We start from the raw sequence: 57,671 nt of genomic DNA, 5'->3' as shown, positions 1-57,671 counted from the left end.
ACGTTCTCCTCGATCGTGGCGTCGAAGAGGTAGACGTCCTGGAAGACGATGGCGATCTGCGCCATCAGGACCTCGGAACCGATCGCGCGCACGTCTACACCGCCCACGCGCACCGTGCCCGCGTCGACGTCGTGGAAACGTGCCAGCAGTTGCAGCATGGTGCTCTTGCCCGCGCCGGACGGCCCGACCACCGCGAGGGTCTGTCCTTCCGGTACGAACAGCGATACTTCGTCCAGCACCGTTCGGTCACCGTGGCGGAAAGTGACGGATTCGAAGGCGAGGTCGTGTCGTGTCGGCTCGATCGGTTCCGGCGGTTCGGACAGTGTGTCGGTCTGCAACAGCGCGTCCAGCCTGGTGAGCTCGGAACGGGCGCCGCGCAGTGGGCCACCGAGTTCGGTCAACGACAGCAGCGGATCGGCACATCGGGCGGCCAGCACGAGAACCGTCAGCAGCTCCACCGTGCCGATGTCACCGCCGAGCGCGAGGTGGGTCCCCAACACCATTATCAGCGCGAATGCCGTCTGCACAGCGAACGCCGAACCGACGGTGCCGGGCACCACCGAGGCGACGGTACGGCGAGTGGCCTGCCGGACTCCCACCAGTGCGTCATCGAGCAACCCGAAGCGTTCAGTGCTCCGGCCGCCGGCGCGAAGAACCGGTTGGGCCTGGAGGTACTCGATGACGCGGTCCGTCGCCTGCTGGTCGCGTGCGGTGCGCTCGGCGTCGGTGGCACCGAGCGCGCGCGTTGTCCAGACCTGGATCGCCACGATCACCGGGACGGCGGCCAGCGCGGCGAGCCCGAGTTGCCAGTTGACCGCCAGCATCACCACGATGATCGTCAGCGGAGTGACGCAGGCAGCGATGAACGGTGCCAGCAGGTGCGCGATCACCCCCATCACCTGCAGGACACCGTTGCCGGCCAGCACGGATATTTCGCCGACGCGGCTCTTGTCGTACCAGCCGATGGGCAGCCTGGCCAGATGATCGCCGAGTCGGTGGAACAGGCCGTGCAGCAGGGTGGTTCCAGCACGGAAGCCCGAGAGATCGCTGAGGTAGCGCAGCACGGCGTAGCCGGTGATCGCAGCCCCGAAGGTGAGGAGCCGAGGCCACACATCGTCGGGCGTGGGCCCGAACAGTGCGCCCAGCACGGGTATCAGCAGTCCATAGGACAGGCCCTCGGCGATCGCGGTGATCGTCAACAGCATCACGGTGCGGCGCACCGGCGCGGCGTACTGCCGTCCCAGCACACGCAGCAATATCGGAATCATCGGGGGACCGCCGATCGGTGAGAGTTCCAGAAGGAGGCGAATTTTCCGGCTCGAGCCAGCAGTTCGGCCGGGGCGCCGTGCTCGACGATGGATCCGTTTTCCAGCATGACTATCGTGTCGGCGTCGGCGATCGTCTCGAGGCGGTGGGCGATGACCAGGATCGTCCGATCGCCCGGCAACGTTGTCAGAGCCCGGCGTATCGCCTGCTCGGTCCGGGGGTCCGCGTACGCGGTCGCTTCGTCCAGTACCAGCACCGGGGTGTCGGCGAGCAGTGCGCGGGCGATCGAGATCCGTTGTGCCTCACCACCGGAGAACCGGAAATCCTGGCCGATCACGGTGTCGTAGCCACGTGGAAGCTCCATGATCCGGTCATGGATATCGGCCAGTTCGGCGGCGCGAATCACATCGTCGAGCTCGGCATGCGGGACGGCGAGCGCGATGTTGTCGGCGACGGAGGCGCGCAGCAGTCGCACGTCCTGGAAGACGAAGGAGACCATTCGATACAACGTGCGGCTGTCGAGTTCGCGGAGATCGACACCGCCGAGCAGGACCGAACCGTGAGTCGGGTCGAAGAATCTGGGTAGCAGCTGGACCAGCGTCGACTTGCCGCTTCCCGACGGTCCGACGATCGCGGTGAGCGTGCCGGGCTCGAGGTCGAGGTCGATCCCACGCAGAACCTCTCGAGCGCCGTCGTAGGAGAATCCGACTGCACGGAACTCCACCCGACGGCCGTGCGGTGCGATCGGACGGACAGGTTCGGGAAGGGGCGGTACCGCGAGCACGTCCTCGATTCGCCCGAACGCGCGGCGGGCTGCCTGGACGTCATCGAAGCGGTGGCCGAGAAGTGCCGATACCGGAGCGGTCGAGCTCAATCCGAGCAGTAGGAAGGGCAGCAGGTCGGCCGCGACCATCCCACCGGTGGTGATCAGCGCCGCACCGCCGGTCAGTACGACCAACAGCACGAAAGGAGGGGCGAGCGCGAGTTGCATCCCGGCGCCGATCATCGACATACCACGTACGAATCGGTCGAAGACGCCGACGAAATCGTCGGTTGCGGCGATGAACTTGCGGTGGGCGCGCCCGGCAGCGCCGAATGCCTTGACCACCGCGATGCCCTGGACGAATTCGACGACCGAACTGGCGATCCGCCCCATCGCCGCATCGAGCTCCTTCTCCGTGCGCAGCCGCTGCGGAGTCATCATCAACGGGATCAGCCCCACCGCCAGCAACAACGGGATCAGCGTAATCAGTGTCAGGCGCCAATCGACGCTGAACAGATAGGTCAGCGACACCAGCGGCACGACGAAAGCCGAGATCAGTTCGCCGGGGGAGTGAGCGATGAACGGATGCACGGCGCTGACGTCATCGCCGACCACCCTGGCCAGTTCACCGCTTCGGCGGCTGGAGAACCAGCCGATCGGCACCCGCCCGAGCCGTGCGGCCAGTTGGCGGCGCAACATCAGCTGCACGTCGGTGTCGAGGAAATGGCCGACCGCGGACGACGCGGCAGTGAACACCAGCCGGACGAACATGCCGGTCGCTCCCGCGAGCACGACGAACCACACATAATCGTGATCGATGGGTCCGGGCGACAGCAGCACCCGGCCCAGCTCGACGACCGCGAGCATCGGTGCCAAACCCGCGACAGCGCCGATGACCTGCAGGGCGGCAACGGCAACGAAACCTCCGATATACGGGCGCAGGAGCCGTCCCGTACTCACCTGTCGGTCTGCCACCTCATCGTGGCGGGCCGACGGCGTCGACCGATCCTCTGCCACAGCGGGCGCGTTCATTGCTTTCCCGGCGAGGTGTCTGTGGCGGTGCCGCCCATGGCTGTCTCGTGCAACGCCGACAGTGCGGCGTCGATGGGATGCGGCTGCGGTGCGCCGGTGTCGTCGAGCCTGTTCCACCGTTGCAAATTCACCGCGACGGACAGCTGTCGTTCGCCGTCCTCGCGGATCATGGCGATCGCGCCGGCGCCCCAGGTCGAGCCGTCATGGCCCCAGAAGACGCCGCGGCCGGGTGCATCCCACCGATGCAGGCCGAGGCCGTACTGGACGATCTTTCCCTCGAAGGAGATCACCGGGACGGTGCGTTGCATCTGCGCCAGCGACGACGGCTCGATGATGTCGCCGGCGAGCAGCATCCTGAAGAAGCGGTTGAGATCGGCGACGGTCGAGATCAGCGATGCGGACGGCCTGGTCCACGACATATCGAAGACGCTGTAGTCACGTGGTGGGTCGACCTTGCCGAACCAGGCCTCGTACATCTGTGAATGCGGTCCGTCGATATGCGTTCCGGTCGGAAGTTCCGTGTCGCGGAGCCCGGCGCGCTCGATCACGTCGGTGGTGATGTACTTCTCCGCCGCGATCCCGGTGACCTCGGTCAGGAGTTCGCCCAGGAGCAGGTAGTTCGTGTTGGAATACACCCCGGGTGTCCCGCCCGGTGTGCCGACGGCGGGTGCGGTGACTCCCAGCTCGATCAGGTCGGTGGGGTCGAAACGCCGCAGCCGGTTGTCGTCCAGGCTTTCGGGGCCCGTGTCGGCCAACGCGGGGAACGCCCGCAACGAGTCGTAGGCGTGAAAGAGGTATTCGGCGAGGCCGCTGGTGTGGTTGAGCAGCATCCGGACCGTGATCGCCGCGCCGCGTTCCCCGGGGACCAGATGCGGTAAGTAGTGACCGATCGGTGTGTCCAGCTCGATCCGGCCGTTCTCGACCTGCCGCAGTACGGCCGCGGCGGTGAACGTTTTGGTGATGCTGCCGACCCGGTGTCGCATATCAGGCGTGACGGGTCGGCCGGTGGCGAGGTCGGCGACCCCGGCGGCGCCGCGCCAGAGTCGGTCGCCGTCACGCACCTCGGCGAACACGCCCGGCATACCCGCACGGTGGAGTTCTTCGAGCGCGGCGGTCAGGTCCGCGGAACCCAGTGAATTCGTCATTGTTCGTGTCCTTTTCGATCGATGGGCGGCGGAGCGGTCGCCGGTAGCAATGACTTTGTCCCCATTATGCACGCGGTGCGTGCAACATCAAGTGCATGCGTTAGACTGGGCTCCGGACGAGAGGAGCGCAATGGCAGGCCGAAGGCGTTGGTCGACCGAGGAAATCCTGGACACGGCGACGGAACTGCTGCGCACGAGCGACGCCGAATCGTTCAGCGTGCGCAAACTCGCCGCAGCGCTCGGGACCGATTCCTCCAGCCTCTACCGGCACTTCCGCAACAAGACCGAACTGCTGCGCGCGGTCGCCGACCGGATCTTGCTGGCCGCCATGGACGGCTACCGCCCCGAGGGCGACTGGAAACAACGCATCACCGCCACGGCCCTGCGCCTGCGAGAAGCCTTCGGGCAGCATCCCCAGCTCGCGGCGATCTGGGGGCGCTACGCGTCAGGCGGATCCGGTTCCCGGCTGGTCATGGAAGAAATACTGCAGGCCCTGCGAGACTCCGGCCTCCCCGACCAGGAGATCCCGACGCGCTACCACCGGCTCGCGATCCTCGTCGCCGCGTTGATCGCCTCCGAGGCCGGGGTCAGCGCTCTCACCCCCGACGAGTACGACCAGGGTATGGAGCTGTTCCGCGTCGCGGTACTGGGCGCCGACCCCGAACGCTTCCCTGCCCTGGCCCACTTCGCGCGCGACGTCCGCCCCCTCGGCGCAGAACGTCGCATCGCTTTCGAAGAGATCCTCGCCGCCCAACTCGCCCACATCGAGGCCGGAATTCCCTGACCGCGGGAAATGGATCTGGACGACGCGCAACAGCGCAGCGCCACCACATTATTTACAACGTGGTGGCGCTGTTCACGCATGGACGAAGGGCGGCCTACGAGCGGTAGGCGTCGCGCCTGTGCCGAACCGAGTGGATTTCGACCGCGTGCTTGTCCTCGTTGATGCGGTAGACGATTCGATAGGTGCCACGTCTAGCTGAATAGAATCCATCGAAAGGCTCATCCAGGGGCTTGCCTACTCGGTGCGGATTGGTGGAGATCGGCCCGGTAATAGTCTCCATGGCGGCAAACGCGACATCAGCGGGCAGGTTCTCGTAAATGTTGCGGCGAGCCTGGGCGGATATGATCACGGAGTAGGGCTCGGGTGCTGTGGTCACGCGGCACCGCGACGGCGCTTTTCCAGCTCAGCGCGGACCTCATCGACATCGAAGGTGTCGCCGGAGGCGAAGTCTTCGATGGACTGGCGGAGGTCGGCCATGGTGTCGCTGTCGCTCAGGATCTCCAGTGTCTCCTGCATCGACTCGTACTCGGCGACGGAAATCAGCATCACGTCGGCACGGCCGTTGCGAGTGATGGTGAAATGATCGTGCTCGCGCGCCACTCGGTCGGCGAGCTCGGCAATGCGCGCCTTGGCCTCGGTAATGGGGATGATCTCCATGTGGACATGATATCGGTCGGTCATAATTGCGACCAGTACTCTGACCTATTGGGTGGCAAGGGTGACCTGTCGATCGCCGGGCGCGAGTCGCGCGCCGCCGAATGGGCGTCCGTTATTCGGTCGCGCCGGGCGAGGCGGGTCGTCGCTCGGCGGCGATGATCGAGCTCGCGATCGCGGCTGTCGTCGCCAGTGCCAGCCCAGCGAAGAGGACGAGGGTCGGCCTGTCGGGGTGGATCAGGGACTGACCGCGACGGGCTTGCCAGGCCACCCCCGCCAGCAGCCCGATGTAGCCGAGCGCGACGATCCCGATCAGGTGTGCGCGCACTCTCTCGTCGCGCAACCATGGGTAACGAGTCGCGAGTACGACCAGCAGGGCAGCGGTCAGCAACATTATGTGAATGCCGTGCATGCCGATGAAATGTGGCACTCGCATATCGCCGCCGGTGGTACTCCAGTTGGTTATAGGCATGCCGGCGCCGTCAGGATCTCCGATGCCGTGCGCGCCGAACAATGTCACCGTCGCACCGTCGGCGTCGGCGACTGTCCGTTCGCGAGCATTGACGCCGACGCCCAACCAGAGCGGCACGGTCGTGCCGATTGTGGACAGGACGATTCCCGCGCGCATCGCCCTGGACAATGCTTGATCGCAGGTGCGTTGAATGAGCACCACAACCGCGATGGCCAGGTTGGAGAAGAAGATTGCCGGTACACCGTTCTGGAATATCGCAACAAGCACCCGATTCACGGGATCCGCGTCACCGACATTGAAATGACTGAACGAGCCACGCGCCGCGATGATGGTGATGAGTCCGACCTCGATCACCGCGAACACCGCGAACACGACGCCCATCCACCAGCCCACGCGTCTTCCCCTATCCAGCTTCGCGAGCAGCCATGCCAGGGTGGCAGCGTAGATGCCGAATGCGAAGCTGAATTTGAGTGGCTTCAGCCATATCGACTCGCCGAGCAATTCGCGGTCGTCCACCAGCAGGCCGAGACCGGATACGAGCACGAGCCCGGCCAGCACGGCCGAACTGACCATCAATGGGCGATGCCATTTACGCCGGATTTCGAGGAGGGTCATGGAATTCCCTTATGGCCCGGCCGGAGTCAGGCCGTCTTGGGGGTGGCACGCATGCTGACGTACACACATGGGGAACCGTCGGTCATGGTGGAGAAGACCACGGGGGTGTAGTCCTCGCCGCCGAGACCGAACTCGGCGGCGAACACCGTGTCCGACACCGGCACCATGTCGGCCTCCAGCGGCGGCGACAGGTGGGCCATGCTGCCGGTGAACTCGTATCGAATGTGCGCGCGGCCGTGGCCGCTTGGGGTGATGGTGGTGCGAACGCCCTCGCGCTCGTATTCGCCCAGCAACGGTGCGAGGTCGACCACGGGCGGGGTCGCCGGCGCGGCGAACAGCGGCGGCATCTGCGCCCCGGTCAGTTCTGCCAGCAGTTCCCGGAAGAGGGTGTCATAGAGGCGGACGAAGCCACCTCCATTGGTGAGCAGGGCTATGGCCACACCGGCGTGCGGGATGACGCGCAGGTAGCTGTGCTGTGTGACGGCACTGCCGTCGTGACCGAAACCGAAGACCCCGTTCCAATTGTGCAGCGTCCAACCCGAACCCCAGGCGTCGGCGGAGACAGTCCACTTGTCCGGGGTCTCGACCTCATGGTGTTGCATGACGGCGACTGCGTCCGCGGACAAGATGCGGGTGCCATCGGGGGCGAGTCCGCCGTCGAGGTGCATCTCGGCGAATCGGGCGACGTCCCCGGCGGAGACGATGACCCGCGCGGCCGGCGACGTCGAGCGCGGCATCATGTCCCATACCGGTGCCGGTTCGGGATCTCGGCCCGGTTCCCCCATATGACCCATGGCCACCCGGAAGCGCAGCGCCTCCTCCGGCAGTGTCATCGAATGCTCCAGGCCCAGCGGGGTGAACAGCATGTCCTTCAACGCCTGATCCCAGGTCTTGCCGGTCAGCACCTCGATGACGCGGCCGAGCACGACGTATCCGAGGCTGCCGTAGGAGAATGCCCGGCCCGGAGGCAGATCCAGCGGGACCTCCCGTGCGGCCTGCACATACTCGGCGATGCAGTCATCGCCGCGCCCGCTGTCGTACATGAAGTCGTTGGTGACGCCGCCGGTGTGCGAGAGCAACTGCCTGATGGTTATGGCCTTGGTGGCTGCCGGGTCCGGAGTGGCGAACTCCGGCAGTACGTCCACCACCGCGGCGTCGAGGTCCAGGTGGCCGGCGTCGACCAGCTGCATGATCAGCGTCGCGGTATAGGGCTTTGCCAGCGATCCGGCCAGGAACACCGAGTCGGTCGTGACCTCGACACCGGTGCCGCGATGCAGCACTCCGCTGGCCAGTTCGTGGATGATGCCACCTTCCAGCACGGCCAGTGATGCGCCGGGTACATGGTGCGCGGCGCGGAGCTCGTCGAGACGGGTCTGCCATCGGGCGATATCGAAACTCATCAGGTGGATCCTTTTCGTGAGGTGTCTGCCGGTCCGCGGCGGTCGCGAGCCCGGGTCAGGGCAGCAGGAATCGCGGGCCCGCGGCACGAGCCCGTTGGTGAGATGTTCAGGTGGTTTGCCTGCTGCTCGCGCCGCCGGTCGCCGAAGGGACCGTCAACCGGCTCACAGGGAGGTGCTAGGCGTGAGTTGCTGTCTCGGCGCCGGGCAGGTCGCGCGTAGCGCGAAGCTCGTTACGGCGCGCGGCCCATTCGGCGGCGATCGCAGGCATCCGCTCGGTGAGGAAATCGGCGAATGCGGCCGCCTCCAGCAGGCGGGATCGCCGGGTATCCGGCGCACCATCCAGGAGATCGAGGCCCCGCTGGGCCAAGCTCGCGAGCGACCGATGGCCCTCGGTCTTGTCGAGTAGCCGCACCCAGATCGCGGAATCGAGTTCGACGCGGTCGCCTCTCTCCCCGGCGGCGCGGGAACGCTGGATCCACGACCACTCCTCGAGTTGGGTGACGGCGCCGGCTACCGCGCTGCGACTCACGTGCAACCCCTCGCTCATCTCCGCGATGGTCTGCTGCGCCGGATCGCAGATCAACAGCCACCCGACCACTCGCCCGGTCATCGGCGGCAGGCCGTTCTGGCGCGCGAAGTGCCGGCCCACTGCATCGGCGAAGCCGAGCTCAACTTCTTCTGACGACATACCTCGAAGCATACAAGATTACTTCCTGAGATGACAGGAATTTCTGTCATCTCAGGTCTGGCCGCCGCTTCCGACTCCGCGGATTCCGAGTCCGTCTGCGCGCGCAGCGCTGCAGCAGGCGGCGCTGATCGCCTGCAGTCCAGGGGAAAGGCCACCACCACAGATCCGGCGGCGGAGCTGGGCATCTGTGCGGACGGAGTTCCGGGGCGTGCATTGGGCTGTAGGACGCCGGGATTCGTGTCGCGCCGGAGCGATGAGCGAACACACCGAAGAACAGCCGACGGCGTCACCTGGGGAATTCGAACTTCGGCCGGAAAGGAATTCCGGCCGTGGGCGCGTCGGTAACCGCCCTCGCGGGGGCGATTACCGACGGTTCGGGCGCTCGGTATCCGAACTCTGGCGTCAGATGATGTGATCGTGGCCGGAGCGGCGTTCGTGGTCGATCTCTCTGTCGCGTTCGCGGTCGCTCTGATAGTCGGTTTTGGCGTTCACGTTCCACGAGAGCGGGTGTGCGCCGGGTCCGCAGTCCAGGCTCAACCGGATTGTGGATTCGGGGCGGATCCGTGCCTCCTGGGTCAGCGGGCGGAGGTCGCTGCACAGTACAAATGCTCCGGCGGTTGCCGGGCCCACATCGGTATTCGTGCATTCGAGATCGACACGGCTGTCGACCGGGACCTGTGTGCAGAACGCGTCACCGGGCGGCAGCGCCCGAGCGGGCCCCGCGCCGACGGTCGTCGATACCGCCATGGCCGCGAGACCGGACATCGCCGCGCCCACGATCGATAACCGCCGGGCACTTCTCTTGGGAATGGACACCGAGCTTCTCTCTTTCGCTGCACTACAAGGCAATTTCCGAAATTGTATGTATCCGGAGCCGAACTACCAGCGGCGGGAAGAATTCCCGACGATGGTCATCGTCCAGGTAATCAGGATGGCGGAATTCTCCAGCCGGGCCTGGCCATGGGCTGCTCGGCCCGAGCGATCGTGGCGTCTGTCGAGGGTCAGCCCTGGTCGGCTGTCGATATCCGGTCGTCGGTCGAGGCGGCGGCTGGGGTCGGGCGGTCTGTTCGCAGCAGGGCAGCTATGAGGACGGCGCCGAGGACGAGGATGACGGCCGCGATCGTGAGCGCGAAGGAAAAGCCCGCCGAATCAGCGGAACCGGCCGAGGCGCCACCGTGGCGTTCGGCCACTGTGACCAGGGCCGCGACGCCGATCGCGCCACCGAGCTGCTGCACAGAGCTGAACAACGCCGAGCCGAGGCCGGCGTTCTCCGCGTTGGTGCCGGTGACCGCGGCCGCCGTCAGGACCGGCAGGCTCAGCCCGCATCCTCACCTCGTCCGCACTCGCCGCGTCGGAATTACCGTTTTCTACGTGACGCGGCGGCCGGCACTTGGTCAGGGCACTACGCCTACGCGCTGCGCCAGCCGTCCCAGGTCCCCCGTGGTGAGATCGCGCTGAGCCTGGCGCAGCATCGAGCCCACCAGCTCACGCACCGGCGCCATCCCGCGCACGTGTTGAGGCGCGGCGTGCTCTCCCCGCAGCAGCGCGTTCAATGCCGCACGGTGATCGCGCTTCATCGCGTGCGCACGGCCCAGTTCGACGAAGAACTGAGCGTGGCGGACTCCGTTCGGGAGGTCGGCCGGAGTCAGGGTCTCCGCGATCCGCAGCGCTTCGGCGGGCTCCCGCCGCTCGACGGCCGAACTCATTTGCCACAGCGCAACGTTGGCCGGACCGAACGTGCGATTGCGCGCGGTACTCGGTCCCGACGGTGCGTCGGCCAGCCGCTCCGCCAGTTCCGCCGCCTCCTCGAGATGTGATGCCGCATCTGCTCCGGCCAGGGTCTCCGCGAACCCGGCCTGTAGGCGTGCCATCCCGACCGTCTCCAGCTCCCCGCGCGTGCGCGCGTCGGTGGTCAGCCGGTCGGCCGCCCCGCTCGCAGTTGTCAGGGACGCTGCGAGTGCACCGGGGCGCGCCGCCAGAATCTGACTCTTGAGGAACTGCGCGGCGGCGACCGGGGCCAGTGAATCGGCGCGCTCGGCGGCCCGCTCGGATTCCCGCACGGCCGTCCACGCCAGGGCATCATGGCCACGCTGTCGGAGCGCAGAGGACACCCCATAGGTGGTGGTCGCCAGCAGGTCCCACGCCGCCGTGCTGCCGTCGCCGGTCAGCCTGTATGCATCGGTCAACAGATCGGGCAGCAGCGGACCCAGCGCCGCATAGTCCCCGGCATGGCGCAGCCGCGACGCCAGTTCGACCGCCTCCGTCAGTTCGTCCAGGGTGCGTGGCGGGCGGGTGTCGGTGATATTGCCCTGTGTCCACAGCGCGGTTTCGATATCGGGGACCGACCGGTGAAATGCGCTGGTGGACGGGTCTATCCGGTCCTCGTCGCCGGTGAGGTCGCCGAGTGTGCAGCCGAGTGCGCCGGCCAGCGCCAACAGGGTGCGCCGGGAGTCGACCGGCCGTAGCCCGGTCTCGTACTTGGCCAGCACCGAGCGGCCGATACCTGCGCGGTCGGCAAGCACCTGCTGTGAGATTCCGCGCCGCGCCCGGATCTGGCGCACCCGTTGCCCTATGTAGGTGTCCGGTTCGTCGGTCATGCCGCGCACCTGCGCTTTCCCTGTCGAGTACCCACGCCTCGAGTGCATTGTCCCCTATGTCTCAGGCGACGTCCTGGCGACCGGACGCGGACCCAGATGTTCCCTCCGGGAACAATTTCCGCTCGTCTCGGCATGACGCTCTGCACAGCCCCGCCGCCGAGTGGTCGAGCCCTCGGCGGCGGGTGCCTACCAGCCGGGGATACGACAGGGGACCCACGATGCAGAGCGAGACACCGAAGGCGATCGGCCTGATTCGCAAGGACGCGCACGGCAACGGAATAGATATCCACCAGGTGGCGCAGCGCTACGGCTACCGCCTGGTGCACACCGTGTATCTGGACTGCGGGCCACTGGCGACCGCGCTCATCCTGACCGGCGCTCTGGTGGAGCACAACGCCATCGCCGTGATCGTGCCGTCGTTCGAGCACGCTGACCCGGTGCGGAACATGATCACCGAACGGGCGGCGCTGGCGACCCCGATGCAGGTGTATCCGCGCGGGTACCGGTGGCCGATCGTCGATATGGACCGACGGTGGTAACCGCGCTCGGCCTGGCGGTGGCGGTGGGGTTGCCGCTGGGCGTACTGCTCTGGGCAGTGTTCTGGCCCCAGCCGGGCCGGGACGACGACGGTGGTTCCGACCACCCATAACTCTGTGCGGTGACGACCGCTCGAATACTCGTTCCGTGACCAATGGGGAGAAGGCGGTTTATATCGGATCTGAGGAGCGCGGCTGATTTGGGGCGCGCCCCACAATGTTATGGTGCGGGTACCATAACCTTATGGGCCTGAAGAAGACGACGGTCATGGTCGACGAGGCCGACCTCGAGCTGGTGAAGATGGCCGCGGCACGTGAAGGGCGGCCGGAGTCCGAGTATTTTCGTGAAGCTTTTCATCTGGCCGCGATACGCACTCGCCGATGGGATGAGGAGTGGGATATTCCCGTACTCGACTACGGGCATGCGGTGTCGGCGGATGAAATCGATAGCACTGTGCGAGAAGCGATCATCAACACCGAATCCGATGCTGGATGATCGTGATCGGCGACACCTCAGGTCTGGTCGCCGCTATCAACTCCGCGGATCCCGAGCACGTCCGCGCGCGCGCAGCGCTACAGCAGGCGGCGCTGACCATCGTCTCCCCACTCGTATTGCTCGAAGTCGAACACATCACCACCCGAAATCTCGATCGTCGAGCCGCATATGCGGTTAATGATTGGTTATTGGCGCAGGAGCGCACCGGACGCATCGAAGTACCAACGGTCTCGGCGGACTTGTTGCGGGTCGCGCGCAGGGTGCAGAACAAGTACCTGGCCTTGCACCTGGATCTCACAGACGCTACCAATGTTTCATTGGCGGAACGATACGAAACCGTGGCGGTATTGACACTCGACCGACGTGATTTCCGCGCAATCAGCCCGCTTACCGGTGATGCCGCGTTCCGCCTGTTGCCCGATGATCTCTAGACCCGACAAACAGGCGAGATACCCGCTGGATTCCGGGCACTGCGTCGCACCCCGAGCCGGCGATATTCGCGCTCTCGGTGTTGTCGGGAGTCTGGAGCGAGCCGACGCCGCCGTCGAAACCTTTCACAGCGGCGAAGGCGCTGCCGACCTCATTGACGAATGGTGAGGAACCGTTCGGCGAATCGGGATAGTTCGTCGCGCTGCTCGTTCGGGTCGGGGGAGCCGGCGCTCATCACCACCCGGTCCACGCCCTGCGCGGTGAAGGCGGCGAGCCGCTCGTCGGTCATGTCGAATCCGCTCCAGCGGGTGTACTCGAGGCGTTCGGGGTCGCGTCCGGCTTCGGTGGCGGTCACCCGCGCCAGCTCCCACTGGGACATGCGCTCGTCCGGGAGCAGGGCACCCCCGGCGAAGTATCCATCGCCCCGCAATCCGGTGCGCCGTGCCGCCGCGCGGCTCGAGCCGCCGATATGAATCGGAAGCGTGGTGTCGCGATAGGGCTGCGGGAACTGGACGAGGTTGTCGAAGGCGAAGAACTCGCCGTGGAAGGACACGCCCTCTTCGTTACCGGACCACAGCAGCCTCAAGATTTCGATGGCCTCATCAGCCCTCCGGCCCCGGGTCCGGTAGTCGACTCCAGTGGCCGTGGCCTCGACTGGGAGAGATCCCAGCCCCACGGTCAGCAATCGCATCCGTCCCTTGGACAAGACGTCGATGGTGGCCAGCTGTTTGGCCAGGACGACGGGGTGTCGGTAGGGCAGCAGCAGGACGCCGGTGCCCAGAAGGAGCCGATCGGTGGCCGCCGCGACGTAGGCGAGCGTGTCGAGCGGGTCGAGGAACGGCAGCGTGGGCGGAACCTCGAAACCGTGTAGCTGCGCTCCCGGATGCAAGACCAGGTGCTCGGGCAGATACAGCCCTTCGAACCCGCACGCTTCGGCGTGCCGCGCGTAGTCCGCGATCTGATCGGGATCGGTCCCGAGGTGGGCGGTGCTGTAGCTGACGGCGAATTTCATTCTCTGCCTTCTGGTCGGGCCGGCTGGTGGTTCACGGGGTATCCGACGAGCACAACCGACTCCGCGGTCAACCGAGTCCCGCTGCGAGGAAATTCCCCGCAGACGCATCCGCACAACCATGGAGATCGGGTGTTGCACCAACCCGACAGGCACCCGGCTGCAGCCAGGACCGTGGGGACGTGGGGAATGCCTCCCGGCGGGAAGCCCTCTCACAGGCCAGCCCCTACCCGGACGAGGAGCTGCGGCATCGCCGGCGCAGACATCGAGGGATCCTGCCGCGTGCGCGCCACCGGCACCGTCATAAGTGACAGGACTCAGAGCCGTAACGTTGTCACGCTTGCCGCCATGATCATCGGGCGATCACAGCTGTCCGATCTTTAGCTACCGCCGTCGGGCTGCATGGATTCGGCACCTGGCGCCTGGACCGTGGACGAGCCCGGGAAAGTTCTGAATCTTCTGCCATCGGTCTCCTGTGAACGGTGTATTCACAAAGGTGACGTGGTCGGCGACGTCGGCCCATGCGGAGCAGTTCAGGACGCTCGCACCGCGGACATGCAGGAACTGCCCGAGTAGTCCAGGAATAGGAAGCTGATGCGACTGCAGGGCCTCACTCATCAGGTCGGTCCACTGACGGCCGTCTTCGGAAGACCGGAAATCGAAGGTGCTCACCACTACACAGCCGATCGGCCGGACGTCGTCGAAAACCGAGCTGTGCCGCAGTCTGTAGGTATCGGCTTCGCGCGGCCATGAATCACCCTGTGGCGGCTCGGCTTCGGCAGCACTCCACTGCCGGTAGGCGATCACTGAATCACCACTCATGTTCACCAGGCACATCAGCGAAAGCAGCCCGTCCGGTCGGTCGTGCCATGACGCCATCACCTGCTGTGCGGTCGTGGAGATCTGTGGCGGGCTGTCCACGTGATGACGATCGATGGTCACCATCATGTCGGAGCCCGCCAGATCCTGGAGTGAGTATTTCGTCTGGTTCACGACTTCTCCTTCGACTTTGTATCAGTGCTGTTGGGTGAGTGGCGTGTCGCGGAGGAATGCAGCGAGGCAGACGATGACCGCGGAACAGATGCCCGCGACAAGAAACGTATCGGCGACTCCCGTGGCGACGGCCGCGCGCGCCGCCTCCCGCATCTGCCCGGGCAGGACTGCGACATCGTTGTGCACGGCCGCTTCGCCGAACGACGCTCCAGTCCAGTGCGTTCCGCTGAGGGACCGGGTCAGCTGCCAGGTGTATACCGCGCCGAGCAGTGAAACGCCTAGTGAATTGCCCAGGTTCCTGGCGAGCATGGCTGTCGCGCTCGCTGCGCCGATATCGCTGACTGCCACGCTGTTCTGGGCGATGACCACGGTCAGCTGCATGAAACATCCCATGCCGACACCCACGGCGATCATCCCGGTGACAACGAGGAGCTGGGAGGTGTCCACGCCGATCCCGGCAAGCAGCATCGACCCCGCCGTCATCACCACACCCCCGCCGATCGGGTAGGCACGGAATCTTCCGGTTCGTGACACCAGGACACCGACCAGCGGTGCGGTTACCAGCATCCCGCCCAGCAGTGGTAGGAGCAGTAGGCCGCTGTTGGTAGCCGACGCCCCTTGGACGACTTGCTGATACAACGGCAGAAACGTCACCGCGCCGAACATCACCACGCCGCTGAGGAAGCCGAGTAGCGCGGCGAGACTGTAGTTTCGGCTCCTGAACAAGGTGAGCGGCACCACCGGTTCGGCCGCGCGTCGCTCCCAGGTGAAGAAGACACCGCCGGAGAGACATACGGCGACTGCCGAGGCGATCACCACCGAGGAAATCCCGTCACGGACGGCTGTCGTCAGCACGGTGAGCGCGATGATCCCGACCGCGAGCACCAGCATGCCGACCACGTCGACTTTTCGGCGATCCGGTGTCCGTGGTGGCAGTTTCAGTTGTGTCACCAGCAGGACCAGCGCTACTGCACCCAGCGGTAGATTCAGGTAGAAGGCCCAACGCCATCCGATTCGGTCGGCGCACAGGCCACCGATCACCGGCCCGGCGAGGATGGCCAACGGCATGATTATCGCCATCAGGCCCTGATACTTCGCCCGCTGCCGGGGTGCTACCAATTCACCGACGATCGCGATGCCGCCGACCAGGAGCCCGCCCGCGCCGAGCCCCTGTACGGCACGGAATGCGATCAGCTGGGCCAGGGTTTGCGCGGCGCCGCACAACGCCGATCCGGCGAGGAACAGCGAAAATGATGCCAGGAAGAGCTTTTTTCGGTCGAACAGATCCCCCAGCTTTCCCCAGATCGGTGTCGTTACGGCGGTGGCCACCGCGAATGCCGTCACCACCAGCGATAGATCGGCGAAACCGCCGAGCTCCTGCGCGATGGTCGGAAGTGTGGTGGCGACAATGGTGAAGTCGAGGTTCGCCACCAAAAACGCGATGACGAGGCCGCTCATCGCCGCATAGATCCCGCGCCGTGGCGACGGTTCCTGCGAGGTAGGGGCCTCTTCGCGTGGTTCGACAGACATGTCCAACTCCGATGTACGGTGTATTCGTGTTCGTACAATGTATCTCTAGAGGTACGTTGTACGAAACGATGTTAGGATCGGCAACACATCAACCGAGAGGGCAGTCCGTGGCAGGTGTGAGTGACAGATCCGGGAGCAAGCACACCGGTGGCGGCACCATCTGGGAACGGCTCGGCGAGCAACCGCCGGCCTCGCCTCGTGTGCCCCTGAGCCATGATCGGATCGCGCTGACGGCAATCGAGCTCGCCGACAGTACGGGCTTGGCAGGAGTGTCCATGCGTCAGCTGGCCGAACAGCTCGGCGTGCCGACGATGGCCCCCTACCGCTATATCTCGAGCAAGGACGACCTGTTCGAGCTGATGATCGATATGGTGCACGCCGACCTCGCGCTGCCATCACCATCGACGGGATGGGAACAGGTGCTGCGCGCCTACGCAAGGCAGATCCGCGAGGTTACCCTCTGCCATCCCTGGCTGGTCCAGATATATGCCCGGCTACCAGGAGTCCTGACTCCGCGTATGGCCGACATCGCTGAGCAGGCACTTGCGGCGATGAAGCCCCTGAGCGTCGACGTCGATACGAAGATGGCAATCCTCGCGACGGTCACCGCTTTCACTCATGGCGCGGCCGCGGCCGAGGTGGCGCAGCGGCTGCTGATGGACCGGCGTGGCTGGGACTCCGACGACGATGTTCGCAGCGCGTATCACCCGTATATGGCCGAGCTCACCAGCTCCGGCCGCTATCCGGCGCTGTCGGACTACCTGGTCGACGGATCCAACGACGACGGCGCCGCATGGCAATTCGAATTCGGTCTGACCTGCGTGCTCGATGGAATCGAGTCCAACCTGTCATGACAACAACATCCCCTCGCCAAGTGGCGGGAATCATCGCGGACGCCTGTACCAAGGTGTTCCTCGCGGTCATCTACACCGCTGGCGCCGCAGCACTCGGCCATCGGCTCGGCGTTGAAGCCTGGCTGATGATTGCCTGCGCAGCTGCCCTGCTGATCTGCGGCGGAATCGAGATCGGGTACGTCCGCAGCCGTCCGGTGCGCACCTATACGCGACTCATGGTTACCTACGACACCGGCTGGGTGCTGGCGACAATCGCCGGCCTGCTTCTCGCATGGCAGGGCAGCAATGCCGCCGGTGAGGTCTGGATCGGATACCAGGCGGCAGGCGCCATCGTGTTCGCCGCACTGCTGGTGGTCGCGCGCGCTCCCGGTTCGGCGTTCGGCGGCACCGCGAGTCCATGACCTCCGAGGTCATCGCCTGACCGCATTGCCTCGATTAGCGTCGGCACCGTTGGTGATGGGACAGCGATCGGAGCGATGATGAACAGTGGCGGCGAGGTGGCCGCGGTGACCGAAGGTTCGCTGCGGCACGGCATGCCGTATCTGGCGTTCGGTAGTGGCCGGCCGCTGGTGTTTCTGCGCTGGTTCACCCCCGATCATGCCAACCCGACCGGGCGGATGCGGTCCTCGGAACTGAAAAAGCTGGCCGGTCTTGCCCGGCATTTCCGGGTGTATGTGGTGGGCCGGGCGCCGGGTACAGCGGCTGGTGCCACCATGTCCGGTCTCGGCGACGAGCATGCAGACGCTTTGCACGCCCAATTCGGCGAACCGGTTGATGTCCTCGGTGTGTCCTCCGGCGGTTCGATAGCCCTGCAGCTGGCCGCCGATCATCCCGATGTGGTGCGCAAACTCGTTGTGGTGTCAGCGGCGTGCCGGTTGGATCCGGTTCTGCGGACCGGTCAGCGCCGCTATGCGGAGGCAATACTGGCGGGTAGGCGCGGGCTACACCACTTGGCGCCGGCCACCGTCGCCAATCCGGTAGGCGCCCGGCTGGCCGGGGCAGCGATGTGGCTGGCCGATCCACTGGTTCGGCCGAAGGTACCGGCCGACACCCACCACTTCTTGGTGGCCGAGGGCGGTTTCGATCTCACCGGAAGGCTCGGCGAGATCACGGTGCCCACCTTGATCGTCGGCGGCGACCGCGATGGCTCCTACAGCACCGAGACCTTCCGGCACACCGCCGACGGCATCCCGGACGCGCGTCTGATCCTGTACCCGCGCACCGGCCATATCGGCACCGTCTCGCATCCACGTTTCGTGGGCGACGTCGTTCGATTCCTCGGCGATTCGAAGCTGTAGCCGCCGTGAGGGCGGTAGTGGCCGAGTACCCACCGGCCGATGGCCGGGACGGCGGCGGTGTGCGGCGCAGCACCTCGTTTTCTTGCTCCAGAAGACGGTCACGGTGACGCAGTTCCCGCAGTTCCGCCGACTCGCCGGTCGTGCCGCGGCCCGGCTTTTCTCCAGCACCGATATCGGCTTGTCGCATCCATTTCGACAATATCGCCGGGTGGACCCCGAAAATCGGCCGCGAACCGGTCGAACGTCACGCCGTCCTCACGGTTACGGGTAACCAAGACCACGTCATCGCGGAACTCTTTTCGGATACGGCTTCGGCACAGTGACATCCTCGAGCCTGCCCTCGGCAAGTTCGGTCGGAAACGCTTCGCAGGATTGTGCCCTCGGCGGGGCGTGTCGAACATGAGAACGGTGATGACCTGCGGTTTTCGGCCGGGCGGTTGGTGATCGAAGCCGAATATCAGCTATAGGTGGTGGTGCCGTCGTCTTGCGGTGCCGCTTGCCATCGTGCCTGGGCGACATCAAAGGCGGCAGCAGTGCGGTCCAGAAAAAGGGTTGGAAGCTGCTGAACGACAGTCGTTTCAAGAAGTAAGGTAAGGAGTGCGTTAGTGGCCAAGAGCCCATACATCGCCATCACACTGTTCAAGTTCACCTCCGACGCTCCGGACTACGTGCCCCTGTATAGGGAGGATGTGACCCTTCTGTACGCGGACACCGAAGCGGAAGCGCGAGAACTCGCCGAGAAGAACTTCCGGAGCGACGCGGAGACCTACAAAAACGAAGCCGGCTACAACGTAACCGTCACTCCGACGGCAGTGATCGACGTCGTGGCCGCATTGATCGACGACCTGTCCGAGGGCGGTGACTTGTATTCACGCCACTTCCATGACTTCGAGTCCTACTCGAAGTGGGAGCCAATGCTCAACGACTGAGTTTCCGACAATGACGTGATGACTATCGGTCGTGGGCTGCCGCCGCGGACACGTTCCCGGCACAGCCCACGACCATCGTCGTTTCAAGAGCCTCTGGGGCCATTGTTCGTCTCCGGTCTGCTCGACCGCGGACACGCTCCGAACACGAGAATCTGACCCGGTGGAACCGAACAACAGCGCGCCACGTCGAATGCTGTAGCAGAGCAAGTTTCGAACCGGCTCGCCACATCGACGAACAGACGGTGCAGGACGCGCCGGAGCAGGGGGAGGACTCAAATGCTGATGGATGTATCGGCGGTTCAGGGCATCGCCAGGGCCCTGGCCGCCGGGGATGCGGCTTGTGGTGCGCAAGGAACGACCACATTCGGGGGCGCAGTTCCCCGGCCGGTGTGGCTGGTCTCGAATCCCACAGGCGTGTCGGAAACGCGCTGTGCTGCATCATTGACCGTCCAGTCGTCGTCGCCGAGGTCGTCGAGAGCAGGCAGATGACCCGGCCGCTCTGACCGCAGTCGCAACCCGCATCGGATACGGCGCCAACGCCCGCCACGGCCGGGCGTTGCTGCGGACGCGCGTCACGGGCAGCGGTGCCAGCCTGCTGTTGTGTTGTCTGACGAGACTCCGACCGCGAAGATGCATCACACCTCAGGGCTACGGCAGGACCGTGCGGGGCGTCCCCGAAGTCGGTGGTCGGGCATGACCATTTCTCCGTTGGGCGCGCGTTCCCATGTTCGCTGTGCCCTATACGGCACACGGGCCAATGCGACTGACCTGCGGTTTTGTAATTCAGGCTCGTCAGGATCGCAAGGGCGAAGCCGCTGAACTGCGGAAACCTGTCGCAGGTTTGTGCCCTCGGCAGGATTCGAACCTGCGACACCCGCTTTAGGAGAGCGGTGCTCTATCCCCTGAGCTACGAGGGCCGGGCCGTGGCCGGTGGGAGGAGTCTACCGGGTCGTCCGCCGCGGGGCCGCATCGTGGGGAACGGCCCCGGTGAGCGTCACGCCGGGCGGCTGGTCTCGTAGTCGGCGGGGTCGAAGCGGCGGGTTTTCCAGCGGTAGAGGATCGTGGCCCCCGGCCAGTTGTTGGTGATGCGGCCCGAGGCGTTGCGGTACCAGCTGGAGCAGAAGTTCCAGGGGGTGTCCTTCAGGCGCTTCCGCAGCCAATCGTCCCACCGCTGTTCGGCTTCCGCGTGCGCGGATACGCCGTGGCCGGGGTTGTCGCGTAGGTATTCGATGGCCTGGCGGATGTAGCGGGCCTGCGATTCCAGCATGTAGACGATCGAACCGGAGCCGACATTGGTGTTCGGGCCGTACATCATGAACAGGTTGGGGAACTTCGGGACCGAGACGCCGAGGTAGGCGCGGGCGCCTTCGGCGGCCCAGGTGTCGGCGAGTTTGCGGCCGTCGGTGCCGTAGATGTTCATCGGGGCGAGGAATTCGGTGCCCTTGAAACCGGTGCCGTAGATGATGATGTCGACTTCGTGGTGGATTCCGTCGGCGGTGCGTACGCCCGTGGGGGTGATCTCGGTGATGGCGTTGGTCTCCACTGTTACGTTCGGCCGGGCCAGCGCGGGGAAGTAGTCGTTGGAGAACAGGGCCCGTTTACAGCCGGGGGCGTAGTCGGGGGTGAGCTTCTCGCGCAGGATCGGGTCGGGGACCTGCCGGGCGCGGTGGCCGTCGGCGACCTTCACCACCGGCTTCTGGATGGCCTGGATATCGGTGAGGGCCAGTGCCATCACTTCGAAGAACATCCACCAGCCGAAGCGTTCGGCCCAGCGGACCGGGGGGACGTACTTGAATACGGTGTGGTGGCGGGGTTCGTATGCGGCGTCGGCCTTGGGCAGTACCCAGGCGGCGGAACGCTGGAACAGGGTGAGGTGTTGCGCGAGTGGCTGGATGCGGGGGATGTACTGGATGGCGCTGGCGCCGGTGCCGATACAGGCGACGCGTTTACCGGTGAGGTCGGCGGAGTGGTCCCATTCGGCGGAGTGGAAGGCGGGGCCGGTGAAGGTGTCGATACCGGGGATGTTCGGCATGGCCGGCCGGGAGAGCTGGCCGACCGCGGAGATCAGGACCTCGGCGGTGAGTCGGTCACCGCCGGTGGTGCGGATCTGCCATTTCGCGCTCGCCTCGTCGTATTCGGCGTCGCTGATCTCGGTGCCGAAGCGGATATGGCGTTCGAGATCGTATTTGCCGACGATGCGGCGCATGTATTCGTGGATATCGGCCTGTTCGGAGAAGCGGCGGGGCCAGTCCGAGCGCGGCTCGAAGGACCAGGAGTACAGCGGGGACGGCACATCGCAGGCCGCGCCCGGGTAGGTGTTCTCCCGCCATACGCCGCCGAGGTCCTGGGCGCGTTCGACGATGGCGAAATCTCTCACGCCCGAACGCAGCAGTTCCAGTCCCATACCGAGCCCACCGAACCCGGCCCCGATGATGATGATCGACGGCGATGTCATGTTCTCAGAGTAGGTCGGTGCGCGGTGGGCCCGAAGAGAACGACGGACAAGGAATCGATATTTTCGGCCATCGAAAAGGGTCTTCCCGGGCGATGCGCGTGCATATGTAAGCGAGTGCTCGACAACTTCGGGTGATGAGGTCGCGGGGATATAACCGGTGGTCCGTGAGCTCCGGAGCTGCGGATATTCGTCCCATCAATGGGTCATGAACCCGGCTCGTGTCTCGTTTGGATGTCATTTCGTTATCTGACTTGGCGGCGGGCCGGATTCCCCGCTATCACAGTTGTGTGCTCGGCGGCGATGGCGCAATGCCGGTGGCCCGCAGGGGGCGTCGCGGGCATTGCGTCCCATCCCGCCGTCGGGCGCCGATCTCAGGGCTCCTCCGGCCCGCGCTGACCAGCGGTGCCCGGAAATCCTCCCGTTTCCGTCGACCTTCACCACGCCCGACTACTCCACGGTAGTGTTCGGCTGTGTGATGTGAGTCATGTCCGTTCCTGTGTCTCACCGGGACGGCCGGACTCACCGCACCGTCGCCCGCCGCCCAGATTAGTTAGGGGTATTTCCGATGCTGAGCACCATGATGGACGACCAGCTGTCATTGGCCACACTGCTGCGCTACGCGTCCACCTACGTCGGTGATTCCACAGTCTCCACCTGGACCGGGGACGGGGTGCGCACGATGACCTATCGCGAGGTCGGCGCGGATTCCGCACGCCTGGCCAACGCGCTGACCGACCTGGGTATCGGCGAGGGCGACCGCGTCGGCACCTTCATGTGGAACAACAACGAGCACTTCCTCGCCTATATCGCCATCCCGGCGATGGGCGCGGTGCTGCACGCGCTGAACATCCGGCTGTCGGCCGAGCAGCTGATCTACGTGGCCGATCACGCCGAAGATCAGGTGGTGCTGGTGGACGGCAGCCTGGTCCCGCTGTTCGACCAGTACCTACCGCAGCTGAAGAAGGTCCGGCATGTGATCGTGGTCAACGGTGATGTCGCGACGGTGCACGCGCCGGAGGGGGTGACCGTGCACGATTACGCGGAGCTGCTGGCGAAATACCCGGCGGAATACGACTTCCCGGTGCTGGACGAGCGCACGGCGTCGTCGATGTGCTACACCTCCGGCACCACCGGCGACCCCAAGGGCGTCGTCTACTCGCACCGGTCCAACTGGCTGCACGCCATGCAGGCCGTCATGCCCGCATCGATGGGTATCCGCAACGACGACACCATGCTCGCGATCGTTCCGCTGTTCCACGCCAACGCGTGGGGGCTGCCGTATGTGGCGCTGATGTCCGGCGCGAATCTGCTCATGCCGGACCGGTTCCTCCAACCGGCGCCGTTGCTGGAGATGATGGACGCGGTGCGGCCCACGTTCGCGGCGGCGGTGCCGACGATCTGGGGCGGGGTACTGGCCGGACTCAACGCCGCCCCGCAGGACATCTCCTATCTGAGCAGGGTCGTGGTGGGCGGTGCGGCCGCGCCGCCGTCGATGATGAAGGCGTTCGAGGAGAAGCACGGTGTCCGGGTGATCCACGCGTGGGGGATGACCGAGACCTCCCCCCTGGGCAGTGTCGCGCAGCCGCCGCAAGGGGTTACCGGGGAGGATGTCTGGGCGTACCGGGTGACCCAGGGGCGGTTCCCGGCCGGCGTCCGGGCTCGCCTGGTCGGTGACGACGGGAAAGTGGTGCCCGACGACGGCACTTCCCTGGGCGAGGTGGAGGTCCGCGGGCCCTGGATCACCGGCGCCTACTATTCGCCCGACGGTGCGGACGTGGATCCGAGCAAGTTCGACGACGGGTGGCTGCGTACCGGTGATGTGGGCAAGATCAGCCCGGACGGCTATCTGACCCTGGTGGACCGATCCAAGGATGTGATCAAGTCCGGCGGTGAGTGGATCTCCTCGGTGGATCTGGAGAACGCGGTGATGGGTCACCCGGCGGTGGCCGAAGCCGCGGTGGTCGGTATCCCGGATGAGAAATGGGACGAGCGCCCGCTGGTGGCGATCGTGGTGGCCGAGGGCGCGACGGTGGAACCGGCGGAACTGCGGGAGTTCCTCGCGGACCGCTTCGCGAAATGGCAGCTGCCGGAACACTGGGCCTTCATCACCGAGGTGCCCAAGACCAGTGTGGGCAAGTTCGACAAGAAGCGGCTGCGAGCGCAGCACGCGGATGGTGAGCTGACGGTCACGACCGTCAGCTGACGGCTCACCGGGCCGGGGTCGCCCGGTCCGGATAACGGGTCCCCGGCGCGAATTCCGCGCCGGGGACCCGTGTGTATCAGCAGTTGCGCAGTTCCGGGCTCTGATTGAGCAACTGGTTGCGGGGGCTGATGAACCGGCTGTAGGTCTCGCCGCCGACCGCCGACAGCGGGAACGCCGCCACCCGGTGGCAGTTCTGGAACGCCAGTTTCACGCCGAAATGCCGTTCCAGCCCGCCCCGGATGGCATCCGAGGCCAAGGCGCGCAGCAGTTGACCGCGTGCTGTCTCGTCGGGCGGAGGCACCTCGTTGTCGGCGAATTCCGCGGTACCGGAACCGAGTTCGGTCGCGACCCGGCTCACGACCTCCCATGCGTAGGGCAGCGAGACGCGGACGCACTCGACGAATTCGGCGTCGGTGACGTCACCGCGTTCGGCACGTTCCAGCAGAGCGGTAGGGACATCTAGGGACACAGCGACCTCCTGGGGTCAACTCGTCTTCGGCTGATGGTGCGGAAACCCGCGTGCAGATCTGCCGGGCCGAGTCTAATCGAAATCGGTTGTCAATAGCGGTGTAATGGCCGCGAAAGTTGTTCGAGTGGCGAAGCTTTCGGAATAGCGGGGTCATTGCCCGGGCCGAGTGGGAGGTCTCCGGCGGGGCGGAACGACCGCTTTCGCAGGTAGTCCTGTTGCTGTCCGATGAGGTTGCCGGAGTGTGTCCGGGTCGGGCCGGCGGATGTGGCCCGGCTCGCAAATGTTACGAAAAAGGTAGTGTTCACAACTTGGTCCGCGATGCTGTATTGCCCATTTGAACTGGGGGTTTATGGATCAGGTTGCGATATGGTCACGGGCCGGTAGAGTTACCATCACAACGGATGCCGAAACGTTACGTTTGCCCGGCTGGAGTAGCTGGATCCGCGTACGGCGTTCGTGACCCTGATGATCGGATAGCGAGGACGGACCTTTGGCGCACCATCGATTAGGCCCCAGCTCCATCACCGTTATGAGCCTGATCGGTGACGAGGTCCAGGTCCGCCCCCGGCGCCATCGCGCGGATGTCTCTGCGGCCGAAAGGGTCCGCGCCGCCGCCGGAGCCGCCGTCGCGGCCGGCGCGCTGATCGGTACCGCTTCGCAGGTCGCTCCCGCCATCGCCTACGCCGCGCCGTTGCTGCCCGGCGGTGAGAACTCCGAAGCGGTGAAGGCCGAGCCGATCGCCCCCGCTTCGGATGCGCCTGCCCCGGCCGCCGCGCGGATGGCGCAGGCGGCGCCGATCGCCGATACGCAGCCCGCACCGGTTCGAGCCGCACCGATCGCGGCGCCGGCCCCCGCCCCGTTCGGTCTCCAGAACCTGCCGCCCGAGGTCGCCGCCCCGCTGACCCAGGCCGAGCAGGCGATAAAACAGCTACATCAGCAGATCGCCCCCGCGGCGGCGGTCCGGCCGGTCGCCGGTGTCGTGAGCTCTACGTACGGCAGCCGCTGGGGCGCCATGCACTATGGTGTCGACTTCGCCGATACACTCGGCGCGCCGATTCATTCGGTGGCCTCCGGCACGGTGATCGAGGCAGGCCCGGCCTCCGGATTCGGAATGTGGGTCCGGGTACTGCACGACGACGGGACCATCGGTGTCTACGGGCATGTCAACGATATCTACGTCAGCGAGGGACAGCGGGTGAACGCGGGTGATGTGATCGCCACCGTCGGCAACCGCGGGCAATCGACCGGCCCCCATCTCCATCTGGAGATCTGGGACCAGGGTGGTAACAAGATCGATCCGATGCCCTGGATGTTGTCGAAGGGGGTGCCACTGGAGTGGGGACCCTCGCACTGAGATCGACAGAATCGCTCGACCGTCCGATCCTTGCCACCCCCACGGGGTTGCAGGCAGAACTGCGAACGCACGGTGTGACCGAACTGGCCGATATCTTCGAACCCGATTCGATCCACGGCCGTGTGTACGCGGCCCTGGTCCAGCGGCCGCGTTCCGGGCTCGCCGATATCGCACGGCACACCGGACTGGCCGAGACCGAGGTCGAGAACGCGCTCGACGAACTGTGCGGGTTGCGTGCCGTCGTCCGGCTCGCCGACTCGGACGGTATCCCGCGTTGGGATGCGCACGCACCGGAATCGCTATCGGAAGCCGAGGCCCGGCGGCGGCGCCAAGAGATCAGCACCATGCACGCGGCCGCGGCGCGGCTCAGCGAGACCTTCCGTTCCGTCCGGCGTTCGCAGGGCTGGAACGGCGTGATCTCGCCCGTCTTCGAACGCGCCGAACTGCTAGCCGATTTCGAATCGCTGCACGCGAACGCCGACTTCTCGGTGAAGATGGTCGAGCGCAGTCCGCACCTGAGCGACCCCGAACGCGACACCCGCATCGCCGAGCTCAAACAGGCCCGGATGGCCGAGGGCGTGCGGTATCGGATCCTCTACCAGGACACGATCTATCAGGACGCCGACCGCCTACGACATACCCTGGCCACCAATGCCCGTGGTGCGCAGGCGCGCACGCTGCCCGATCCGCCGTTCAAACTCATCGTCGCCGACGACGAACGCGCCAGCCTGGTGCTGCACACCGACGAACGCCGTCCCGATCCGATGGCGCTGCGGATCAACGGCTCCCCACTACTGGATATGTTGATCCGCAGTTTCGATGTGCTGTGGACGTTGTCCGCGCCGATCTCGGTGCAGCCGGAAGCCGACGAACTCGACGAACGCGACCGCGCGATCCTCACCATGATGGGGATGGGCGCGACCGACGATACGATCGCCCGCCGGCTGGGGATGTCGCGGCGTACCGTGGTCCGGCGCACCGCCCGGCTGCTGGAGCGGCTCGGCGCCAGTACCCGGTTCCAGGCCGGGGTACAGGCGATCCGGCGCGGCTGGCTGTGAAGCGATTCGGGCGGCGGGCGACGCTCGCACCGGTCCCGCGGGGATAGCCGAAGCCGGTCTGCGGCAGCCCTGCCGGGGCGCCGTGGTCGGCTCCCGGCGGGCTCGTTCCCCGGGCAGCGGGCCGGGGCGCTCCCGAATATGATGGCCACACCGCGCCGGCCCGATCGAGATGCCCTTCCGCCCCAGTAGGGCACGCATGAGGCCGGGTCACGGCTCGATGCGAGAGGTGAACGCACCCGAATGCACACTGCCCGCCGTCCTTTCAGTGTCACCCGACGGCGTCGTTCGGGCAGTCCGCTGTTCGCGCAGCTGCTGACAGCCGCGGTCGAATCCGCGGCCGCCGAGGTGGCGATCCGGTTCAACCCGACCGGCCGGCCCGGCGACCAGCGGGAGATGACCTACCAGGAACTCGACGAAGCATCGTCACAACTCGCACGGGAACTGATCGAACGCGGAATCGGCCCCGGCGATGTGGTGGCGATCGGACTCGCGCGCAGCCCGGAGTCGGTCCTGGCGGTATGGGCTATCGCGAAAACCGGTGCCGCCCACCTTCCGATCGACCCAGCCCTACCCGGCGATCGAATCGACCGTATCGCCACCGACTCCGGCGCGGCTCTCGGCCTGACCACCTCCGGGCACCGGTCCGCGCTCGGCCGGTCGCTGTACTGGATGGAACTGGACGATCCCGTGCAATCGGTCCGGATCGCGCGGCGACCGCGCCATCCCCTCTCCTATGCCGACCGGGTCCGGATGCTCGACGAACGCCATCCCGCCTATATCGTGCACACTTCGTACACCACCGGTGACCCTGTCGGGGTGGTGGTCGCGCACAGCGGACTGGCTCCGATGGTCGCCGCAGCCACCGATCTCTACGGGATCACCAGTGATTCCCGGGTGACGCATATGTGTTCCCCGAACTCCGACGTCTCCGTTCTCGAACTGCTGCTGACCTTCACCACCGGCGCGACGTTGGTGATCGTTCCCGCCGGCGTGCTCGGCGGGCGCGACATCACCGAACTGCTGGCCCGGGAGCGGGTGACCCATATGATCGCCACCCCCGCCGCACTGGAATCCGTCGACCCGGCGGGACTCACCGAGTTGCAGGGCGTCGCGGTGATCGCCGGCGAATTCGACCCCGAACTGGTCCGCCGATGGGCGCACGGGCGCAGCGTTTTCATCTCCTACGGCTCCGCCGAGACCACGGTCATCGCGACCGGAACCGACACGATGAGTCCGGGGGAGACGATCACCGTCGGTACCGCGCTGAACGGTTTCGGTGCGTTCGTGCTCGACACCCGGCTGCGGCCGGTGCCGCCCGGTACAGCCGGTGAGCTCTATCTGTGCGGGCCGGCGCTGGCGCACGGCTACCTCGACCGGCGTGGGCTCACGGCGCAACGGTTCGTGGCCGGGCCCGTCGGTGCCGATCCGGGTCGGTCGGGAACCCGGATGTTCCGTACGGGCGCTCTGGTGCGCCGGATCCGGACACCGCGCGGCGAAGAGATCGAATATCTCGGCCGCGCCGATTCGCCGGTGCAGATACGCGGGTTCGGAAGCGAACCAGGTGAGATCGATGAGCCGCCCAGCCCGCTTCCCGCCGTGGACCGTTCGGTCGCGCTGCGCCGGGGACCGGTACCGGCCACCCCGCTGTTCGACGCACTGCCGCGCCCGCACTGGGTGGCGGGTCCCGGTGGATACGATCGCGAAGCCCGCCCGGAACCGGTGCCCGAGCCGACCGGTTCACGGCCGCCCTCCGGGGAGGCCGCCCCGGTGGTTCCGCCGGAGTTGCCCGGGGGCGGTACCGGTGAGGTACCGCCGACCCCGATGCTGGCCGAGTGCCTGGCCGGGGGCGTGCATTCCGGTTTCGCGCAGACCGTGGCGCTGACACTGCCGGAAGGGATCGATCGTGCCGGGCTGGCCGCCACATTGGGTGCGGTGGTGGGTCGTCACGATATGTTGCGGGCCCAGTTGGTGGCCGAGGACGGCCGGTACCGGCTCGAGGTTCCCGCTACCGGACCCGTCGCGGTGACCGCGCGGGTCTCCGAGGTGGAGGTGCCGGCGGGGGCCCGCCCGGCCGAACTCGCGGCGATCGCCGGTTCCGCAATGAATTCCACTGTGGCGCAACTCGATCCGCTGGGTGGTCGGATGGTCGCCGCGACCTGGCTGCGCCGCACCGGTTCCCGCGACGCGCTGCTGCTCGCCGTGCACCGGTATGTGGTCGACGGCGAGTCGTGGCGCATCATCGTCGCGGACCTGACGGCGGCCTGGACTCAGGTGGTCCAGGGCCGGTGCCCCGAGCTCGCCGCGGTCTCCACCTCGTTCCGGCGCTGGTCGCACGCGGTGGCCGGAAAGGCTGTGGAATCCGGATCCGAACTCGCCCATTGGCGTGCGGTACTGGCGACCCCCGATCCGCTGCTCGGGTCGCGGGCGATCGATCCCACCACCGATACGCGATCGACGGTGCGCCGGTTCGTGGTGGAGATTTCCCCGGATATCGCCGAGGTGGTGCGCACCGAGGTTCCCGCGCTGTACCGCACGGGGCCCGTGGAACCACTGCTGACAGCCCTCGCGCTGGCGGTCCGGAACTGGCGGGCCCGGCGCGGCGTGGACTGCGCGACCACCCGGATCCGGGTGTACGGCGACGGGCGTGCGGCATCGGTTCTGCCCGGGGCGGGGCTCACCCGCACCGTCGGCTGGTTCACCACGGCCTACCCGGTGGCCCTCGATCTCGCCGGCATGGATCCCCGCGCCGCGCTGGCGGCGGGCCCGGTCACCGCCGCGCTGGTGCGATCGGTGAAGGAACAACTCGTCGCTGTACCCGGGCAGGGTATCGGTTTCGGCCTGCTGCGCCGGCAGGCACCGGACGGTGCGAGCGAACTCGACGGCACAGTGGCGCAGATCGGCTTCGGCTACCTGGACCGGGCCTTCGCCGGTCCGACGTCGGCGACCGGCGAGGCAGCCTGGCTGCCCGCCGATGAGCTCGGTGGTTTCGATGCCGAGTTCGAGCGGGATACGCCGGCCAGCGTGGTGATCGATACCGGTGCCGTCACCCGGCCCGACGGTGGAATCACCCTGTCGTTCACCTACGTAGCCGATATCGTCGACGAGCCGGCGGTCCGGGAGCTCGCCGACGAATGGCTGGCCGCCGTCAACGCCATCGCCCGGCACACCACCGATCCCGCGGCGGGCGGTCTGACCCCTTCGGATCTACCACTGGTCCGGGTCGGCCAGTCCGAACTCGATATCTGGCGCACCGGCTATCCGGATCTGGCCGAGGTGCTGCCGCTCTCGCCACTGGGTGAAGGGCTGTACTTCCGGTCCCTGATGACAGTCGGCGCCCCCGACGATTACGTGATGCTGTTCGCCGTCGAACTCGGCGGCGTGATCGATACGGAGCGGTTGCACACCGCCGCGCAGCGTCTCGTCGATCGGCATCCGGTGCTGCGCACCGCGTTCGTGTCGGCGTCGGACGGGGCGCCGGTGCAGTTGGTGATCGAGGGCGTCGAGGTGCCGTGGCGGGTGGCCGACGATGTCGGCGACTACGAGATCCCGGAACTACTGGAGAACGAGCGGCTCACCCGCTTCCCGCTCGACTCCGCGCCGCTGCTGCGGATCACGCTGTATCGCACGGTTTCCGGTCGCGCGCACCTCGTGCTGGCCGCGCATCAGCTGCTCTTCGACAGCCGGTCGATGCCGATTCTCGTCCAGGATCTGCTGACCGCCTACGCCCGCCACGGTGATCTGTCCGCGCTGCCCCCTGCCCCGGCCTATAGAGACCATCTGCACTGGCTCTCGCAGCGGGACACCGCGGCGGCCCGGGTGCGATGGTCGGAGGTGTTGCGTGGCGCCCGGCCGACCGCACTGGCGCCGGTGCTGGCCCCGCCCGAGCAACCGGGAACCGGTATCGGGGAGGTCGATCTCGTACTCGGCGAGATCGAGGCGACGGCCCTGGCTGCCTACGCCGCCGACGCCGAGGTGCGGGCAGGCACGGTGGTGCAGGTCCTGTGGGCACTCGTACTGGCGGGACTGACCGGTGCCGAGGATGTCGTGTTCGGGGCGGTGGTACCCGGTCGACCGGCCGAGCTGAACCGGGCCGGTGATGCAGTCGGTCTGTTCACCAACACGATCCCGGTGCGTGTGCGGTTCGATGCCGAGTGGACCGTGCGGGAATTGCTGGTCCGTCTCCGATCCGAACAAGATGCCCTGGCCGAGCACCACTATCTGGGTTTGGCCGACCTCGCGCCCGGTGTGGCGGGACTCTTCGACACCCTCCTGATCTACGAACCCCGGCCGGTCGCCGCCGAGGTACGGCGTGTGGCGGGTGGGGGAGTCGACGGGCTCGAAGTTCTGGATCTGGTCTCGCGGACCCGCACCCACTACCCGGTGACCCTGATGGTGGAATCGGGGGACCGGTTGGCGCTGCGCTTGTCGTATCGGCGCGATCTCGTGGCCGAACCCGCCGCCCGTGCCCTGTCCGGGCTGCTGCACGCACTCGTGGGGCAGCTGCTGGCGGTGCCCTGGGCACCGGCGTCGGCCCCGGTCCGGGACTGGTGGCGTGGTTCCGGCAGGCCCGGCGGGCCCGGTGAGCTACCCGCGGACCGGCCGCGTCCGGACGTCCGGTCCGGCGGGGTGGGCCAGCTGTCCCGGGAGCTGAGCCTCGATATCCTCGATTCGCTCAACGATGTAGCGGCACAACAGAATGCGTCCGCTTTCACGGCGGTGCAGGCGGCCCTCGCGATTCTGCTGTCCCGGCTCTCCGGGCACCGGGATATCGCGGTCGGCGCGTTCAGCACCGACGAATCCGCGCCCGGGCTGTCCGTCCTGCGGACGGCGCTGGATCCCGCACTGCGCTTCGGCGAACTGCTCGCCACCGCCCGGGCCGCCGGTGGCGGGGGCCTCGCCGGTCGCGGCGCCGAACGCCTCGGGCAGCTGGTCGATACGGTGCGTACCGCGGCCGGGCAACCGCCCTTCCGGGTGCTGCTGGCCTCCGGCGAGGGGCCCGCGAAACTGCCGGACACCTTGGACCTGCGCGTGAACCTGATCGATACCGGTATCGAGGCGCGATTGACCTTCACCTACGCCCGCGATCTGTTCGACGCGCCCACCGTCGGCGATCACGCGGACCGGCTGCTGCGGCTCCTGTACGCCGTGGCCGCGGACCCGGGGCTCGTCGTCGGTGATATCGATCTGCTCGCCCCCGGCGAACGCGATCTGGTACTGCGGGAATGGAACAGCGGCGGTGTCCGGGTTCCGGCGGTGACACTGGTCGATCTCATCGAGGCTCAGGCGCGGCTGCGCCCGCGCGCACCCGCCGTACGATCCGCCGGGACCACGCTGAGCTTCGAAGAGCTGTTGCGCCGTTCCTACCGGGTGGCGCGCGCGCTGATCGCGGTCGGCGCCGGCCCGGAAACCTTGGTGGCCGTGGCGATGCCGCGGACCGAGGAGTTGCCGGTCGCGCTGCTCGGTGTCCTGCTGTCCGGGGCGGGCTATCTGCCGGTCGACACCACTCACCCTCGGCAGCGACTGGAATTCGTCCTCACCGACGCCGGCCCGGTCGCCGTGCTCACCACTGCCGCCGAACGTGCCGCGGTACCGGCCCGGGACCTGCCGGTGATCCTGCTCGAGGACACCGCGCGCAACTCCGCCGAACCGGTCACCGATGCCGAACGCCGCTCCCGACTGCGCCCGGACAACCTGGCCTATGTCATCTACACCTCCGGATCCACCGGCCTCCCCGACGGTGTGGGCGCGGCGCACCGGAACGTGGTGGAACTGTTCGCCAACACCCAGCTGCTGTTCGAATTCGACGACGCCGATGTGTGGACCCTGTTCCACTCCTTCGCCTTCGACTTCTCGGTGTGGGAGCTGTGGTGTGCGCTGGCCAGCGGCGGATCGGTGGTGGTGGTCGACCGCCCGGCTACCCGCTCGCCCGAACTGTTGCGCGAACTGCTCATCCGCGAAAAGGTCACGGTGCTCAACCTGACGCCGTCGGCGTTCTACGAACTCGCCGAGGCCGATCGCCTCGCCGGGCCCGGCGAGGCGGAGTCGCTCGCTCTGCGCTATGTGGTGTTCGGCGGGGAATCGCTGGATCTGCGCCGGCTGCGGCACTGGTACGAGCGGCACGGTGGCCCCGGCGGCGCGGATGCCGATTCGCCGTGGCTGGTGAACATGTACGGCATCACCGAGACCACAGTGCACGTCTCGTTCCTGGCGCTCGACGAACAACTCGTGGACAACTCGGCCAGTGTGATCGGCCGGGCGCTACCCGGGCTGGACGCGTTCGTACTGGACGAGCGGCTGCATCCCGCGCCGGTTGGGGTGCCGGGCGAGATCCATGTGGCGGGTGCGCAATTGACCCGTGGTTATCACGCACACCCCGGCCTCACTGCGACCCGGTTCGTGGCCGATCCATTCGGCCCGCCGGGGGCGCGGATGTACCGGTCCGGCGATATCGGCCGTTGGGCAGGTTTCGGGGGCCGGGCGAACCTGGAGTACGCCGGACGCGGTGACGCGCAGGTACAGGTGCGCGGGTTGCGGATCGAACTCGGCGAGATCGAAGCTGCCCTGCTGCGTTGTCCCGGGGTGGCCGGTGCGGTCGCACTGCTGCGTACCGGCGACCGGCTGATCGGCTATGTGGTGCCGGCGGTGGACCGGGCGGCGGCGGTAGATCCGGGACAGCTGCGCGAGCAGGTCGCGGAATTCCTGCCCGACTACATGGTTCCCGAGACCGTCGTCGTGCTCGATGCGCTGCCGCTGACTCCCAACGGCAAGCTCGACCGGCACGCCCTGCCCGATCCGGCCGGCACCGGCGAGGTGCCCTACATCGCGCCGGCGGGCCGGGTGGCGACGGTCGTGGCGGATATCTTCGCCGACCTGCTCGGCGCCGAACGTGTGGGTGCCGACCACGATTTCTTCGCTCTCGGCGGGAATTCGCCGGCGGCGGTGCGGGCGGTGGCCCGGATCAACGCGGCGCTGTCGGCGGACATCACGGTACGCGCTCTGTTCGACGCGCCGACGGTCGCTGGGCTGGCTGCCCAGGTGGTGCCGGGGGGGCCCACCGAGGTGGAGCGTCCAGCGCTGGTGCGCGTCGATCGGCCGGAACGGATTCCGCTGTCACCCGCCCAGCATCGGATGTGGTCGCGCCACCGTGCCGATCCGGAGTCCGCTGTCGACAATCTCGTGCTCACCATCGGACTCACCGGCGCGCTCGATATATCCGCACTGCGCTATGCCCTCTCCGATGTCCTGGAACGTCACGAGCCGCTGCGCACTCGCTACCCGGCGGATCCGGATGGGCTGCCTTACCAGGAGATCCTGCCGGTGGCGCAAGCGGTGCGTGGCGGACTGGAATCGGTGAGCACCGACGATATATCCGCCCGGATCGGGGAAATGCTCTCGGCCGGTTTCGATATCGGCGCTCAGGCGCCGATTCGCGGACTGCTGCTCACCACCGAAACCGATGAACACGTGCTGGCGCTGGTGGTGCACAATATCGCCGCCGATCAGGCCTCGTCGACACCGCTGACGCGGGACCTGATGATCGCGTACCGGGCCCGGGTCGGGGGGGAATCACCGCGCTGGTCGCCGCTGCCGGTGCAGTACACCGACTACGCCGCCTGGCACCGCGCGGTGCTCGGCGTGGCGGGCGACGAGAATTCGGTCGCGGCAGTGCAATCGGCGTACTGGCGGGATCGGCTGCGGGGTCTGTCCGGCGGACCGGAACTGCCGCTGGACCGGCCCCGCCCGTCCCGGCCGTCGATGCGCGGTCGCAGTACCGGTTTCGCGATGTCCGCCGAGGTCCACGAGGCACTGGACCGGCTGGCACGCGATCGGGGTGCGACTCTATTCATGGTGTTGCACGCCGCGGTGAGTGTGCTCCTGCACCAGTTGACCGGTGCCGACGATATCGCCGTGGGCACCCCGGTCGCGCGGCGCGAGGAGCGCGCGCTCGCCGACCTGGTCGGCCTGTTCGCCGATATGCTCACGCTGCGCACCCGGCTCGAACCGGATCTGCCGTTCGCCGAACTGCTCGACCGGGCAAGGGAAGTCGATCTGGCGGCGTTCGCGAACGCCGATATCCCGTTCGAACAGGTCGTGGATGTCGTGGCACCGGTCCGGGCCGCCGCGCCCGACGCGCTGTTCGGCGTGGTGCTGTCGGTGCGCGACGACGAACAGGCCATTGTGCACCTGCCGGGACTGACCGTGCGGGCACCGTATCCCGGCGCGCTCGCCGCGAAATTCGATCTGTGGATCGATATGGACCCCGGGCGCGAAACCGGCGACGAGCCGGGTGAACTGCGTGCCGCGCTGACCTACCCGGCGGATCTGTTCGACGAGTCGACGGTGCGGTCGATCGGCCGCCGATTGGCGCGGATCCTCACCGCTGTCGCCGCCGATCCCCGGGTTCCGGTGGGCGAGCTGGATATTCCGCATACAGCTGTGCGGAAACGCGAGATCGTCCCCACCGATCCGGTCGCGCCGACCGCCACCGCGGGAACCGCGCTGGCACAGATCCTCAGCGCATCGGTCGAGGACGATCCGGACGGTCCGGCGGTGGTATGGGGCGAGTCGGCGGTGACCTACCGGGATCTCGATGCCCGGTCCTCGCGACTGGCTCGGGTGCTGATCGCTCGTGGGTACGGGCCCGGCACGGGCGTCGTGAGCGCATTGGATCGCGGTGTCGACGCGGTGGTGGCCGTCTGGGCGGTACTCAAGGCCGGCGCCACGCTGGTACCCGCGGACGCTCTCGACGTCGCGACCGCGGCCGATCTGGTGATCGAGGCCGGACTGGCAGTAGGGTCCGCCCCGGCGGCGCCCGCGGTGAAATGGCTGCTGCTCGACGATCCCGTGGTCGCCGGTGAGATCGCCGCCGAATCTCCGCGCCCGGTCACCTATGCGGCCCGGGTGCGTCCACTGCGCGGCAGCGATCTGGTGACGGTGGACGGCACCGGGACTCTGGTGAGCTACGACCGGTTGGCCGTCGCGGTGACGCGGGTGCACTCCGCCGCGGCGCTGACCTACGAGGCCCGGACATACCGGGTCGGCCGCGGCGACAGTCCGGCGGGGCTGCTGGAAACCGTGGCGGCAGGCGCCGCGGGTGCTTCCATGGTGCTGCTCCCGGAACAGGAGCCGGGCGCGACCCCGGCCGGCGAATGGGTCACCCATCTGTGGTCGGACAGCGTGAGTCTGGATGCGCTCGACCCGTATGAGCTGGAAGACCTGCTCGTACTCGTGCTCGACGAAGCCGATCGGCCGGGTGCGGACTGGGCGGAGATCGCCACGGTGCTGGATCTGGCCTCGCTGCTGGACGGCTGAGGAACGGTATCGGACAGGGTCCGGCTTCCGCGGGGTGTAGCTGTGTGCGTCCCCGCCCGGTAACCTGCCGGGTGCCATACCGGGTACCGGCGCATTGTGGCAGGCTGCTGTCCAAGCCACGGCGACGGCCACGGCGCGGCGGTGAAGTGCGATAGGCAGGCGAGGCGGACAGATGGATGCGGTAGTCGGTCAGCGGTGTGACCATCTTCGGAGGGCGAAGTCGGTATGACGCGGCCAGTCCGGACCCGGCCCCACCGAACCCGGCGTCCCCGCGTGACCACCCTTCCGCAGCTGATCGCGAACGCTGTCGAGACCAATCCCGACGGTGCGGCGCTGGTCCTCGCCGACGGCACCGGCCCGCTGGAACAGGTCAGCTACGCCGATCTGGACGCATGGTCGAGCCGGTTGGCCAGATCGCTCATGGCGCGCGGTATCGGTCCGGAGGATCTGGTGGCCGTGGCCATCCCGCGTTCGCTGGACGCGGTGCTGGCGGTTTGGGCGGTCGCCAAGACGGGTGCGGGTTTCGTACCGATCGATCCCGCCTATCCACCGAACTGGATCGCACATCTGCTGGTCGACATCGGTGCCGTCTACGGGCTGGCGGTGTCCTGGGTCCGCAACGAGCTTCCCGACGAGATCGAATGGCTGCAGGTCGATACGGTCGGCGCCGCCCGTGCGCTGGAACAGTTCTCCGCCGAGCCCGTCACCTACGCCGATCGGATCCGGCCGCTGCGGGCCGAGCATCCCGCCTACGTCAGCTATGCCAGCGACGCGGAGTCCTCACCGGACGGCGTCGTCGTGACCCAGGCCGGTCTGTCCGGTCTGTGTTCCGAACAGCAGGGCCGTTACCGGGTCGAACCCGAGGACCGCACCCTGAACTTCGCGCCGCTCCCGTCGGATTCGTCGGTCCTGGAACTGCTGCTCGCGCTCGGTGGCGCCGCGACCATGGTGGTGGTGTCGCCGCTGGTGTCCACGGCGGACGAACTGACCGAACTGCTGCGCCGCACCGGGGCCACTCATGCCTATCTGACTCCCGACGCGTTGGAGGTGATCGATCCATCGGGCCTCGACGAGCTGGGCGTGGTGATCACCGGTCGCCGGCCGTGCCCACCCGAGCTGGTGTCGCGCTGGGCGATTCCCGTCAGGGCGGGTTCGACCAGGGTTCTGTATCAGGGTTACGGTCCGGCCGAGTCCACTGTCATGACCAGCATCAGCACCGCACTGACACCCGGCGGGCCCGCGACCATCGGCGCCCCGATCCGCGGCGTAACCGCCCATATCCTCGACGAACGACTCGCGCAGGTGCCCGACGGCGAGACGGGCGAGCTCTACCTCGGCGGACCGCAGCTGGCGCGCGGCTATCACCGCCGACCCGGACTGACCGCACAACTGCTGATCGCGGACCCGTACGCCGACGACGGTTCCCGGCTCTTCCGCACCGGTGACCTGGTGCGTCGCGCCGGCGACGGCGAGATGGAATATATGGGGCGGATCGAACTGCCGGCCCCGCAGCCGGGGACCCCCTCCTGGCCGGCCGGAACTGTTCACGGCACCGAAGACACACCCGCCGATGAGCCGGCCGCCGCTGCGGCCGAACCACCGCTCGATTTCGAACAGAGCCTGCCGATCCGCGAGACACCGGCCGGTCGGCCGAGCCCCGCTGCCGCGGAACCGGAGCCGTCGGCCGGCGAGGATTCTTTCGCCGGCTACGGCCGTCCGGAATCCGGCCGACCCGATACGGCGGCCGCGCGTCCAGTGACCGACAGCCGTCTGGCTTCCGAACAACGCGATATGGAGCTGCCCGGTCGCGGTTATCTGGAGATGCCGGACCGGCAGTCTCCGCTGGGCGGACGGGGTGCCCGGACCGCGGAACCATCGGCGCCGCCCGCGCCCGCCGCTGTGGAACCGGACGCGAAGCAGTCGCAGGATGCCGCTGCCGAATCCTGGCTCAGCGGCGGCTATCAGTTGGTTTCGCCGACCGACCCACAGACCGCCCGCGGGGGTTCGCTGCCGTCGGCCGGTGGTGACGCACTGGCGTTCTACGAGAACACCCCGGCCACTCCGGTCTCGCCGCGGACGGCGACGGGCCGGGCGCCGAGGCCCGCGGTGCGCCCGGAGGAATCACACGGCTCGGACTTCCCGTTCGGTGCTCGGAGAACCGATTCCCCCAGCCCCCTGTGGCCGAGTTCCCTCGGCGTCCGGACCGAGCCGACCGAACCCCCGGCGCCGGAACCGCCACCGGCACCGAGCGAAAGCCCGGTTCCGCTACAACGCCCCGAGCTCATACCGCTCTCACCGGGGCAGTTGCGGTTGTGGGAACGCAACCGGTTCACACCCGACGAAGCTTCCGACACCGTCACCGCCGCGATGACGCTGACCGGCACTCTCGATGCGACGGCCATGCAGGCCGCCGTCGCCGATGTGGTCGACCGGCACGAAACGTTGCGCACCGTCTATCCGGAGGTCGGTGGCGGGCCGCATCAGGTGGTGCTGCCGCGGGAACAGGCCGTGCCGGAAGTAGTGGCCGAACCGGTCGGCTCCACCGAGCTGGCGGATTGGCTGGCCGCGTTGTCGCGGACCGACTTCGACGTCGCCGACCCCGAACAGGTGCCGGTCCGGTTCGCGCTGGCCGAAACCGGCGCCCGGGAGCATGTGGTCGCCGTGGTCGTGCACCGGATCCTCGCCGATGAGATGTCGGCCGGGTTGCTGCTGCGGGATCTGTTGCGAGCGTTCTTGGGCCGGCGCAATCGGTCACGCCCACTGTGGCAACCGCTGTCGGTGCAGTACCTGGACTACTTCCTGAGCCGGCGAGCCGACCTCGGCGAGGTCACCGACCCGGAATCGCTCGCCGCGCGGCGGCTGGTGTTCTGGCGGGAATACCTGGCCGGGCTGCCGCCGCGGCTGGAGATCCCGGCCGCGGTTTCGCACGCCGGGGCGGCCGGTCACGGGGTGCACGGTTTCGAGATCAGTACCCGGACCCATCGCCGAATCGCCGATATCGCCCGCCGGGGGGAGGTCTCGGAGTTCATCGTGGTCCGCGCGGCGTTCGCGGTGCTGCTGGCCCGCTCGGCCGCGGTCACCGATATCGTGCTCGGCAGCTCGGTGCGTGGTCACGACGAACATGAACTCGACGACGCGATCGGGCCCTACGCCAATACCGTGGTGCTGCGCACCCGGATCGACCCGGCCGAATCCTTCCTGGACCTGATCGCGCGGGTCGCGGAATCCGATCGGGCCGCCTTCGCCCACGCCGATCTGCCTTTCGAGATCCTCGACGCGGCGATCGGCGGCGGTGCGCCGCTGTTCGATATGGCCATCTCGCTGCGGCACAACGATGTTCCGCGGCTGGAGATGCCGAGCCTGTCCACCGAGCCGATCGATATCGCGAGCTCGTCCACGGAGTGCCTGCTCCGGCTGGTCATCGACCCGCATCGCGCGCCCGACGGCTCACCGGACGGCATCGCGGCTGCCTTCCACTATGTCGCCGATCGGTTCGATGCCGCCGCTGTCGCCGAATTCGCGCACCGGTTGCAGCGGGTGCTCAGTGTCGCGGGTGGTGATCCCGATGGTCCGGTCGGGGATATCGATCTGCTGTCGCGGGCCGATCTCGACCGGTTGCTGGTGGTCTGGAACGACACCCGGTACCCGGTGGCGTCCGATCTGCTGCTCGACGGTTACCGCCGCACCGTCGCCACCCGTCCCGATACGGTGGCGGTGGCCGACGCGGAATCCGAGCTGACATACCAGCAGTTCGATGCCCGGGTCAACCGGTTGGCCCGGCGGTTGATCGCGTCCGGGGTCGGCACCGAAGCCCCGGTGGGTGTGGCGGTCCGCAACTCTTCCGAGCTGCTGGTGGCGATCTACGCGGTGCTGACCGCCGGCGGGGCCTGCCTGCCGCTGGACCCGGACGATCCGGCCGACTGGAACGCGCAACTGCTCGAGACCGCGCGACCCACCTGTGTCCTGGTGGGCCGATCGGACGAACCGCGACTGGCGGCAGCCCTGAAAGCGACCGGGAGGCAACCGGCACCACCGGTTCTCGTGCTCGACGCCGCGGACCTCGCCGGATACTCCGCCGATCCGGTCCGCCCCGAGGAACTGATCCGCCGGGTGCTGCCGGGTAACACCGCCTATCTGCTGTGCGCATCGGTTTCGCCGGACGGACCGGAGCTGGCCGTTCTCTCGCACAGCGCGATCAACAACCAGATCACGCTGATGCTCGCCCAGTACCCGATGGGTTTCACCGACGTCTATCTCCAGCGGAACCCGCCGACGCGGGACACCTCGCTGTGGGGAACCTTCCTGCCGCTGCGGGCGGGCGCGGAACTGGCGCTGGCCCCGGCCGGAATCCAGGATCCAGAGCAGATCGCGGAAGCGATCGCCGCGCGCGCGGTCACGGTCACCGATTTCGGACCCGATGAACTCGCCGCCTTCGCCGGCCATGCCGATCCGGGCCCGGTGCGCAGTCTGCGCGAGGTCTTCGTCACCGGTGGGCCCTTGGCGCCGGCAGCTGCGGCAGCGTTGCGGCAGCGTTGCGGTGCGCGGGCACAGAACCTGTACGGGACCTGCGAGACCGCGGTTTCCGTGACCTCGTGGCCCGCCGCCGGATCTCCGGAACGGTCGGTCCCGATCGGATTGCCGCAGTGGAACACCCGGGTGTATGTACTGGATTCGCGACTGCGCCCGGTCCCGCCCGGTGTACCCGGTGAGCTGTACCTGGCCGGTGACCAGCTCGCTCGCGGGTATGCCGGCCGATCCGGTGTGAGCGCGGACCGTTTCGTGGCCAACCCCTTCGGGTACGGCCAGCGGATGTACCGGACCGGGGATGTGGTGCAGTGGCACGAGGCCACCGCCACCACGCCGCAGCGCCTGGATCATCTGGGCCGTACCGACGATCAATTCGGCTACCGGGGTCATCGGGTCCGGCCCGCCGCCGTCGCGGCCGCGCTGCGCGCCCTGCCCGGTATCGCCGAGGCTGCGGTGCTCACCCGCACCTCGGGTCCGGCCGTATCGTCGGCCGCGCGTCCCGGTGCGCGCCTGGTCGCCTATGTGGTGCCCGAGCAGGCCGGGACCGAACCCGATCTCATCGGAATCCGCGACGCACTCGCTCGGACGGTGCCGCGCCAGCTGGTGCCCGCGGCGTTCCGGGCGGTCGACCGGATCCCGCGGTCCGGCACCGGCGTGCCGGACCGCGCACAGCTGCCGGATCCCGACAGTGTCGCGCCGCTGCCTCCGGATCCGGGTCCGTGGGCCGGAGACGTTTCCGCCGAACTCGACCTCCCCCCGCACACTGCGGAATCCGTTCCGCCGGTGGCGGATCCGCTACCCGCCGCTGCCTCTTCGACCGGTCTGTCCGCCGGCCCCGCACCGGAACCGTTCACCGCTACCGCTGCGGAGACCACCGGGGAACTTCCCGCGACTCCGACAGCGGCGCGGCTGCTGGACAATCCCGTCCCCGGTGTCGAGATCCGGTCGATCGTGCTCGAACTGCCCGCCGACCGTCCGCTGAGCCGAACCGAGACGGCGGTCCGGTCGCTGATGGTTCGGCATCCGATGCTGTCGGCGCGGTTCGATGCCGGCGAGCGGCCGGCCATCCTGTGGATTCCACCGCGGGAACAGCGGGGTCAACGGCAGTACTGGTGGCTCGGCCCCGAGTCCGGCGAGAACACCGTCGCCACCGACGATGTGGTGCAGGCCGCGGCCGATGCGCTCGACCCGGTGTCCGGTCGCAATATCCATTTCGTCGTCACCGGTGCCGAGCCGGAGCGCCGACTCGTGGTGGTGGCCAACGGGCTGGCGGTCGACGACCGGTCGTGGCGGATCGTCGTCGACGAACTGATCGCCGGCTGGGCCGCCGCCGATCCCGCCGCGGCCGCGCCGGAGAGCAAACTGCCGCAGTTGGTCCACGCCCTGGACGCGCGCGCCCGCTCCATCGAACTGCTCGACGAGTCCGGCTGGTGGCGCCGCAATGCGGCCGGCGCGCAGATCGCGGCACCGCTGCGATCTGCCGATCTGCGGCCCCGGCGCCGGGTCTCGCTGGCCATCACGGCCGAGGGCACCTCCGCTGTCACCGCCGCGGCCGACGTCTATCGGGCCACCGTGCCCGAAGTGCTGTTGACGGCCGTAGCCCTCGCTCTGCGTACCGGCGAGCAGGGCACGGTCGCCCGCGCGATCGGCTCCGTGGTGCGCTGTGATGCCGACGCTCGTTCGTTCACCAGCGGAACTGCCGATCTGGTGGGCGGGTTCGCGACCGAATTCCCGCTCTCGGTCCGCCTCGCCGATATCGATACCGCCGAGGCGCTGGTCGGCGGTGCCGCCGCGGGAAGCGCCCTGGTCCAGATCCGCGATCTGTACCGGTCGGTGCCCGACGGTGGCGCGGGCTACGCGCTGCTGCGATATCTGAACCCGGAGACCACCGCCGAATTCGCTGCCGCCGAATCGGGCCGGTTCACCCTGCGCTACCGGGACCTGCGCCCGGCCCGGGTGCATACCGACGGCCCGGCCGACGGAGTGCCGCTGATGCTGACCGTCGACGCCACCGACGACGGCCTGCTGTGCCGGTTCGACTACGCGACAGAAGTCTTCGCCAGCGAGGATGTGAAAACCTTCGCCGAGCACTGGGTCCGCGCACTGGGTGGTTTGGCCGAACACGGGTTGCGCCCGGGAGCCGGTCACGAAAACCCCGCAGCCGAAAACCCCGCGCCCGAAAACCCCGCGCCCGAACCGGAGCCCGCACGTGCGCTCGAACCGGATCCGGTCCCGGATGCGGAGGTCACCTCACTGCTGCGCCCGATCACCGATGCACCCGGTCCCGCGGCGAGCCGTGGTCCGCTACCGCAACGCGCCCCCGCCGCCCCCGCCGCGCCCGTTGCGTCCGCGGACTCCGCCGCCGATTCGTCCGCTTCGATCGGTTTGCCACACCGCAGACCGGGCGAGGCAGCCGGACACAATGCGATCGCGACACCGTCGCTGCCGCAACGCCGCCCGCGGCCGGAAACGACCCCCGCTCCCGTCTCGGATCCGGGCCTTGCCTCGCTGCCACGGCGCCGGCCCGAGCCCGAGTCGGATTCCGCGCCGGCCGCCGCGGAACCACTTGCGACAGTCCGTGCGGCGCTTCCCCGGCGTCGGCCGCGATACGACAGCGGCACCACGGCCGAGCCGGTGCCGGGGGCCGTCCCCGAGACTTCGCCGGCTCGTTCCCGGTTCGAGGACGCGGGTGGATCTGTATCGGACGGTGTGCCCGAGGATTCCGCCGACAGTTCGTCGATCTCGGTGCCGCGGAACCGTTCCGGGGAAGTCGCGGAAACGGAGCTGTCCGGCACGGATCCGGAACCGGCCGAAGCTCCCGCCGCGATGCCGGGTATTTTGCCTCGGCGCCGTTCTCGGCTCGACAGCGCCTCGACCGCGGAGCCGGTTCCGGATGCCGCCGATCCGGCACCGGTGTCGTTGCCGCGTCGGCGGTCGCGGGTCGGTGAGCAGTCCGATGCCGACCTCACTCCGACCGCATCGGAGTTCGCGTCGGATCCACTGCCGCAGCGGGGCTCGGGCTTCCCTGCGCCGGACGCCCCCGCTGCCGGCGGTTCCCAGCCGGCGGCGCCCCCGCTGCCGCGACGCAGGTCCCGGCCCGTGGTCGAAGCCGATGCCGATCTCACGCGCGACCCTGTTCGCGCGCCGCTGCCGAAGCGCGAGACCGGCGGCGACGCGGTGGCGGAAGCTCCGGGGGAGCCGCTTCCGGCCCCGCTGCCGCGGCGTCGCCCGCAACCCCTCCGCGACGAGACGGAGGGACCCCGGGACTGGACCCTGAGGCGTTCGCGGCCCGCGCCCCCACCGGATCCGGAGTTGACCGCCGAGCCGGAGCTGACCGCCGAGCCGGAGTCGACCGCCGAGCCGGAGTCGACCGCCGAGCCGGAGTCGACCGCCGATCCCGAGCTCACCGCCGATCCGGAACCGACCACCTTCCTGCGTCCGATCGCGGATGTGGAGACCACCGCCTATATGTCGCCGGTTGTCGATCTGGGAGGACGCGACGATCAGAGCACGCTGCTGACGCTGTTCGACGAACAGGTGACCCGCACTCCCACGGCGCCCGCCGTGCGGCAGGGGGCACGGGTGCTCAGCTACAGCGAACTGGACCGTAAGTCCCGGGCGCTGGCCGTGGAGCTGATCCGGTTCGGTGTCGGTGCGCAGACCCTGGTCGCTGTGGCCATGCGTCCCGGAATCGACCTGGTCGTCGCGGTCTGTGCGGTACTGCGCGCCGGTGGCGGATACGTACCGCTCGATCCCGGGCGTCCGGCCGGGGAACTCGACGAGTCGCTGGCCACGGCGGCACCGATCTGTGTGCTGAGCACCTCGGACGAGGGAGTCACCACCGGTACCGGTATCTCGGTCGTCGCGATCGACCTGCTGTATCTGGACCTGCCCGCGGACCCCGCCGCCGATCCGCCGGTGGTCGCCGACGACCTCGCCGATATCCGGTACATCCCCGGTGGGGCGGCCGGTGTCACGAGCACCCACCGGCAGTTGGTCGAACGGCTGCGGCGAGCGCAGCGCAGCCATCCCTACGATTCGGCCGATCTGGTGCTGCACGCGGCGCCGACTGTCACCGATATCACGCTGTGGGAGCTGTTCCGGCCACTGCACCACGGTGCCCAGATCCTGATGCCCGATCATCCCGGCCGGGCCGCCGACCTGTCCCGTTCGATCGCCGCGAACCGGGTGACGATCGTGCATGTCGTTCCGGCGCTGCTCGACCGGTTCCTCGATTCGGTGACCGACGGCGGCGGCCGGGCCGCGCATCCGAGCCTGCGCCGGGTCGTCGTGGACGGTGCCGCGCTGCCGCCCGGTGGGGTGGAACGGTTCATGACGTTGCTGCCCGGCGCGGAACTGGTCATCTGGTACGGCCACAACGAGACCGGCGTGATCACGGTGGGCTCGGTCGGCGGCCGGCCGGTCACCAACGACCGGGTGTACCTGCTCGACGAGCGATTGCGCCCGGTCCCGCCGGGTGCCGTCGGAGAGATGTACATCGGCGGCCCACAGCTGGCCCGCGGCTATTACGCCGCCGCCGCGGCGACGGCCGCGCGGTTCGTCGCCACCGGTGGTGGTAAACGGTTGTATCGGACGGGGGACCTGGTTCGCCGCCGGGACGGTGTGCTGGAATATCTCGGGCGTGTCGAACGGGTCGGCGGGTCGCTCATGAGCGGGTCCCGCCGGGGCGGGCATGATTGACCGCGGCCCGGAGTACTCCGAGTCACCGAGCGGGCGCGCGTTCGTATCGAGTCGCCGCGATCGAGTCGCCACGATCCGCTCGACCGGAACGAGATGTTCGGGCAACGCTACGGTAACGATATGTCCGCAAAGTACGACTACAGGTACAGAACTCCCGGGGTGGCCGACAGCTGTCCCGTTACTGTGAGGCGTTCAGGTCCTGGAGCCGGTAATTGCGGCGCGGAAAGAGCCCGAATAATAATTCGAGACGAAGCGAAGGTGCGAAATTGATACGTCGACTCACCCGGCGCGGCGGTAAGCGCGCTGCGGCGATGGTCGCGGCCACAGCAGTGCTGACCGGTGTGATGACGGGTCTCGGCGGCGGTAGCGCCGCCGCGGCCGACCCGATCATCGAATCCAAAACCCTGCTGGCCGACCCCACCGCGCCCGACGGGTCACGCATCGTCAAGGCCGAGTACAAGGACGATCGCAGTCTGCGTCTCTACGTCTACTCGGTGGCCATGGACAAGGACATCGTCGTCGACGTCCAGCGCCCCGCCGATGCTTCCGAGCCCCGCCCCACCCTCTACCTGCTCAACGGCGCGGGTGGCGGCGAGGATTCGGCCTCCTGGCAGGCCCAGACCAACACGCTCGAATTCCTCTCCGACAAGAACGTCAATGTCATCCAGCCGGTCGGCGGCTCCTGGAGCTACTACACCGACTGGATCAAGGACGACCCGGCTCTGGGCCGCAACAAGTGGAAGACCTTCTTCACCGAAGAGCTTCCGCCGCTGGTCGACGGCGCGCTGGGCACCAACGGCGTGAACGCCATCGCCGGTCTGTCGACCTCGGGCACCACGGTGCTGGCCCTGCCGATCGCCAAGCCCGGTCTCTACAAGGCGGCCGCCGCCTACAGCGGTTGCGCCCAGACCAGCGACCCGGTCGGTTCGGAGTTCGTGAAGCTCACCGTCAACACGTGGGGTGGCGGCAACACCGACAACATGTGGGGCCCGGAAGGCTCGCCGGAGTGGGTCGAGAACGATCCGTTCGTCAATGCCGAGGGGCTGCGTGGGCTCGGTCTCTACGTCTCCACCGGTAACGGTCTGCCCGGCCGCTGGGACACCCTGAACGGCCCGCATACGCTGCCCGGCGCCTACGGCCTCGCCAACCAGATCCTGGTCGGCGGTGTCATCGAGGCGGGCACCAACTACTGCACCCACAACCTGCAGACCCGGCTGGATTCCCTCGGGATCCCGGCCACCTTCAACTTCCGCGATTCGGGCACCCACTCGTGGGGCTACTGGGAAGACGAGTTCAGGGCTTCCTGGCCGGTTCTGGCCGGTGGCCTGGGCATCTAGTTCCCGCCCGCTCTCATGCCCGTGCCGGGGCGGCCGCGTGCCGCCCCGGCACGGGCGTTTTCGTAACCCGCTGTATCAGATGCCGCGACCGGGCGGGGCGAAGACGATATCGGCGCTCTCGGCGCCGGGGGCGATGACACCGAGCAGTGCGCTCGCTTCCGCGGCCACCGCTTCGGTATCGCCCGCAGACAGCGGCCGATCGTAGGGGCGCACGGTGATCGTCACCGACGCGCCGGTCCGGTCGACGGTCCAGTCGCCCGCGGTGAACCCGTCGACGAGCAGGATCTGCGGCGCCGGCCGCTGGGTGCGATAGCCCTGTCTGCCGTGTGCCTCGGTGATCACCCGGCTGCGGTCCGCGTGCGAGAGCAGGAGGTTGTCGAAGTCGTAGAGGAACCGGGGCGGAGCCGGTGTGTCGGGGTCGGGGCGTGGGGCGTCGGGCAGATCGAACAGTTCCCGCCCGTCCTCGTCGGTGAAGACCCTCAGGTCCGGCCGCATCGGCTCGACGATCTCACGCAGCCGTGTCAGTCCCGACCACATCTGCACGTCTTTCACCTCGGCCGGTCCGAAGGCCGACAGGTAACGCAGGATCAGCCGCTCGAGCGACGCAGGAGCGGCGTCGGCGGGCCTGAGCCACGCATCCAGGGTTGTGTGGGCTATGGGCCCGCTGCGGCCCCAGACTCCGCGTGGGGGCACCTGGACCAGCGGCGCCTGGTTGCGGATGGCGTAGACCAGTGAGGCGGTGGCGCGGCCCGGCCAGCGCAGACCCAGCTGTTCGCCGAGTTGTCTGTTGGTCAACGGTCGGGGCGCGAGCAGTTCGATCCCGTCGGCGACCAACTTCGCCATCTCGATGCCCGCGACGGGTTTGCCGTGTGTGTGGTTGCGATACAGGTCGCGATCGAGCACCGGCTGGATCAGGGGCCGTAGTGCGCGGGCGTCACGCGGGGTCACCAGATGGATCGTCGAACGCATGAGGGCGATCCGGACCAGGGTGCGATCAGTCAGCAGATCGGCCGCCCGACCGGGCACGAATCCGGCCAGGCGTGACCACAGGCCCACGTACCAGCTGTGCGGGGTCTGCGCCTGGAGCCCGACCAGATGTTCCACCGCGGCGGCGACGGATAGTTCGCTGCGGCGCAGCAGCAACTGGCGCTCCAGGGTGGCGCGGTTGAGTGCGCGGCGGCTGAGTACCTGCGTCATCGGCGAAACCTTTCGACCCGATGATCATTCGGGCCGAATGGTTCCCGTGCAACTCCGCTAGTGCTTGCTCGGCAGGGTGCCGATGTGCGCCGCTATTCCGTGAAGACCGCTTTGCGTTTGCCGAGCATGGCGCCGGCGCCCTCGAAGAAGTCGGGGGATTGCAGCAGCTCGACCTGTCCGGCCTTCTCGTCGGCCAGCGCCGAGTCCAGCGCGGCCAGGGTGGCCCGGTTGAGCGCCTTCTTGGTGAGTTCGAGGGCGCGGCGTGGACCGTGCGAGATCTTCTCGGCGGCGGCCTCGACAGCGGCATCCAGTTCCGCTGTGTTCGCCAGGACCTCGGTGAACAGCCCCTCGGCATGCGCCGCGGGGGCGGGCAGGCGTTCACCGAGCAGCGCCATCCGAGCCGCCAGCGGGCGACCGGCCGCCGCGGCGACCAGGGCGGCGGCTCCGCCGTCGGGCATCAGGCCGATATTGATGAAGGCCAGCAGCAGGTAGGAGTCGGCTTCGGCGTAGACCAGATCGGCGGCCAGCGCGATACCGACACCCACCCCGGCGGTCGCGCCGCGTAGTCGGACGATCACCGGTATCGGGAGGTCCACGATGGCGCGGACGAGCCGGTTCGCGGCATCCATCACCTGGTCGGGGGTGATACCGCGGGCACCTTCCTCGGCGCCGGCCGCGAGGTCGGCGCCGGTGCAGAAATCGCCACCCGCACCGGTGAGCACGACCACCCGCACGGCTTTGTCCGCTGCCGCGGCGAGGAAGGTATCGCCCAACGCCACCAGGGAGTCGTAGTCGAGCGCGTTCTTGCGTTCGGGCTTGGTGAGGGTGACCCGCAGTACCCGGCCGTCCTGCACGGCGGAGAAACCGGTCGGCTGTGTTGCGGGGGGAGGTGCGGGGGAAGGTATGGGGGAATCTGTGTCGACCATGCGCGCTCCATCGGGTGCGGTCCGGTGCCAACCGGGTGGCGAATAGCGGTTAACGTTGCGAATTGTGGTTAACTTAGGTTGACTTGTCGGGCGCTGTCAACACTGGCGGCGCCGCCGACGGAACGGAGAAGGCATGGTCGCGGATAGCAGCCGGGTGGACCCGGTGCGCGTGCGTCCGGCCGACCGTGGCAACGGCCAGGGCGGGCGGCGCCGCCCCAAGGACCGCAAGGTGCAGATCATGCGTGCCGCGGCCCGGGCTTTCAGCGAACGTGGCTACTATCCGGTCGGCGTGGACGAGATCGCCGCCGAGGTCGGGATCTCGGGTCCCGCACTGTACCGCCATTTCGCCAACAAGTACGCCCTGTTGGTCGCCGCGGCAGAGGAAGGCGCGCGGCAGCTGCTCGAAGCCGCGCGCGCCGCGGACGAGCCCGGGGCGAGTCCGGACGACCGCCTCGACGCCCTCATCCGGGCCGTCGCCGAGCACACCATCGAGATCCGGCGCGAGGCCGGTCTGTACCGGTGGGAGGGTCGCTATCTCGAGCAGCCCGATCGCGCCCGGATCCGCACTCTGTACAACGAGATCAACAGCACCTTCGCCGCGCCGATCGAAGAACTGCGCCCCGGCGCTCCGCCCGAGGACATCGCTCTGCTGGCTGCCGCCGTGCTGAGTGTGATCGGCAGTATCTCGGCACATCGCACCGCACTGTCCAGCGCCAAACTTCTTCCACTGCTACGCGATATGGCCTGGTCGATCCTGCGCGCCGAGCTGCCGCCCGCACCCGGGACCGATGAACCGAACAATGTCGCGCGCGGGCTGCCGGTGACCTCCAAACGTGAACAGCTGCTCACCGAGGCGATCCGGATCTTCGGCCGCCGGGGCTACCACGAGGCCAGTATCGAGGAGATCGGGGCGGCCGTCGGGATCAATGCCTCCAGCGTCTACCGGTACTTCAGCAGCAAATCCGACCTGCTGGCCGCCGCTTTCCACCGCACCGGCGACCGGCTGGCGTTCGCTATCACCGAGGCGCTGGCCGAGGCGAGCGGGCGCGCCGACGCGGTCGACAAGATCGCCGACCGTTACGTCCGGCTCAGCTTCACCATGCCGGAGATCATGCCGGTGTACTACGCGGAATTCCCGAATCTGCCCCCGGCCGAACAGCACAAACTCCGTGCGATCCAGCGGCAGAACGTACACGAATGGGCCAACCTGCTCGACTGTGACCAGATCGAGGCCCGCTTCCGGGTGCATTCGGCGATCGGCCAGGTCATCGATGTGGGCCGGTTGATCCGCTTCGACTCCCGGCCTCGGCACATGGCCCGGGTGCACGCCCTCATGATGGCCGTGCTGCTCGGATCTTCGAACGTCTGACCGGCACTACCGCACCGACCCCAGCGCTGCCGCCGAGTCTGGTCACCGGCTCGATCGGCATCACCTCATCGGCATGGGAAGAGCTCGCGCGGCTCGCCGGAGATCCGGACCGATAACACCGAACCGGTCCGGCGACGAGGAATCCGGGGGTCGCGTTCAGCCGTGCCGGAATCGGAACACCGTGCGTGCCAGGCGGAGTCGGCGGCCGTTCCGGTTGAAGCTGGACAGGCCCAGCGGTTCCCCGTAACGGTTGCGCGCGATCGACAGGGTCCGGCTGAATTCGCGTAGACCGTGTATGCCGTGGCTGTGTCCCTGACCGTATTCGCCGATCCCGCCGAACGGCAGGGCCGGGATGCTGGCGTAGGTGGTGGCCGTATTGACGGTGACCACCCCGGCCCGCAGCCGTTCGGCATAGACCTCGACCTCGGCGATATCGCGGGTGAACACCGATACCGCGATACCGCGCCCGGCGTCGTTGATCCGGGTCACCGCGTCGTCGAGATCGCGCACCTTGTTCACGATCAGGACCGGACCGATGCCCTCCTCGGTGATGGCGATACTCTCTTCCGGCACATCGACCAGCACGATCGGCTCGATATACGGTTCGCGAATCGAATCCAGTCCGCCGACCACCGCGCGCCCGCCGCGCGCCAGGGCGTCACGGACCTGTTTGCGCACCACCTCGGTCTGTGATTCCAGGATCATCGGCCCGTAGGACGAGCGCCGGTCCGCGCCGGGTTTGAGTGCGCGTGCCCGGTCGACCACCAGGCCGAGGAACTGCTCGTAGACCGAGGCCGCGACATAGGCCCGCTGGACGCCGGTCGCGTTCTGGCCCGCGTTGGCCATCGACCCGAACACCGCGGCATCCGCGGCGTCGTCGAGTTTCGCGTCGACGTGCACGATCATCGCGCCCTTACCGGAGTTCTCGACCACCACGGGGGTCATGGTCTGAGCACACAGCGAGATCACCTCGCGGCCTTCGGCTTCCGGCCCCGCGTAGGCGATTTTGTCGACGCCGGACCGGCACAGCGCGGCCGCGGTGGAATCGTCGCCGGTGACCGCCGCGAGGACGGGCCGGTCCGGGATGACCTCGTGCCAGGTGTCGGCCAGCCACAGTCCGGTACCGCTGGTCACCTCGTGCGGTTTGAAAACCACCGTGTTACCCGCGGCCATGGCGTAGGCGATCGAACCCATCGGCGTGAAAACCGGGTTCTGCCAGGGGCCCAGCACGCCGATCACCCCCAACGGCAGATAGCCGACCGAGGCCCGCTGATTACGGGTCAGCCAGTTGGAGGCCAGTGGACGCCTGCCCAGCGCCCGGTCCGCGTTGCGGGCCGCCCAGTCCAGGTTCTCCACGGCGAGCATGACCTCGATCGCGGCCTCGGCCTCGGGTTTACCGGTCTCCTCGCGCAGGATCTCCACCAATTGCGCGGAGCGGCGCGCTATCACGCGTTTCCACTCCAGCAGAAGCCGTCTGCGGGTTCCGAAACCCGCGGTCGACCACCAGTTCTCGACCGTTCGCGCGGTGTGGACCGCGCGTTCCAGATCGCTGGGTCCGGCGACGGGATAACTGCCCACGACCTCACCGGTCCGGGGGTCGTGGGATGTGAGCACGCTCGGTCGGCCGGATCCTCCCGAACGCGCCGCCACCTCGGGCTGCGCGGTATCGGCCATGAAAATCAGATTATGGTGGTGCGGTAGCGCCGACAAGGTGCCGGTACTGCCCCTCGACTGTCCTTGCACCGCCGACCAGGGTGGATGACCGACCACAGCGCTGCTGTGAGCAAAGGCACAATTGGTTCGACCCCGCCCGGGGAAATGGCGCCCCGTCTCCGAATCGGTAACATCGCGCCCGGCGCCAGGGATCATTCAGGGGGATACCTGTGCGCCGGTCACCCCGCAGCCCATCAGGCCGATAGTGGAGAGTTGATGCCGAGTTCGAACGAAGCTGGAACAACCGCCGGCGAGAATGCCCCGCCGATTCGTTCGGTGGATTCCCGCCCGCCCGGCCGGGACATATCGAAATCCGGGACCGGCGGCGCACCGGGGGCTCCCGGGTTCGCCCTCACCAACGGCTCCGGTGCCGCCGGTACCGCTTCCACCGACGCGGTGCTGGTCGAAAACATCACCAAATCGTTCGGTGACGTGCACGCCCTGCGCGGGGTGAGTTTCTCGGCCGCCCGCGGCACCGTGCTCGGAATCCTCGGACCCAACGGCGCGGGCAAGACCACCGGCGTGAAGGTCCTCTCCACTCTGTTGCGGCCCGATTCGGGAAACGCCGTCGTGGCCGGTCACGATATTCGCAAGGATCCGGCCGGGGTGCGCCGGTCGATCATGATGACCGGTCAGTACGCCGCCCTCGACGAGAATCTCTCGGGCCGGGAGAACCTGGAACTCTTCGGCCGGCTGATGGGTCTGGGCAAATCGGCGGCCCGCGGACGGGCGGATACGCTGCTCGCCGAATTCGACCTCGTGGCCTCCGGCCGGCGTCCGGTCCGGCAGTATTCCGGCGGTATGCGGCGGCGGGTGGATATCGCCTGTGGTCTGGTGGTCCGGCCGGAGGTGGTGTTCCTCGACGAACCGACCACCGGTCTCGACCCCCGCAGCCGCCAGGGCGTATGGGATCTGGTGAGTGCGTTGAAAGAGCAGGGCATCACCGTGCTGCTCACCACCCAGTACCTCGAAGAAGCCGATGTGTTGTCCGACAACATCATCGTGATCGACAAGGGCACGGTGATCGCCGAGGGCACCGCCGACGAACTCAAGGAGAAGACCGGCGGCAGTTACTGCGAAGTCGTGCCGCTGGATCCGACCCAGCTGGGCCGGGCCGCCGCCGCGCTGGGGGATCTGGTTCCGCCCGCCCACGCGATCGACCTGGGCGGTTCCGAGCGACTGTCCATTCCGGCCCCGGACGGCGCCGCGACCCTGACCGAGGCTTTGCGGCGCTTGGATGCCGCCGATATCGCGCTGGCCGATATCGCGCTGCGCCGACCTTCGCTCGACGATGTGTTCCTGTCCATCACCGGGCGTACCGGCGGCGCCGATAAGCCGGGGGCTCCCGCGTGAGCGCTCCCGCGGTGGCGCGCCCCGACTTGTTCGCGGACGTCGCGCACCGGCGGGTGTCCTCGTTCGCGCAATGGCGGGCGCTGACCGGTCGCGTCGTCTGGACCATGTTCACCAAGGGCGAGATGATCGCCGCGATCGTGATGCCGCTCGTCTTCACCGTCGGTTTCTACCTACCGCTGCGCTATGTGATGCAGTTCCAGGGCATCGACTACGCGCAGTTCGTGATGCCGATCGTGGTGTTGCAGACCATGGCGTTCACCATGATGTCCAATGCGCAGCTCGCCGCCGGCGAAGCACTCACCGGATTCAGCACCCGATTGCAGACGATGCCCGTCGGCCTGCTGGTGCCGTTGACCTCGCGGATCGCGGCGGGCCTGGTGCGCTCGATCATCTCCATCGCCGCGGCTCTGATCTACGGCCATGTCATCGGTTTCGAATTCACCGCGGGATGGGGTCAGACGGTGGGATTCTGCGCCTTCGCGGTCGCCGTCGGAACGGTGCTCGCGATCGGCGCGGACGGGCTGGGCAGTCTGACCAAGAGCCCGGCCTCGCTGAGTCAGGCGCTCACCCTGCCGACGTTGATCTTCGGCATGATGTCGTGCGGTTTCGTGCCCGAGGCCGGATTCCCCGAATGGGTCCGCCCGTTCGTCCGCAACCAGCCCATCACCCAGTTCGCCTACGCACTGCGCGATATGGCCGGTGACGGCGTGACCTGGGAGGTGCTTCGAGTGGGGTTGTTCTGGCTCGTCGGGGCGGCCGTGGTGTTCACACCGTTCGGAGTCTGGGCGAGTGTGAGGCGGGCATGAGCGAGTCAGGCCCGGAGGCGGTAGCGGAGCGTGACCATGGAGGGCCCTCGCTCATGACCAAAGGACCCAGCATGAGCGAGTCAGGCCCGGAGGCGGTAGCGGAGCGTGACCATGGAGGGCCCTCGCTCATGACCAAAGGACACGGCATGAGCGTTATCGAACGAACCGCGGGGACCGATGGGCCGCCGGTGGATCTCGCCGCGCTCGACCTGCCGCGGGTCACCGCCCGGTCCGAGCGGTCGCCGGTGGTGTGGGCGGTGCACAGCTCCATCCAGTGCAAACGCCTGCTGACGGCCTGGCTGCGCGATCCGGCTACCACCATTCAGACCATCGTGTACCCGGCACTCACCCTGGTGATGTTCTGGATCGTGCTCGACGATTCCATCTCCGGTTTCACGGGTAAACCCGCCATCTACGGCACAGTTCCGATGATCACTCTGGTAGCGGCGATGACGGGCGCGGTGGTCAGCGCCCTGGGTTTCAAGGTCGAGAAGGCCACCGGTCTGCTCGGCCGGTTCTGGACGATGCCGATCCACCGTGCTGCCGGCTTGACCGGCCGGCTGTTCGCGGAGGCGATCCGGATCATGATCACCACGATCATCATCGTCGCCGTGGGCTTCGGTCTGGGATTCCGCTTCGATCAGGGGCTGTGGGCCGCGCTCGGCCTCTTCGGGATCCCGATCCTGTTCGGCATGGCGTTCGCGGTGTTCATCACCGCGCTGGCGACCTTCACCGAGGGTCCGCTGCTGGTCCAGCTGGTCGGGATCGTCACGAACCTGCTGCTGTTCTTCAACTCCGGGTTCGTCCCGGTGTTCGCCTACCCGAGCTGGTTGCGGTCGACAGTCGAGAACCAGCCGATGAGCTGCGCCATCGAGGTGATGAAGGGGCTGTCCTACGGCGGTCCGGTCGCCGAACCACTCGGCGACACCCTGCTCTGGGTGGTCGGGACCGTCCTGGTGTTCGGCTATCCCGCGATCCGTGGCTACCGGAAAGCCGCCGAGAACAGCGGCTGACCCCGCGTCGGCCGGCTACTTGCGGGATCCGGCGGATCGGGTCCCGGAAGTAGCCGGTTCGAACGGGTAGCCGACCCAGCGGTCGCGATTGGTCCAGCCGACCAGGTCGTAACGCCAGCGGAACGGCCAGGTGCGGGAGACGGTGTTGAACAGCACTGCTCCCAGCGCCGCGTAGTCGTCATGGGCCGACAGCAGCGCGCGCTGCCCGCGCGGTGACGCGGAGAAGAAGGAGTCGAACATGGCGATGGACTGTTCGGTGGTGAGCCGGCCCAGCCCCCACAGGCCGCGCATCCGCATCCAGTAGGTGAGGCGGGCCTGCCACGGCCACAGCGCGGCGATCGGGTCTTCTCCGGCCAGGATCGCGGTGACCGCGGTATCGGCGGACGCGAACGAATCGGCGACGCTGTAGCCGGTGCAGGGATGCATCATCCCGCCCCGGGACCCGTAGGGCACCGCCCGCCCGACGCCGTTCTTCGGGGGCGGGGTGTCCAGCGGATAGTGCGCGGCCTCGCTCGGCTCCTCGCCGGTCAATTCGATACCGTGCGCTGCCAGCCGCGCGAGGGTGCGTTTGCGGAGTTCGTGCTGCGGCATCCCGCCCCGCAACCCGAGGCTGGTCTCCTCGAAGATCACGGTGCCGTCGCCGAGTGGCACCGAGTACAGGAACGACGGCGGCTCATCGGGTCCGGCCCCGTTCTCCGGCCGCCAATCCAGCAGCAGTCCTTCACCGTCACCGACCATCGGCGCGGCGGTCTCGGCGTTCACGAAGATCCCGTGCGCACTGGCCGCGCGGCGATCGCCGGGCGCCGGCATTCCGCGCGCATCGACCACCACCGCCGCTCGGATCACGGTGCCGTCGGCCAGCCCGACCTCGCGCGCGTCCACCCGGGTCGCGCGCCCCGCGTACACCCGGGCGTCATCCAGCGGCAGCGCGTCCCGCAGCAGCGGTTTCGACAGCACACAGTAGGGGCGTTCGATCTTGATCTCGGAGGTCGTCCAGACAACCGGCGCGGGAATCCGGCTCGCGATCACACTGTGCGGCAACCAGTCCGGGAGTTCATCGACCCAACAGGAAAAGGTCGGCGGCCACAGCCGGCCGGGGCGGGGATCTACGGCGGCGACGCGCAGCCCGGCCACCACGGACCGGTAGGCGAGCACCCGCCCGGAGGGGCCCAGCCCGACGACACAGATATCGAACTCACCGACCGCGCTCTCTGCCATGTATTGCATTCAACGGGGTGGGGCGGGGGAGAGCAACTGGGGGCAGTTCCTACCAGATGGGGTGGGCTGTGTTTTTGGCGCGCTGGCGCGCGCGGGGGTTGAGGCCCTGAGGTCTCGCCGTTCAGGCCTCGAGACTTGCGCTTCGCGCGTGCGCTTCGAGGCCTGAACGGCGAGACGGCCTCAACCCTTTGGGGTGTCTCGTAAGACTCGACTCATGCGGTTGCGTGGCATTCGAGGTCCTGGTCGCAGGCGGGCTCGTATGTATTGATGATCACTGGTGGCTGGGGGAGTGTCGGCGGATTCCGATCGGGTGGTGTGGCGTCTGCGGTCAGTTCTTCGGGGTGACCCAGGTTGTGATGTCCGCGTGTACTACTTCCTTGCCGGTTTTGTCGTAGATCGAAACGGGGACCGTGAGGTCCTGTCCTTCGGTGATCGTGGCGAAGTCCGGGACCGTCGTCAGTTCCGCGACCGCCCGCAGGCCTGTGGTTGCTTTTGTCAGGTATTGCACCTGCATCGCCTTGGGGATCCAGCGATGGGTGGTGGGGACTGTCGCCTCGCTCAACATCCCCATCGCGATCTCCGCGAGGTTGCAGGCCGCGATGGCGTGGAAGGTGCCCAGGTGGTTGTGCACGCCGAACCATTTCGGGGCCTTGACCTCGCACCGGCCGGGTTCCAGCCGGACCACCCGGGGCAGGACCGTGGCGAAGTACGGCACCCGGGCGACCATCGACAGGGAGAACAGGCCGTGGCCGAAGGGGTTGTCCGGCAATTTTCGCCAGCCGCGGTAGGTGCCGGTCTCGTTCGTCATACCGCTATCTTACTCATCGGTAAGATAGCGGGGGCGCGGTATGGTCGCCGCAGTGCCGGACCTCGGCCGACCCCGATTTGAAACGTCTCGGGGGGCTCGTGCATACTGTTCGGGTTGCCTTGCCCCGGGTGGCGGTTGTTTCCATGAAACAACCAGGCCGGGCGGGGTGAGTAATACCAGCGAGTACCTCACCGTTCATCGGTGTGGGTACGTCCGGGACTCAGTTCCGAAGGCCAGGATCGAAGTTTTCTTCCGGGGCCGAGGAATGAGCGGAGGGGCGACACGCCCGACCGCGTGGACCGGAGAACCATGACAGATGAACAGCGGCGCGGATCGAGGCATGCCTCGATCGTGGTCTCCAC

General features: G+C 67.7%; 39 protein-coding genes and 1 tRNA gene (1 of these 40 only partly in view). 18 read left to right on the top strand and 22 right to left on the bottom strand.

The genetic code is table 11. The features are described 5' to 3' along the window. The 3 genes in view from OG405_RS22645 to OG405_RS22635 are tightly spaced (each overlapping or abutting the next) and all read right to left on the bottom strand, a layout consistent with a single transcriptional unit that may run on beyond the window. Positions 1 to 1,268, bottom strand: partial view of an ABC transporter ATP-binding protein gene (locus OG405_RS22645; protein ID WP_327148469.1) — the 5' portion only. 433 nt of this gene lie to the left of the window's left edge; the window shows 1,268 of its 1,701 coding nt (coding positions 1–1,268); the start codon lies at positions 1,266 to 1,268; its stop codon lies off the left edge, out of view. Next, positions 1,265 to 3,061 carry an ABC transporter ATP-binding protein gene (locus tag OG405_RS22640; protein WP_327148468.1) on the bottom strand — a complete coding sequence of 599 codons (1,797 nt, stop codon included), beginning with the start codon at positions 3,059 to 3,061 and terminating at the stop codon, positions 1,265 to 1,267. Before OG405_RS22640 ends, OG405_RS22645 begins: the two co-directional genes overlap by 4 nt. After that, positions 3,058 to 4,206 (bottom strand): serine hydrolase domain-containing protein, encoded by a 1,149-nt coding sequence (locus tag OG405_RS22635; protein WP_327148467.1) that lies wholly within the window; start codon positions 4,204 to 4,206, stop codon positions 3,058 to 3,060. Before OG405_RS22635 ends, OG405_RS22640 begins: the two co-directional genes overlap by 4 nt. 130 nt (positions 4,207 to 4,336) lie before the next feature. On the opposite strand from OG405_RS22635, the gene OG405_RS22630 reads away from it, so the two are divergent. Then, positions 4,337 to 4,990, top strand: a complete 654-nt coding sequence (locus OG405_RS22630; RefSeq protein WP_327148466.1) for a TetR/AcrR family transcriptional regulator — start codon at positions 4,337 to 4,339, stop codon at positions 4,988 to 4,990. Between the two features lie 94 nt (positions 4,991 to 5,084). On the opposite strand, the gene OG405_RS22625 is transcribed toward OG405_RS22630, so the two are convergent. From OG405_RS22625 to OG405_RS22590, 8 genes are all read right to left on the bottom strand, one after another. Further along, a complete protein-coding gene (locus OG405_RS22625) occupies positions 5,085 to 5,366 on the bottom strand; it encodes a type II toxin-antitoxin system RelE family toxin (protein ID WP_327148465.1) in 282 nt (93 codons plus the stop codon). Next, the gene (locus OG405_RS22620; RefSeq protein WP_327148464.1) at positions 5,363 to 5,647 is read right to left on the bottom strand and encodes a type II toxin-antitoxin system Phd/YefM family antitoxin; all 285 of its coding nucleotides are present in this window, start codon (positions 5,645 to 5,647) and stop codon (positions 5,363 to 5,365) included. Before OG405_RS22620 ends, OG405_RS22625 begins: the two co-directional genes overlap by 4 nt. 112 nt (positions 5,648 to 5,759) lie before the next feature. Next, positions 5,760 to 6,731: a hypothetical protein gene (locus OG405_RS22615; RefSeq protein ID WP_327148463.1), complete on the bottom strand. Its 972-nt coding sequence runs from the start codon at positions 6,729 to 6,731 to the stop codon at positions 5,760 to 5,762. A 26-nt stretch (positions 6,732 to 6,757) separates the two neighbouring features. Then, positions 6,758 to 8,131, bottom strand: coding sequence for a serine hydrolase domain-containing protein (locus OG405_RS22610; protein ID WP_327148462.1), 1,374 nt, complete (start codon positions 8,129 to 8,131; stop codon positions 6,758 to 6,760). Positions 8,132 to 8,306: 175 nt separating this feature from the next. Beyond that, a complete protein-coding gene (locus tag OG405_RS22605; RefSeq protein ID WP_327148461.1) occupies positions 8,307 to 8,819 on the bottom strand; it encodes a GbsR/MarR family transcriptional regulator in 513 nt (170 codons plus the stop codon). Positions 8,820 to 9,221: 402 nt separating this feature from the next. Beyond that, a complete protein-coding gene (locus OG405_RS22600; protein WP_327148460.1) occupies positions 9,222 to 9,635 on the bottom strand; it encodes a hypothetical protein in 414 nt (137 codons plus the stop codon). A 185-nt stretch (positions 9,636 to 9,820) separates the two neighbouring features. After that, positions 9,821 to 10,066, bottom strand: coding sequence for a hypothetical protein (locus tag OG405_RS22595; protein ID WP_327148459.1), 246 nt, complete (start codon positions 10,064 to 10,066; stop codon positions 9,821 to 9,823). Between the two features lie 147 nt (positions 10,067 to 10,213). Further along, entirely contained in the window at positions 10,214 to 11,416 is a 1,203-nt protein-coding gene (locus OG405_RS22590; protein WP_327148458.1) for a helix-turn-helix transcriptional regulator, read from the bottom strand. 218 nt (positions 11,417 to 11,634) lie between these two features. Between OG405_RS22590 and OG405_RS22585 the strand changes: the two genes are divergently transcribed. The 3 genes from OG405_RS22585 to OG405_RS22575 all read left to right on the top strand — a co-directional run bounded on the left by OG405_RS22585 (position 11,635) and on the right by OG405_RS22575 (position 12,879). Continuing rightward, positions 11,635 to 11,955 (top strand): hypothetical protein, encoded by a 321-nt coding sequence (locus OG405_RS22585; protein WP_327148457.1) that lies wholly within the window; start codon positions 11,635 to 11,637, stop codon positions 11,953 to 11,955. Positions 11,956 to 12,196: 241 nt separating this feature from the next. Next, positions 12,197 to 12,448: a CopG family transcriptional regulator gene (locus OG405_RS22580; protein ID WP_068048532.1), complete on the top strand. Its 252-nt coding sequence runs from the start codon at positions 12,197 to 12,199 to the stop codon at positions 12,446 to 12,448. After that, positions 12,445 to 12,879 carry a type II toxin-antitoxin system VapC family toxin gene (locus tag OG405_RS22575; RefSeq protein ID WP_327148456.1) on the top strand — a complete coding sequence of 145 codons (435 nt, stop codon included), beginning with the start codon at positions 12,445 to 12,447 and terminating at the stop codon, positions 12,877 to 12,879. Before OG405_RS22580 ends, OG405_RS22575 begins: the two co-directional genes overlap by 4 nt. A gap of 149 nt (positions 12,880 to 13,028) precedes the next feature. On the opposite strand, the gene OG405_RS22570 is transcribed toward OG405_RS22575, so the two are convergent. The 3 genes from OG405_RS22570 to OG405_RS22560 form a co-directional block, all read right to left on the bottom strand. After that, entirely contained in the window at positions 13,029 to 13,889 is an 861-nt protein-coding gene (locus OG405_RS22570; RefSeq protein WP_327148455.1) for a TIGR03619 family F420-dependent LLM class oxidoreductase, read from the bottom strand. 381 nt (positions 13,890 to 14,270) lie between these two features. Beyond that, positions 14,271 to 14,879 (bottom strand): hypothetical protein, encoded by a 609-nt coding sequence (locus OG405_RS22565; RefSeq protein ID WP_327148454.1) that lies wholly within the window; start codon positions 14,877 to 14,879, stop codon positions 14,271 to 14,273. Positions 14,880 to 14,900: 21 nt separating this feature from the next. Continuing rightward, complete coding sequence (locus OG405_RS22560) at positions 14,901 to 16,409, bottom strand: MDR family MFS transporter (protein ID WP_327148453.1); 1,509 nt, start codon at positions 16,407 to 16,409, stop codon at positions 14,901 to 14,903. A 116-nt stretch (positions 16,410 to 16,525) separates the two neighbouring features. On the opposite strand from OG405_RS22560, the gene OG405_RS22555 reads away from it, so the two are divergent. The 4 genes from OG405_RS22555 (at position 16,526) to OG405_RS22540 (ending at position 19,490) form a co-directional block, all read left to right on the top strand. Beyond that, on the top strand, positions 16,526 to 17,263 hold the full coding sequence (locus tag OG405_RS22555; RefSeq protein WP_327148452.1) for a TetR/AcrR family transcriptional regulator: 738 nt from the start codon (positions 16,526 to 16,528) through the stop codon (positions 17,261 to 17,263). Between the two features lie 20 nt (positions 17,264 to 17,283). Beyond that, complete coding sequence (locus tag OG405_RS22550; protein WP_327148451.1) at positions 17,284 to 17,664, top strand: hypothetical protein; 381 nt, start codon at positions 17,284 to 17,286, stop codon at positions 17,662 to 17,664. 75 nt (positions 17,665 to 17,739) lie between these two features. Next, on the top strand, positions 17,740 to 18,561 hold the full coding sequence (locus tag OG405_RS22545; RefSeq protein WP_327148450.1) for an alpha/beta fold hydrolase: 822 nt from the start codon (positions 17,740 to 17,742) through the stop codon (positions 18,559 to 18,561). 605 nt (positions 18,562 to 19,166) lie between these two features. Beyond that, on the top strand, positions 19,167 to 19,490 hold the full coding sequence (locus tag OG405_RS22540; RefSeq protein ID WP_327148449.1) for a DUF4288 domain-containing protein: 324 nt from the start codon (positions 19,167 to 19,169) through the stop codon (positions 19,488 to 19,490). Positions 19,491 to 20,334: 844 nt separating this feature from the next. On the opposite strand, the gene OG405_RS22535 is transcribed toward OG405_RS22540, so the two are convergent. Continuing rightward, a tRNA-Arg gene (locus OG405_RS22535) sits at positions 20,335 to 20,407 on the bottom strand. A gap of 77 nt (positions 20,408 to 20,484) precedes the next feature. Further along, a complete protein-coding gene (locus tag OG405_RS22530; protein ID WP_327148448.1) occupies positions 20,485 to 21,945 on the bottom strand; it encodes a flavin-containing monooxygenase in 1,461 nt (486 codons plus the stop codon). 565 nt (positions 21,946 to 22,510) lie between these two features. On the opposite strand from OG405_RS22530, the gene OG405_RS22525 reads away from it, so the two are divergent. Continuing rightward, a complete protein-coding gene (locus tag OG405_RS22525; RefSeq protein ID WP_327148447.1) occupies positions 22,511 to 24,148 on the top strand; it encodes a long-chain fatty acid--CoA ligase in 1,638 nt (545 codons plus the stop codon). Between the two features lie 76 nt (positions 24,149 to 24,224). On the opposite strand, the gene OG405_RS22520 is transcribed toward OG405_RS22525, so the two are convergent. Further along, positions 24,225 to 24,617, bottom strand: coding sequence for an SCO5389 family protein (locus OG405_RS22520; RefSeq protein ID WP_327148446.1), 393 nt, complete (start codon positions 24,615 to 24,617; stop codon positions 24,225 to 24,227). Positions 24,618 to 25,146: 529 nt separating this feature from the next. Here OG405_RS22520 and OG405_RS22515 point away from each other — a divergent pair. The 5 genes from OG405_RS22515 (at position 25,147) to OG405_RS22495 (ending at position 46,906) form a co-directional block, all read left to right on the top strand. Then, positions 25,147 to 25,971 carry a M23 family metallopeptidase gene (locus OG405_RS22515; RefSeq protein ID WP_327148445.1) on the top strand — a complete coding sequence of 275 codons (825 nt, stop codon included), beginning with the start codon at positions 25,147 to 25,149 and terminating at the stop codon, positions 25,969 to 25,971. Further along, positions 25,953 to 27,029, top strand: a complete 1,077-nt coding sequence (locus tag OG405_RS22510) for a LuxR C-terminal-related transcriptional regulator (RefSeq protein WP_327148444.1) — start codon at positions 25,953 to 25,955, stop codon at positions 27,027 to 27,029. Before OG405_RS22515 ends, OG405_RS22510 begins: the two co-directional genes overlap by 19 nt. A gap of 240 nt (positions 27,030 to 27,269) precedes the next feature. After that, positions 27,270 to 36,341 (top strand): non-ribosomal peptide synthetase, encoded by a 9,072-nt coding sequence (locus OG405_RS22505; RefSeq protein ID WP_327148443.1) that lies wholly within the window; start codon positions 27,270 to 27,272, stop codon positions 36,339 to 36,341. Between the two features lie 273 nt (positions 36,342 to 36,614). Further along, positions 36,615 to 45,569: an AMP-binding protein gene (locus OG405_RS22500; RefSeq protein WP_327148442.1), complete on the top strand. Its 8,955-nt coding sequence runs from the start codon at positions 36,615 to 36,617 to the stop codon at positions 45,567 to 45,569. A gap of 311 nt (positions 45,570 to 45,880) precedes the next feature. Beyond that, complete coding sequence (locus tag OG405_RS22495; RefSeq protein ID WP_442790781.1) at positions 45,881 to 46,906, top strand: alpha/beta hydrolase; 1,026 nt, start codon at positions 45,881 to 45,883, stop codon at positions 46,904 to 46,906. A 75-nt stretch (positions 46,907 to 46,981) separates the two neighbouring features. Here the strand turns inward: OG405_RS22495 and OG405_RS22490 are convergent, their stop codons facing one another. Both OG405_RS22490 and OG405_RS22485 read right to left on the bottom strand, forming a co-directional pair. Beyond that, the gene (locus OG405_RS22490) at positions 46,982 to 48,103 is read right to left on the bottom strand and encodes a winged helix DNA-binding domain-containing protein (protein ID WP_327148441.1); all 1,122 of its coding nucleotides are present in this window, start codon (positions 48,101 to 48,103) and stop codon (positions 46,982 to 46,984) included. A gap of 92 nt (positions 48,104 to 48,195) precedes the next feature. Next, entirely contained in the window at positions 48,196 to 49,029 is an 834-nt protein-coding gene (locus tag OG405_RS22485; RefSeq protein WP_327148440.1) for an enoyl-CoA hydratase-related protein, read from the bottom strand. 133 nt (positions 49,030 to 49,162) lie between these two features. On the opposite strand from OG405_RS22485, the gene OG405_RS22480 reads away from it, so the two are divergent. Further along, positions 49,163 to 50,398, top strand: coding sequence for a TetR/AcrR family transcriptional regulator (locus OG405_RS22480; protein ID WP_327148439.1), 1,236 nt, complete (start codon positions 49,163 to 49,165; stop codon positions 50,396 to 50,398). 156 nt (positions 50,399 to 50,554) lie between these two features. Here the strand turns inward: OG405_RS22480 and OG405_RS22475 are convergent, their stop codons facing one another. Further along, complete coding sequence (locus tag OG405_RS22475; protein ID WP_327148438.1) at positions 50,555 to 52,072, bottom strand: aldehyde dehydrogenase family protein; 1,518 nt, start codon at positions 52,070 to 52,072, stop codon at positions 50,555 to 50,557. Between the two features lie 255 nt (positions 52,073 to 52,327). Between OG405_RS22475 and OG405_RS22470 the strand changes: the two genes are divergently transcribed. The 3 genes from OG405_RS22470 (at position 52,328) to OG405_RS22460 (ending at position 55,283) form a co-directional block, all read left to right on the top strand. Then, positions 52,328 to 53,464: an ATP-binding cassette domain-containing protein gene (locus OG405_RS22470; protein ID WP_327148437.1), complete on the top strand. Its 1,137-nt coding sequence runs from the start codon at positions 52,328 to 52,330 to the stop codon at positions 53,462 to 53,464. After that, positions 53,461 to 54,270: an ABC transporter permease gene (locus OG405_RS22465; RefSeq protein WP_327148436.1), complete on the top strand. Its 810-nt coding sequence runs from the start codon at positions 53,461 to 53,463 to the stop codon at positions 54,268 to 54,270. Before OG405_RS22470 ends, OG405_RS22465 begins: the two co-directional genes overlap by 4 nt. Positions 54,271 to 54,416: 146 nt before the next feature. Next, the gene (locus OG405_RS22460) at positions 54,417 to 55,283 is read left to right on the top strand and encodes an ABC transporter permease (protein WP_442790780.1); all 867 of its coding nucleotides are present in this window, start codon (positions 54,417 to 54,419) and stop codon (positions 55,281 to 55,283) included. Positions 55,284 to 55,298: 15 nt separating this feature from the next. Here the strand turns inward: OG405_RS22460 and OG405_RS22455 are convergent, their stop codons facing one another. Together OG405_RS22455 and OG405_RS22450 are read right to left on the bottom strand one after the other, a co-directional pair. After that, entirely contained in the window at positions 55,299 to 56,501 is a 1,203-nt protein-coding gene (locus tag OG405_RS22455; RefSeq protein ID WP_327148434.1) for a lycopene cyclase family protein, read from the bottom strand. A 328-nt stretch (positions 56,502 to 56,829) separates the two neighbouring features. Further along, the gene (locus tag OG405_RS22450; protein ID WP_327148433.1) at positions 56,830 to 57,309 is read right to left on the bottom strand and encodes a hotdog fold domain-containing protein; all 480 of its coding nucleotides are present in this window, start codon (positions 57,307 to 57,309) and stop codon (positions 56,830 to 56,832) included. Between the last annotated feature and the right edge of the window lie 362 nt (positions 57,310 to 57,671).

The sequence above is a fragment of the Nocardia sp. NBC_01329 genome (assembly GCF_035956715.1).
In the GTDB taxonomy this organism is placed as follows: domain Bacteria; phylum Actinomycetota; class Actinomycetes; order Mycobacteriales; family Mycobacteriaceae; genus Nocardia.
The sequence above is the reverse complement of the archived record's forward strand: the minus strand, read 5'-3'. Positions and strand labels throughout refer to the sequence as shown.

Coding starts and splice junctions, on each gene's coding strand:
- OG405_RS22640 (WP_327148468.1), bottom strand. CDS start 3,061: ATGAACGCGCCCGCTGTGGCAGAGGATCGGTCGACGCCGTCGGCCCGC.
- OG405_RS22635 (WP_327148467.1), bottom strand. CDS start 4,206: ATGACGAATTCACTGGGTTCCGCGGACCTGACCGCCGCGCTCGAAGAA.
- OG405_RS22630 (WP_327148466.1), top strand. CDS start 4,337: ATGGCAGGCCGAAGGCGTTGGTCGACCGAGGAAATCCTGGACACGGCG.
- OG405_RS22620 (WP_327148464.1), bottom strand. CDS start 5,647: ATGGAGATCATCCCCATTACCGAGGCCAAGGCGCGCATTGCCGAGCTC.
- OG405_RS22615 (WP_327148463.1), bottom strand. CDS start 6,731: ATGACCCTCCTCGAAATCCGGCGTAAATGGCATCGCCCATTGATGGTC.
- OG405_RS22610 (WP_327148462.1), bottom strand. CDS start 8,131: ATGAGTTTCGATATCGCCCGATGGCAGACCCGTCTCGACGAGCTCCGC.
- OG405_RS22605 (WP_327148461.1), bottom strand. CDS start 8,819: ATGTCGTCAGAAGAAGTTGAGCTCGGCTTCGCCGATGCAGTGGGCCGG.
- OG405_RS22590 (WP_327148458.1), bottom strand. CDS start 11,416: ATGACCGACGAACCGGACACCTACATAGGGCAACGGGTGCGCCAGATC.
- OG405_RS22585 (WP_327148457.1), top strand. CDS start 11,635: ATGCAGAGCGAGACACCGAAGGCGATCGGCCTGATTCGCAAGGACGCG.
- OG405_RS22580 (WP_068048532.1), top strand. CDS start 12,197: ATGGGCCTGAAGAAGACGACGGTCATGGTCGACGAGGCCGACCTCGAG.
- OG405_RS22575 (WP_327148456.1), top strand. CDS start 12,445: ATGATCGTGATCGGCGACACCTCAGGTCTGGTCGCCGCTATCAACTCC.
- OG405_RS22570 (WP_327148455.1), bottom strand. CDS start 13,889: ATGAAATTCGCCGTCAGCTACAGCACCGCCCACCTCGGGACCGATCCC.
- OG405_RS22560 (WP_327148453.1), bottom strand. CDS start 16,409: ATGTCTGTCGAACCACGCGAAGAGGCCCCTACCTCGCAGGAACCGTCG.
- OG405_RS22545 (WP_327148450.1), top strand. CDS start 17,740: ATGATGAACAGTGGCGGCGAGGTGGCCGCGGTGACCGAAGGTTCGCTG.
- OG405_RS22530 (WP_327148448.1), bottom strand. CDS start 21,945: ATGACATCGCCGTCGATCATCATCATCGGGGCCGGGTTCGGTGGGCTC.
- OG405_RS22525 (WP_327148447.1), top strand. CDS start 22,511: ATGCTGAGCACCATGATGGACGACCAGCTGTCATTGGCCACACTGCTG.
- OG405_RS22515 (WP_327148445.1), top strand. CDS start 25,147: ATGAGCCTGATCGGTGACGAGGTCCAGGTCCGCCCCCGGCGCCATCGC.
- OG405_RS22505 (WP_327148443.1), top strand. CDS start 27,270: ATGCACACTGCCCGCCGTCCTTTCAGTGTCACCCGACGGCGTCGTTCG.
- OG405_RS22495 (WP_442790781.1), top strand. CDS start 45,881: ATGGTCGCGGCCACAGCAGTGCTGACCGGTGTGATGACGGGTCTCGGC.
- OG405_RS22490 (WP_327148441.1), bottom strand. CDS start 48,103: ATGACGCAGGTACTCAGCCGCCGCGCACTCAACCGCGCCACCCTGGAG.
- OG405_RS22485 (WP_327148440.1), bottom strand. CDS start 49,029: ATGGTCGACACAGATTCCCCCATACCTTCCCCCGCACCTCCCCCCGCA.
- OG405_RS22480 (WP_327148439.1), top strand. CDS start 49,163: ATGGTCGCGGATAGCAGCCGGGTGGACCCGGTGCGCGTGCGTCCGGCC.
- OG405_RS22475 (WP_327148438.1), bottom strand. CDS start 52,072: ATGGCCGATACCGCGCAGCCCGAGGTGGCGGCGCGTTCGGGAGGATCC.
- OG405_RS22470 (WP_327148437.1), top strand. CDS start 52,328: ATGCCGAGTTCGAACGAAGCTGGAACAACCGCCGGCGAGAATGCCCCG.
- OG405_RS22460 (WP_442790780.1), top strand. CDS start 54,417: ATGAGCGTTATCGAACGAACCGCGGGGACCGATGGGCCGCCGGTGGAT.
- OG405_RS22455 (WP_327148434.1), bottom strand. CDS start 56,501: ATGGCAGAGAGCGCGGTCGGTGAGTTCGATATCTGTGTCGTCGGGCTG.
- OG405_RS22450 (WP_327148433.1), bottom strand. CDS start 57,309: ATGACGAACGAGACCGGCACCTACCGCGGCTGGCGAAAATTGCCGGAC.